This window comes from Actibacterium sp. 188UL27-1, from assembly GCF_016901225.1.
In the GTDB taxonomy this organism is placed as follows: Bacteria; Pseudomonadota; Alphaproteobacteria; order Rhodobacterales; family Rhodobacteraceae; genus 188UL27-1.
This window is the reverse complement of the sequence record NZ_JAFEUL010000022.1, coordinates 1-54,663: the sequence shown is the minus strand read 5'-3', so window position 1 is coordinate 54,663 and position 54,663 is coordinate 1. Positions and strand designations below refer to the sequence as shown.

Here is a 54,663-nt window from a genome sequence, read left to right as displayed (position 1 = left end):
ATAGCGTGACAGCCGGGATCGTCTCTGCCAGATCCGCTGCCTGACCCTTGCGGGATCATCTGAAGATCCGTGGATTGCCGCTTAGGCTTGCGGGAATCATGACATTCGCGCTTCTGCCATTGGGCACCATCGCCCTTTGGCAGACCCGAGAGGTTGTTGATAACGCATCTGAACTGGTTCAATCGGCTGTCCTGGCCGAAACGGAGCGGGCAGCCGCTGCCGAGCGTCGCCTGCTTGAACGCGCGCTGGGTGCCTCGGAGGGGCTCAGCGCGAGTATTGTGGAATTGGTCGACGACCCTGACGCATGTTCGGCTGCCATGCGCCGGTTTCTGGACATGCAAGAGCGTCTGGTCTTTGCCGGGTTCGTCAATGCCGATGGCATGATGAACTGTGCATCCAATGGAAAGATCATCGATTTTTCCGCCGCACCCTCCTTCAAACGGGCCATGGAACGACAGGAACAGTCGTTTGAGGTCAACCCATCTGGTGCCGCATCCGGCCAGTCGGTCATCATTGTCAGCAACCCTGTTTTTGATAACGGAACATTGCTGGGATTTGCTTCACTCTCTGTGCCCCACAGCCTGACAGAGACCCTGATTGATGAACGCTGGTCCCAGAGGGGTGCCGAATACCTAACAATCAACCGGGACGGCGATATCTTGTCTTCCACCCGCGGGCTCCAAAATGCCGAAGACCTTTTGCCTGAGGATCTTGCCGTGCCAGATCTGACCGCGCGGGTGGGGGCAACCTTTATGGCCACCAGACGGGATGGAAAACGGCGCCTTTTTGCGATCAGCAGCATGATCGGAAATGAAGTGGTGGTTGTCGGGTCCTGGCCCGCCACCCGCAACCAGCAGATCACCGGGCCGACGGGCGTGCTGGTGGCGTTGGCCTTTCCGGTGTTGATGTGGTTTGCCGGGATCACGGTCGCGTTTCTTGGATTGAACCGGCTTGTCGTGCGCCATGTTGACAGGTTGCGCCACGCCATGCGCCGCTTTGCCATGGGCGAGCGGGACGAGATCAAGGTCAAACTGGATACGCCGCCCGCGGAGTTCGAGATATTGGGAAATGCCTTCAATAACATGGCGACTATCCTCGCCAAGGCCGAGGCTCAGCGAGAAGAAGATCTACACGAAAAAACCGTGCTGTTGCGCGAAGTTCATCATAGGGTGAAGAACAACCTGCAACTCATCGCCTCGATCATGAACATGCACCGTCGGACTGCCCGAACACCTGAAACGCGCAGGCTCTTGTCGCAATTGCAGCGCCGGGTTCGTGGGCTGGCGACAGTGCATCATACGCTCAACACGACCACACAAATGACGTCGGTAGATAGCAAATCGCTGATGGATCGGCTTGTGAACGAGTTGGCACCCACGACGGAGGTGGGCGGTCAAAGCGTCGTTGTTACATCCGATATCGAGTCAATCTCGCTTGGTCAGGATCAGGCTGTGACCCTATCGATGCTTGCGGCGGAGGCTCTGACAAATGCCGTGAAATATGTCGGGGTCCCCCAGAATGGCCCACCTAAGATCCACGTAAGCTTTCGCTTGGTCGATGACAGCACTGTCCGCCTTTCGATCACAAATACCAAAGGCGAGATGACCATCGACCCGGATGAGGAATTTGTGGGCAGCGGCATTGGCCACAAGCTGATGTATGCGTTCGTTTCGCAATTGGAGGGACATGCGCAGCAACAGGAAACGCCCGAGGGCTACATTTATGACGTGACCTTCCCTGTTATCCTGTTCGATCCCGGCCCGCCGCCGGATCTCGCGACCGCAGATGATGTCCACGCCGTCGTCTGATCCCTCCACAAAGGCAGATCGGTTTGAGGTTTTGATCACCGCTGATCAAGCCTGGCCAGAGTTCGAACGCGCCATACTGGAGGCGCGGACCGAAATCTCTGCAGCCTTTCGCCTGTTCGATTTCACCACCCGATTGCGCAGCCCCGAAGCCCGCGAAGTCGGAGAGACATGGTTTGATCTGGTGGCCCATGTGGTGCGCCGAGGCGTTCGATTTCGACTGGTTGTCAGCGATTTTGACCCGGTGATGGCGACCGAACTGCATGAATTGTGCTGGCGCTGCAAACGCCAGGCCGCAGCGCTGGCAGAAATGGTGGGACAAGAACATGCGGACCAGATCGAAGTGATCGCCTCGCTGCATCCCGCGCGCGCGGGTCTGTTACCGCGTCTGGCCCTAATGCCCTTCGTGCTGAAAAAATTGAGAGATCGCCTGCGCTCTCTCAACACAGTTCGCCAGACACGGCAGGCGATCGGTCTAAGGTCAGACGAGATGCCCGAACTGCGCACGGTCTCCCACCATCAGAAAGTGGCTGTGATTGATCGTACGACCCTATATATCGGCGGGTTGGACCTGAATGAGCGGCGCTATGACACGACCGATCACGATCAACCAGCGCATGCCACATGGTCGGATGTGCAAGTGCTGACAACGGGACCCGAAGCCCAGGAAGCCGCCATACATCTGGACGGTTTCCTTGACCAGATCGCGCGGCAGACGGTGCCGCGAAAGGGCACGCACCTTAGGCGCACATTGTCGGCGCCGCGGCGATTTGGACTTTGGGCGCTATCGCCTGACACCCTGCTGAATGAAATCGAGGCAGAGCATATCGCCGCCTTCCGCAGCGCGAAAAATCTGATCCATATCGAGACGCAATTCCTGCGCTCCACCAAACTGGCAAAGGCTTTGGCCCAGGCCGCGCAGGACATGCCAGACATATCCCTCATCCTCATTCTGCCGGCCTTGCCAGAAGATGTCGCGTTCGAAGGCAATCGTGGCCTTGATGCCCGCTACGGGATGGCATTGCAGGCCAAATGCTTGGATATGGTACAGACCGCGTTTGGGGATCGCGCCTGCATCGCCTCCCCCGTCCAGCCCAGATTGGCCGCGCGCGAAGGTCCTGGGGTTCTCGCCGGGTCACCGGTCATCCATGTCCACAACAAAGTCCTGATGGTCGATGACAGCATGGCGCTGGTGGGCTCCGCAAATATGAACGGGCGGTCGATGATGTGGGACACGGAAGTGGCGCTCCACATCACCGATCCGCATCGGTTGGCCACACTTCGGCGCGCCCTTGTCGGCCACTGGTGGCATGGCGACGTGCTGGATGAAGCGCTGGAAATCAGAACGGCGGCCGCGTGGTGGCGCCGAGAGGTTGCGCGAAACGGGGTCAAACGCCCAGAAGCACGCCACGGTTTTCTGGTGCCCCACGATCCCGACAAGCTGAAAGATTATCGCCAGCCGCTGCCCGGCGTGACCGAAGATATCGTATGACCCGGATCAGCCTTCGGCTGCGATGGCTCTGGTCCGATAGCGTGCGTTGCCAAAGGGCCCACGCCGCGGGCGCAGAGACGCGAAAAACAGCGCGATGAGGCCGGCGGTTGAACAGATATTCCGGATGCCATGGCACGCCCAGCGCAAACGGATCTTCAACCCGTTCAATCGCCTGAACCATATCGGAAGTATCGCTTGCACAGACCCGCAAATCGACCCTTGTGAGTGGTTACACGCCTTTGCGGATCTGTGCGCAACGCATCCAGAATGTCCGGGCGCGTTGCAATAGCTTCGAGCTGCCACCACCGCTTCCATTATGGGCTTGCCTAACGCATTATCGCTCGGGAAAGGGCTAAATCAGCGGACGTGGGGCCGCCGTATCGTCACCGATACCCGATAGCTTTTGTAGTTCAGCCAGATTGTGCACCTCCAATTCGCCATTAGTCCAAACCACGATGCCATCCCGTTTTAGTTTGGCCAACGTCTTGTTGGTGTGCACCAACGACAATCCCAGCGCATCTGCCAGATCTTGTTGGCGAAACGGCAGCGGACATTTGTTTTTTGTGACAAGATCCAGCGACGCCGCACGCGCGTAAAATCGCGCGAGACTCCATGCGATTTTCTCCGACGCGCTGCGTTGCCCGACAGTCGCCAAGGCGTCGCCCAGAAAGTGCTCCTCGACCGCGGCCAGATAAGTCAGCGCATAGGCGCGCTCTGGCTGACTCTGGTACAATTCGTAAACGCGCGACCGGTTGAATACACATAACCGCATGGGCGTTGATGCCTCCACGGAATGGCACATTTCACCCATAATACCAGCTTGAAGGCCCACAAAATCACCGGGCATGACGAAGCCGATCACCTGTCGCCGTCCGTTTTCAAGTGTCTTGTAACGAATGCCCATGCCGGACAGCACCGTATAAAGCTGTGCCGCCTTCGCCCCTTCCATCAGCAGTTGGGTGCCTGGATCGACAATCATTTCCCCTGTTTTGAAACGCTGCATAAAATCCAACTCTTCAGACCGGAACGGTATGAACGCGTCTTTCCGCCGAAGCGGGCATTTGGCGCAATTAACGGCCTGAATACTCGTTTGGTATGTCACAGTTTATTGCCCTTCGTTTCGTCGCGATGTCAGGTGAGGCATTCGGATCAAGGATCAGCCCAAATGGACGACCAGCGGCATAATGCGATTTTGCAGTGCCTTATAATTGTCGACAGTTTTGTCGAAGCCGCCGATATCAGAGATGCATTGAACACGATGGGGACCACTGACGTCGTGCATGCCCGCACAACGGATGACGCCTTGCGCCTTTTTGAAAATCCTGATTTTTGTCCAACCATCGGTTTCGTTTCCGTGCGACAAGCCCAGGATACGCTTGAGAAATGTCTTTCGTTTCTCCAAAGTTGCAATACCCGCACCGTATTGATTGATGGCACAAGCGATCTGGCAAACCGATTCGGAGCGGACTGCCTGCCCCGGCCGTTTACAGATACCGACCTGGTAGCCTTTGTGGGCCGTGTCTTTTCCTGATCTGCCGCACGTACTGTCAATTCGCATTTCGATTTTTTTCACCCGCGCAACCTTCAGGAGTTAACGCACATCTTGCGTCTTTTGTTCCATGACATGCCGACCATTCAGGTTGATGTTGATCAGCTGGAATGGATCCAATTGCCAAATCGGTAAGATGCCCTGTGGTGTTGCCTCTAACCAGCGGTGGGTCATGATTAAGCTGGTTGACGACATTTAAAGAAAGAGATCGTGCAATTTGGCCCGCGGTCAGCAGGCGGGCCAACCCTGTGCGCCAGACGATAAAGCCCCCGATGACATACAATGCATGTGCCATCGGGAGCGATGTGGAAAACTGAAGACCACGTCCTGTCCCAGCGACGCCGGGCTGGGTACAGGAATAGCGGCACCGGGTAATCGCATGTCAGACACTCCGCGGCGATCCGCGCGGGCCCGCAAGCAACCAGACGATAAAGCCGATGATCGGCAACACCAGAACAAACAAAACCCACAACACTTTGGCCCCCGTCGATACGCCTGAGCTTACAATCGAAACGATGGCCCAAATTGAGAGCGCCAAGGCGATAAGACCGCCCAATCCATATACTTCTACCATAGTTAAACTCCTTTATACTTTGCTGATTTCACTGTCGGATTTGAGGACGTTATCATCGTCCTCCTGTTCGATCAGATAGGCCGGGCTGTCCGCACTTGCGTTGCGGGTAACTTCTGTGCCCTTCAGGGTCTTGGTCACGGTGTCGGTATATCGTTCAACGATCTTGCCCGTACCTGTGCCAGTCCCCCACTCCCATTTGACCGTATCTCCTATGCTGTAAGTCATGATCGCCCCCTAGCCACGTAACGCCTTGATCAGAGTGGGTTTGGTCATGTCCCAGCGCCCAGTAATGTCCAACTCACCGGCGCGCTCGATAAGCTCATCTTTGGTCCACTGCTCATAGCGCGGTGCCTTGCCGCCTTTTTCTGACGAGTTCATATCTCCATTGGCTTGCGCATCGGCGATTGCCGCCGCCTTAGATTTGGATTGGCCGTTGTCGCGCAGGGCTTCGTAGACATCGTTATTTTTGATTGATGATCCGTGGTCGGCTGGCATGTCGATCTCCATTAACTGATAGATCAACATCCAGCGGCAGAATTAGTTCCCTGACCAAGTCGCGCGGCACCCAGAACCGCTCACAATCATCTAAAGTTCTACAGACATAAGAGGATTCCGGCAGGAACCACGCACCTTGCCTTGGGTTGGGTCTGTAACGAGCAGACAATTGGAAAGAGACATGACCAACATCGAAAATGATCCGACCGACGACAGGCCGAACCAAGGGCACATCCTGATACCGTTACTTCTGTCGCTCCTTGCCACGGTCCTGATCATGGCCGTGACATTGGCTCTGTTTGAACCAGACGACGGACGCGCACCGGCATCGGCCCATGAACCGATCCAACAACAGCGCGACTGACCGTTGGGAACAAATCAGCCAACCCCGCGTATGTCGCACGACACTTCTGGGGATGGCCTATGACCAATATCGACGACCACACCGACAGCGCATTGATTGAAGAAGAACGGGAACTCGAAGCGGTCGAAGAGGCAACCGGCCTGTCTCCGCGCCTGATTTTTGAGACAATCCGCCGCCACGGCGAGGAAGAATTGCGCCGTCCCATCCGCACATTGTTCTGGTCGGGCATCGCGGCCGGTATTCTCATCAGCTTTTCCGTCCTGGGGGAGGCATTTCTGCGCGCGCATCTCCCCGATGCCGATTGGCGGTACGTGGTTGAAAATCTGGGCTACTCACTCGGATTTCTTTTGGTCATCCTGGGTCGAATGCAGCTTTTCACCGAAAATACGATCACAACGGTCGTGCCGGTGATCCTGGACCCATGCAGGTCAACCTGGGCACAGATGGGCACACTTTGGGCCGTCGTGCTGGCGGCTAATATCATCGGTGCTTTCCTGATGGCCACATTCCTCATCTACACACCGGTTTTGACGCCTGACCTGAAAAATGTCGTGGGTGAACTCAGCCGCCATGCAACGGGTATGCCACCGCTGGACGGTTTCGTGCGCGGCATACCGGCGGGCATCCTGATTGCAGCCATTGTATGGATGCTGCCAACCGCTCAGAACAACGAGGTCTGGGTGATCGTCTTGTTCACCTGGCTGATCGCCTTGGGCGATTTTACCCATATCATTGCCGGCTCGGTCGAGATGGCGATCCTGATGGTACAGGGACAGCTCCCGCTGGGCGACGCGGTGTTTCGGTTCTTTCTGCCGGTCCTGGCCGGAAATGTCGTGGGCGGCACTGCGGTTTTCACCATGATGACCTATGCCCAGATCCGACCGGAGATCGAGGATGACTAGGATCACGCCAAACCCGGTGCACCGAAGATCGTCGTCAAAGCTGCCGTCACGAACAGGATGGCAGCAACAGTAATCCATTCCAGCGTGATCGCATGCGCCAGGGGCTGACCGGTTGTGACACCCGACCTGAGATGAGGCACAAGGCGCAGCTTGTTCATGGCGGCAACCGTCAACAGCAGCCCGACCAAGGCGATCTTCAGCAGCAGGGCCTGTCCATATCCCGTTGCGATCAGGGCGGAGAGGTCACCAACCAACTGCCATGCCAGCATCACGCCCGCCAGCATCAGCCCGGGCACAACTGCCATGGCGACAGATCCAAAACTGTGGCCCAACTGCGCGGCCTCGGCCCGCATGTCTGGATCGATGGCGAGCGCCCTCAACGGGATAAGAACACCCAGCCAGAACGCAGCACCGCCCAGATGTGCGAACAGCAAAAGCCTCAGCCACCAAAATGCAGCATCCGATGCATGTCCGATGGTGGAGAATGACCAAAGTGTCATCGCAACTCCGACTGCGGACAGACCCGGACTTAACCACTGCCCGACCGCTAACAGGATCAACCCGACGATCTGCAGGATCAACGCCGTTCCGACAGAGCTTTGCCACAGCACCGTCAACAGCACTGGGTCGATCATGCCGTAGGCGCTGCCGCTCAACATCGCGCCACGCAGCACAAAACCAAAGGCTGCTGCAAACACCGCCAGCACCGCGAACACGACCACCGACACGTGCATCCGGTCAGCAACCCCAACCATCAGTCGCGCAAAGACCACCTGGCACATCACCAGGCCGCAGCCAACCAGAGCTGAAATGTACAACACGAACTTCAGCAAAATGGCGAATTGCACCCAGATATCGGGCACAGCGTTATTTCACATCAAAGCTGAACGTACCCTGCATCGCATGCCCATCTACCGCCAAGCCGCGCCATTCGATCCGGTAAGCACCTGCCCCCATATCGTTGAATGGCAACGCATATTCGGTCGAAAAACCGTCAATAGCACTCAGATCCAACGCAATGGTTTGATCGCCGCGCTCCACCCGTACCGAAGTCAGGCGGATCTCGTCATCAAAGCGCAGTGCAATCTCAGCCGGAACCACAGCCACCACGGCCCCGTCAGCGGGTGTTGAGGTTTCGATACTTGAATGGGCAAAAGCCCAACCCGCCACTGCAATCAGACCGGCCACCGCAAATATCCGACCGCGCATCCTGCCCTCCAAAACGGAATGGTGCTGCTGGAGAGAATTGAACTCTCGACCTCTCCCTTACCAAGGGAGTGCTCTACCTCTGAGCTACAGCAGCCAAGTGCAGTGCGTTCTACCGATAGACGACGCAAGTGCAAGAGGTTTCTGGCACCGACGTCGCCGTGCTCTGGCGCTCGCTTAACTGCGCAAATCTGACACGACCGGGCGGCGCAAGGTCAAGGCAGCAGGCAACAAAGCCAGGATCACCGTGACGCTGACAAACCCCGCGACCAGGTGAAATTCGGGCCAGCCCAAACCCGCCTGAACCAGAATGTCTGTCCGGGCGGAGATCACGGCAGAAATCACGCGGCTCGTCAACAATCCCAGGATCAACCCCACGGCGGCGCCCGCCACGATCAGCAGCGATGCATAGCTCCAGGTCAGGGCAAAGATGAACCGCCGCGGCGCTCCGATCGCTCGCAATACCGCAAAGCGGCGGGATAAAAGCCGCGTCAGCAACGTCAGCGCCGCCAGGCTAGACGCGGCGACCAATACCTGTGTCAGGATCGCCAGGCCCGACATCACCTCCCGTACATCTCCCATCAATCCATGGAGCCGCGCCAGAACCGCGCCTGGGAAAAATGCCATGGTCCGCTCAGTCGAGAACTCGGAGCGGAGCGCATAATTGGCCCACAACGCCTCCGCCCGGACGAGGATCGCTGGCGTTCCCGGAAAGAAAGCCGGGTCAAAAGGCGGGCCCAACGTGCCGTCCCAATCCGCAGTGTGACCATTGGCCAGGCCGTGGATCTCCCACACGCTTTCGACCGGCACCAATAGCGCTTTGTCCCACGGGCTGCCATTGGCGGGCAGTTTGCCGACAACGGTATAGGCGAAATCACCGTGCGCACCCTCCTCTGCGGCCTCGCCAATGTTATGGGCCGGGGAGAAGTCATCCCCAACCTGCAGCGGGACATCTGCACCAATCACAGCCTCCTCAGGCGTGGCAAACATGCGACCGGCGGCAAGATCCGCTGCCAGATGGGTCACGAATTGCGGTGTCGTCCCAACGACCGGAGCGCCCTTATAGCTGTCGCCAAACGCAATGGGTGCGGCCAATGTCACCCGCGGATGATCGGCAATCGCCTGATAGGTCGGGCCATCCAGCAATGGCATATCAGTGGGCTGCAGATAGACCGCAGCGAACATCACCGTAATCTCGTTGCCAGGGGCCGAGACGATCAGATCAAAAGGTTCCGCAGCCTTGGCGGAACCCTCGCGCAAGCCCCGCTCCTGCGCCGTCAACCCGGTGCCAATCGCGACCGACACCGCAATCAGCATCGCAAAAACCAAACTGACCCACCGGTGGGCCCAGATCAGCGCCCACAAAAGCCGCCCCGCCGCATAGCCCCGCAGCACGATCGCCCCGGTGACCAAGCCGGGCAGCAGCAAAAGGACCAACAGAACGATGTTCTGCGCGGTGGCCGACACCATATCCCACACGCTCAACATCAGGCGGCCAGGGTCCCGTCCAACACCTGGACCTTTCGCCCGATGCGCGCTTGCAGTACGGGATCGTGACTGACAATCAACAAAGAGCGGCCCCTGGCAGACAGGGCCAGCAAATCGTCGGTCAGACGATCAGCCGTTGCGCGATCCAGGCTGGCTGTGGGTTCATCCGCCAGAATGATACCGGGATCACTGGCAAGGGCGCGTGCCACGGCAATACGCTGACGTTCTCCACCGGAATAGCTGTGGGTGCCGCGCCCCTCCCTCTTTAAACCAAGGTGGTCCAGCATCTGACCGGCACCGGCGCGCAAAGCCGCGCGGTCACGCCGTGGCGCATAGGCCGCGGCAAGAGCCGAATTGTCCAGCGCCGAAAGCTCTTCAAACAGCATATGGTCCTGAAAAACGAACCCCAAATTATCGCGGCGAAAGGCCGTCCGCCCAGCATCACCCAGGGCCGACAGTTCCGTCTCCCCCCACCGCACGGTGCCCTCCGCAACCGTCACCAAGCCCGCAATGGCATAAAGCAGTGTGGATTTGCCCGCGCCCGATGGCCCGGTGATCACCGCCGCCTCGCCAGCGGCCAGATCGAACCGGGGAACGGCCAGAATGGGTCGGCCCCGGTCACTGGTCACAACCATATCGCGTACTTCAAGCGGATGTGTCATCTAGCCATAACGGGCATCCATCACCCTAATACAACTGGAAAGACCTGTATCGAGATCCTTATGCCGACCCAAATCCAACAGCCGCACGACATTCATAGGCACTTTCCCAACATCACCTGTAGTTGCGGCAGCATGTGGCCCTCGACACCGATCTGATCGGTCAGATCAGACAAGCTGTGATCGTTGTCATAAGGATCGCGTATCTTAAGCGCACCAGCCTCGGCGCGCGCTTTCAAAGGCACGGCAGCAGCAAGGGACAAAAAGTGGTGGCGGCCCATCACACGCTCTCCATACGCTGATTGACGGTGACGTCAGGGAATAACGACTAGAGCCGGGCAATCAAGACCAGACCGGCCCAAACCGCTCGCATGCCCGTCAATGGGGCAACCCTGGGGTCAGGACGGCCTCATTTCACCTATAGCGTCTGACGAATACCTGAAACATCACGCATCACGGTGAAATCTTTGATTTCGGGCAGCACTAAAAGACCCGGGTTTTTCGCATGGCGCATTAAGACCACCGAATGACCCAGCTGTGAAAGCGTGCTGCATCACGTCAAACAGCGGAGTGTCTGCCCGCAGCGGCACGGCTTGGTGACCGTCCGTACAAGCGGCGCGGCCGCAACCAGGACACTGAAAACAAACAACAAATTACAACAGGATGTCGAATGAAAAAAGGCGGGCGCCTCAAAATGAAAGCGCCCGCCTCGTTTAAGCGCGTTAGCCGATCAGCGCATTATCGTCCCGTTTCACGGCAACAATACTTGATCGCGGCAAGCTGTCGGGGCCATCCGGGAACGGCGCGCCGGGATGCTGGATCCCGACAAACATGGTGCGCCGGTCCGTCGACCAGGTCAGGCCGGTCACTTCGCTACCATTGGGTCCAGTCAAAAACCGCCGGATCTCTCCGGTTGCCGGATCGCCCGCCAGCATCTGGTTGTTACCCATGCCCGCAAACTCACCCTCGTTGCTGTCATCGCCATCCGTCTGGATCCAGATCAAACCGGTCGTGTCGATTTGCATACCATCGGGCGAGTTAAACAGGTTTCCAGCATTGATGTTGGAGGTCCCGGCATACATCCCATCCTTGTGGACCTCCGGATTTCCGGCCATCACGTACAGGTCCCAGTCGAACGTGTCCGCCGCATGGTCGTCCCCGTGGGGACGCCACCGCACAATCTGCCCGTATTCATTGGTCTCCCGCGGGTTGACGGCATTCACATCCATGACGTCGCCGCCGGCATTGGTCTTGATCGACCCGTCCTCCTCCTTGGCACCCCGACGGCTGTTATTGGTCAGGCAGCAATAGGCCTCAACCGCCGTGGGATTGACGGCAATCCATTCAGGCCGGTCCATCGTGGTGGCACCAACCGCCGATCCCGCCATCCGCGTGAAGATCGAGATCATGGCCGCATCCATACCCGTCGTCTCGGGCGTCAAGGCCAACCACTCCCCCGTCATGTCGTCGTTGAATTTAGCCACATATAGCAGCCCTTCAGACATCAAGGTCGAAGTGTCGCCACCTGGCGTATACACATCGCGCGACAACCATTTATACATGAATTCGCCGCGCTCATCGTCGCCCATGTAAATGGCAACGCGGCCGTCGGGCGCCAGGGCATAGGCCGCATTTTCATGCTTGAACCGGCCCAATGCCGTGTGCTTGACCGGGGTCTTTTCTGGGTCAGCCGGATCAATTTCGACGATGTAACCAGCGCAGTGGGGCTCGTTCGGGTTCTGGGTCACATCGAACCGCGCATCGAACAGGTGATAGTTGTAGCGATCATTGTCCCCCTTGATGCCATAGCGCGCGTAACCTGCCGCCGTGGCCTCCTGGGTCGGCATCTCGCCGGTCGCGCCGAAATAACCGTTAAAGTTCTCTTCGCAGGTCAGATAGGTGCCCCACGGGGTCCGGCCTGACCCGCAATTGTTGAACGTCCCCATGGAGGTCATGCCGGTCGCATCGCCTGCCGTCTTCAGCAGATCATGACCAGCAGCAGGGCCATCAATCTGCATCGGCGTGTTATGGGTGATCCGGCGGTTCAAGGGGCTGTCCACAACAACGGCCCAGCCCTCGGCACCCTCCTCCAACTCCATGACAGACACGCCCTGGAAATTTTGCAGGATTGCAACGTCATCCGCGCTTTGCGGGCTGCCATCTTCGGTATGTGGCAAGTTCGTTTTGGTATTGGCATATTCGCTGTTCACCACAAGGATCTCCTTGCCGCCGACATTGAACAATTCCATCCCGTCCGTATTCTCGCCAAAGACACGGTCCGACCCGGCAACCGGGATCCCGGCCTTGGCGTCAAAGGCCGGTGCATCCGAAAACAGCGGATCCCCCCAACGCACCAATGTGTTCCAGCTATAGCCCTGCGGGACATGAACCGTGCCATCGGTCTGCGGCGCAAGTTGCTCAAACGCAAAACGATTGGATTGCTCGGCCATGGCCGTGCTGCCTTTCAGCAGCGCCGTTCCCATGACGGCAGCGCCCGATCCAAAGGCCAGCGCCCCACCCAGAAAACCGCGGCGCGAAATCGCACGTTCTACAACGGCGTCAAAACCCTGAACCTTGGGTCTGGGAAAATTCAACTCGTCCCAGTCGTCAGCAGACAGATCTCTCGGATCGATATCCTTCATCATTCGCTCCCTTTCAGTGGCTGATGGCGGTCATATCCCGCTCAGAGTTGATTTAATAACGGAACGTCTCAGTGATGTGACGATGCACGCGGTGCTGCCTCGGACGATGTCATAAATTGTCGCAGCCCAGCGGCGTCAGTGACCGTCTGACTGCGTTCAAAACGCGTCAAACACCGGATCACCAAGGCGCCACACCAAGGGACGGTGGGCGGGGCGATGTGCGCAGCACGAGCGTCGTCCCCGTCACCCGCCCATATCCCGTATGCATATCATATGTATGGGATATGCATGCTTTGTGTATCGCGATTTTGGGCAATCGGGCCGCTTAGGGAATGAAGATCAGCCAGACCCAGATCGTCAAAAGCGACGCCGCCGTTCCCAACAACACGGTCGAGGCGGCAACCCGCTTCGCCACTCCATACATATTGGCGAAAACATAAACATTGATGCCCGGTGCCATGGCGGCATTCAGCACCGCGGACCGGAATTCGGCCTGATCCAATCCCGCGATCGATCCAAAAATCCAGACCAAAGCCGGACGGATGATCAAGGATACGCCGATGACAAATCCAATGGTCAGCAAATCCCCCTCGGGGCGGTACTGGTACAGCACACCGCCCAACCCGAACAGTGCCGCAGGCAACGCCGCACGCACCATCAGGTCCAGCGCATCGGTCACGACACCCGGCATCGGAAGGCCCGACAGGTTGACCGCAAATCCCAAACCTATGCCCAGGATCAACGCGTTGCGGAACATCGCCTTGAACACCGATCGGGCCAGCGCCACCGGCGAGCGCGTCTCGGCTCGCACGATCTCCATCAGCGTGATGCCCAGCCCATAGCAAAACGGCGAATGGATCGCGATGATCGCATAATTCGCCTCCAAAGCATTCGCGCCATAGGCCCGTTCGGTGATCGGTAGGCCCAGCAGCAGCGAATTGGCAAACAAACAAACAAAGCCGATGGCAATGCTGTCAGTCCAAGGCCGGTTGAACAGCAATCGCGCGCCAAAGATCCCGATGACAAAGGCACAAGTCGCGGCGGCGTAATAAGCCAGTAGCAGATCCAGTTCAAAATTCTGGCCCAGATCAAGGGTGGAGATTGCGCGAAACAAGAGGCAAGGAATGGCAAAATGCTGTGTGAAAGACATCAGCGCATCCGCACCGCTTTCCGGGAAAAGTTTTTTCCAAACAGCAACATAGCCAAAGCCGATCACCAGAAAAACCGGCAGGATCACATCCAACAGCGCCGCCACGGCGCCGCTAGACCTGATAGGTGATGGTCAGACCATCATGGGCAGGTATAATATGGTCCGGTGTCTCGTTCCGCACTGTCTCATAATCCAGATCGACATGCATGTTTGTCAGGATCGCGCGCGTCGGCGCGGCCCGCGCGATCCATTCCAGCGTCCGCTCAAGATGGGCGTGGGACGGATGCGGTGTGCGGCGCAAGGCATCGACAATCCAGCAATCCAGCCCCTGCAGCAACGTCCAGGCAGGGTCGTAAATCTCTGCAACATCAGGCAGATAAGCCAGATCACCAATCCGAAAACCCAAACTGTCGATGGACCCATGGCCCACGGTGAACGGGGTCAGCGTCACCGCCCCCCCTGCCCCGTCGATCACGACATCGCCTTTGATCGTATGCAGATCCAGGATCGGCGGATAAGGCGACCCCGATGGCTGGACAAACGCGTATCCGAACCGATTGAGCAGGCTATCCTGGGTGTCGCCATCGGCCCAGACCGGCAGCTTGTCCCGCCGGTTAAAGACGATCATCCGTAAATCGTCCAACCCATGCACGTGGTCGGCATGGGCATGGGTGAACACCACCGCATCCAAAAGCCCAATCCCGGCATCCAGCAATTGCTGGCGCAGATCGGGCGAGGCATCGATGAGCACGCGGGTCACCCCGGCACCGGCTTCGCGTTCGATCAAAAGCGAACATCGTTTGCGTTCGTTTTTGGGGTTGGTCGGATCGCAATCCCCCCATAGCCCCCCAAGGCGCGGCACACCGCCGGACGAGCCGCACCCCAGAATGCGAAACCGCAATTCGGCCATCAGGCGGCCTGAGCCCAGGCCGCGGCCTTTGAAAACAGCCGGTCGAAATTTGCGGTGGTTTGCGCGGCAAAGGTCGGAAAATCCATGCCGAACACCTCTGCCCCCCTGGCAGCCGTGTGAGCGGTGTAGCCCGGCTCGTTGCGTTTGCCGCGATGGGGCGGCGGTGCCAGGTAGGGCGCATCGGTTTCCACCAGAATGCGATCAACCGGTGTCGCCGCAAAGATATCGCGCAATTCCTGGCTTTTGGGGAAGGCTGCAATACCCGACATCGACAGGTAAAACCCCAAATCCACAGCCGCCCGCGCCAGATCCGCCCCGCTGGAAAAGCAATGCATCACACAAGTGTAAGCACCAGCACGATGCTCCTCGCCCAGGATCCGGGCCATATCTTCGTCCGCGGCGCGGGCATGGATGATCAGGGGCAACCCGGTGCGGCGCGCGGCCTCGATATGAATGCGCAGGCTTTCGATCTGCACATCACGACTGTCGGCGGTATAGTGGTAATCCAGCCCGGTTTCACCGATGCCCACGAATTTCGGATGCGCCGCCAAAGCGACCAGTTGATCCACCGTCACCAGCGGCTCCTCTGCCGCGCTCATCGGATGGGTGCCCGCAGCGAAAAAAACGGAGTCGTGTGCGTCAGCGATGGCGCGAACGGCGGGTTCAGCCCGCAATTTGGTGCAGATCGTGACCATCCGCGTCACTCCGACCCCCTGTGCTCGCGCGATGATATCGGGCAATTCCCCATTGAAATCAGGGAAATCCAGGTGGCAATGGCTATCAACCAGTTGCGGCGGAAGGGTCATTGGGAAACATGCCTCTCGCGGGAGGCCAAGTCGGTGGCGGTCCCATTGATCTTGAGGATCATATCAAGGATCAGCGCAGAAGGGTCAAGGTTGACTGCCCGACCATGGCGCGCCTCTGCCCCAAGCACCTGGTGCAGCTCCGCCCAAGCCCGTGCGGCGCCTGCAGCCGGGCAGAGGCGTGCGAACAACGCCGCCTCGCCCTCTGCCGCCTCAATGGCGGGGGGGCCGACAACGCCACTTCGGGCGAGCCGGGCCAGAAACAGATGGATCAAATTAAGGGTCATGTCCAACCGCCCCTCGGCCCCGCGGGCCGCGGCCCAGTCAGCCAGGGCAATGCTGTCTGGCCGGTTCAGTTTGGGCACGGTCTGGATCAACGTGACCAGCCGCCGATAAAGGTCAACGCCGTCTTGCATCACCAAAGACACTGCCGCGCCCACAGATCCACCCGCCAAGGCCGCCACCGCAGCAGAAGGGCTGTCAGCCTCCGGATCCTGGGCGGCGAGGGCAAAGGCCAGATCATCCGAACCCAAGGGCACGCAATGTAAGGTCCGGCATCGGCTGCGGATCGTGGGCAGCAACGCGGAAGGTTGATCACTGATCAACAAAAGCGTGGTGTTTTCCGGGGGTTCTTCCAGCAATTTCAATACGGCATTGGCGGCAGCAATGTTCATCTGGTTGGCCGTGTCAATGATCACGACGCGGCGCCCACCTTCGGCGGCAGAAAGCGCGAAAAAGCCCTTCAGCTTGCGGGCCTCATCGACGGTGATGTCTTGCTTCAGTCGCTTGGCCTTGTCATCCCAAGGGCGGCGCAGCAGAAACAGGCGCGGCTCGCTCAGGGCAATGACCCGGCGCGCCACGGGATGCTCGGCGGGGATGTCCAGCGTGGCGATCGGCTTCGGGTCACCCAACAGGCCGTCCGCCTGCGCAACTGGTGTGGCCAGCAGGAACCGCGCGATCCGCCATGACAGCGTCGCCTTGCCCACGCCCGCTGGGCCCGAGATCAACCAGGCGTGGTGAACCCGACCCGCATTAAACGCCTGCAAAAAAGTTTCTTCCGCGGCGGACTGCCCCAACAGGGCGGGCGTGTGACGGGGATGGAGCGCGCCGTTCAGTCGGTCGGCTTCGGGTATTTCTGGATCAGACATGGGCGCGGGCCCGGTCGACGCATACCAAAACCTCTTGGGCCACGGCATCGACGGATCGGTTCCCATCAATCACGCGGCACCGGTCCGGTGCCGATTTGGCCAAGGCCAAAAAACCTTCCCGCAAGGTGTGCTGGAAGGAGGCACCGAACTCTTCAAACCGGTCCTCCCCGCTTTTACGCGCCAGCCCGCGCGATAGGGCAGCATCGGGATCCATATCGATGATGAGCGTCAGATCCGGCTCCACACCGATCATCTGCGCATGCAAGTCATCGACCAACGCCCGCAAATCCCCACGGGTCGCCCCCTGATACACCCGGGTGCTGTCGGCAAAACGGTCCGACACCACGATCTGCCCTTTGGCCAGCGCAGGCTTGATCAAGCGTTCCAGATGGTCCCGGCGCGCGGCGGTGAAAAGCAGGATCTCAGTCTCTGCCGACCAACGCCCGGGATCTCCTTCGACCAGCAGGCGGCGGATGTCTTCGGCGCCGGGAGAGCCACCCGGTTCGCGGGTCAGATGCGCAATGGCGCCAGTGGCCCGCAAATGTTCGACCAGCCGCCGCGCCTGGGTCGATTTACCGGACCCGTCAATACCTTCAAACGTGATGAACATGGGGGCGGTTTAGAGGCCCCCGAACTCTCCCGCAACCTTGCCGATCAGAACACCGGCCGCGGTGCGCAGTCGGGGCACGAAACCACCACGCGCAATCTCTCGCTCGGCCACCAAGGGCACCTCAACGGGCTGCATGTCCTGCGGTGAGATCGTGAGAGTGCCGACAACCTGGCCTTCCTGGATAGGCGCGCGCAACGGCGTGTCATAGCTCAACTCGGCATTCAGTTTGTCCTGGTTCAGCGCCGGCAGCAGCAGTTCCAGATCATCGGGAATGATGATCCCCACCCGCTCCTCCGTCCCCATCCAGACAGGAACATCGGCCAGGCGTGTGCCCTTGTCGGCGACGGTTTTCTGAACAAACTGGCGGAAGGCCCAATTGACGATCCGCTCCGATTCTTCGCGCCGGCTCTGCTCACTCTCAAGACCCGTCACGACAAAAATGATCCGGCGGTTGCCTTGAACCGCAGACCCGACAAGGCCATAGCCCGCTTCCTGCGTGTGGCCCGTTTTCAATCCATCCGCACCGATGCCCAAGGACAATAGCGGGTTGCGATTGCGATGATTGGTCGGCACGCGCCCGTCATAGGGAAATTCGGACAGCCCGAAATATCCGTAATATTCTGGAAATTCTTCGACCAGCCGCCGCGCCAGATCCCCCAGATCCCGCATCGACATGCGTTGGTTCGGGTTGGGCCAGCCGGTCGAATTGGCAAAGGTCGATTGCGACAAGCCCAGATCGCGGGCGCGCTCGTTGGTCAACCGGGCAAAGGCATCTTCGGTGCCCGCCAGCCCTTCGGCCACCACCACACAGGCATCATTTCCGGACTGTACGACGATTCCCTTGATCAGATCCTCAACACTAGGGCGATCATTCTCTGTCAGAAACATCGATGAGCCGCCCATCGCGCGCGCGCGCGACGAGACGTTGAACTGTGTTTCAAGGGTCACACGGCCATCGCGCAACGCCTCGAACAGCATGTTCAGCGTCATCAGCTTGGACATGGAGGCTGGGGGAAGCGGTGTATCGGCATTTTTGGCCAGCAAAACCGTGCCCGTGGTCTGGTCGAGCACATAAGCAGCAGTGGCGCGTGTCTCAAACGCGGCATGTGCAGGCAGCACAGCCACAAAGAAAATAGCGATGGTGGCGACGAGTCGGTTCAGCATGGGCACCCTTCCGGTTATCGGAAGTTAGTCTGCCACAAACCGCGCGCGCTTATAACCAAGATTGCGTAATTTGCGGCGGAGGCTTGCCCGTTCAGCACGGTTCTCAGCGGGCCCAACAAGAACACGCCATGTCGTTTTGCCGTCCTCGCCCTTGAGGGCCAGAATGGGGACAAGGCCTTGCTTGCGTAATTCGCTTGCAGCTTTGGTTGCCTCTTCCTCGACCTCGAAGATACCGATCTGAAGATAGGGCTTGCTCAATTGTGATACGGGTTTGGATGCAGATGCCAGTTCTGGCTGCACATCTTCCAGCGGCTGGATCTCTGTCGAGGCGGCCCCCGCAGCCGCCGTCGTGGCCGGAGTGATCACCGCGTCGCCAGCTTCCTTAGCCTTGTTCTCCGCCTTCTCGATCCCGGCAGCGGCGGCCGCGAGCGGTTCCAAAGGTTTGGAATCTATGGCTGCAGGCTCGGCAATGGCCCGTGCATCGGGAGCAATTGTCGCCTCGGCGTCGGCTTTCGCCTCGGGTTCGGGCTGCACTTCTTCGCGCCGCAGAGCTGTAACCGTCAGCTTGGTGGGTGAGCCAGCAAGAATAGTCAGCGCATTGGCGGCTTCCGCTGAAACCTGAAAGCGGGGCCCAGGATTTTGCCGTTCACGCTTGAAAAGTGAACCGACAACGGTTTGGCCATTGTCCTCGTTGCGGATCAGCACGCGTTCCGGCGCGGTGACGTCGGGATGGGCCACCCAAACACCGCCAAAGGTGGGCGTACCGGCCCATAACCCGTCTTCGCTTTGCTGAAAAACCTCGGGGGCCTCGGTTTCCTGCCCTGAAATGCTGGTTGCGCTTGGTCGATCTGCTGCCGCGGTCGCCTGGCCATCCGCCGGTTTCTTGTCACCCAGCGCGAACTTGCCATCTTCACACCCGATGACGCCCAACAAAATAGTCGTCATACCAACTGCACGGAGAATGGAAGCCTTGCCCATCATACGCCCCTTTTTATCCGACCACGGTTTGCCGTGGTTTCCAGCCATTTCCGACTGCTTTGCTCGATCGGTTCGAAGGTCGATTAGCCTCCGTTGAGGTAGGTATACGACGAGATGATGCATCTGGAAAGCCCAGAGATACAAAATAGCAACGATTCTACTGGATATGGGGTTGTGCAAGACCGCACTTTAAGAATCGATGCGCTCGGTCTAGATACCGGCGTCACCGGAGGAGTGGCAGAGTGGTCGAATGCACCGGTCTTGAAAACCGGCGTGCGTGAAAGCGTACCGTGGGTTCGAATCCCACCTCCTCCGCCATCTTACATTTCTGCGTTCGAATATCCCTAACATATTGAATGGTAACGTGGTTTTGGGTGTTCGAGGTCCTGTTTTGCGGTGGTATGCAATTTGATCCGCAAAGGCCAGTCTAAGCACTGCACAGCGCAAGGCCGGATTGCCATTAGAGAACAATTGGTTGCGCTGGCGCGAGCTGGTCGCAGTGTTGAGAGTCTGGCGCGGGAATATGAGCGCTGTGCTGCGACGATCCATGATTGGGTCAAACAGGCCGGTGTCGATGATGATGAACGTGATGACCGCCTGACCAGTGCGGACATGGAAGAACTGCGTCAGCTTCGCAAAGACGTCAGGTAGCTTCGCCAGGAGTGGGACATCTTATCAAAGGCCGCGGCCTGGTTTGCACAAAACGACGTGACATCGCGGAGGTCTTCGAGTTCATAACCGCGAACCAGGCCGAGTATTCTGTCCAGATGATGTCGCATACCTTGGGTGTGTCCCGCAGCGGTTTCCATGCCTATCTCAACCGCCCGCCCAGTGATCGCCAGGTTGCAGATGACGCGCTGACCGACCAGATCGCCGCGATACATGAGGGATCAAAGCAAACCTATGGCGCGCCGCGCATTCACGCTGAACTGGCTGATGAAGGCGTCCATGTTGGTCGCAAGCGTATTGAGCGATTGATGAAAGCAAACGGCTTGAGGGGCGTGAGCCGTCGCAAGTTTGTAGTTACGACAGAACGCGACCCGCGTGCCCGGCCCGCAAGTGATCTGGTCGACCACAACTTCTACGCTGATGCGCCGAACGTCTTGTGGGTCTCTGACATCACTTATGCGCCAACCTGGGCAGGCTTTCTGTATTTGACTGTCGTCCTGGATGCCTTCAGTCGCCGCATCATTGGCTGGGCCATCGAAAACGATCGGAAGGCACAGCTTGTCATCGAAACGCTTTTTGGCACATTGGGTGAGGCCCGCAAGACACTTGAAGAATGGCAGGAGGATTACAACTGGCGCAGACCACATTCAGCATTGGGCAACCTCACCCCGATGGAATTTTTGCAGAGAAGGGCGATGGACAAAATGGCCGCCTAAGGTCACAGATTTGACCCCAAGGACTCCGTGCAAAACTGAAGGGAACTTGGGGCGCAGGTAAAACTCCAACTCCACATCCTCGACCGTATCCAAGACTACAAAATCAGCAGGCTCGATGAATTGCTGCCGTGGAATTGGACGCCGCAGAAGACAGACGCAGATCAAGCTACTGTCTGAAAACGCAAGGCGGTCTCAATCAGGCGCTTTCCGTTGAACTTTAATTTCTTCATCAGAATCTCGTCTGTCATATTCGAGAAAATTCTACTTCCGCACACACCTAATTTTCCGGGGGATTACTCCATCACTGAGGGTGGGCCAACTCTCGGTGAAAACACCGGGTCAATTCTCAGTCACAATCAACAGACGACCTTCTCTGCGGAGTTCAGGGTTGAGTTGAACTGGAATTGGCGGCGCGGATCGCGATCACTTCGTCCGGTGCCACCAAAACGCCGCCGTGGAGCACCAGCCTTTCGTCTCCGGTCGTTAGCCGGGCTTCGGTGATGCGCGCGTAATGGGCAACCGGCGCAGTGGTGGTTGCATCACCGCTTGTCACCGCTTCGACAGTAAATGTGTATGGGCCATTCGGGAACGTTTCTCCGTTTTCATCCTCACCGGTCCACAATACCTCCCTTGCATCAAGGGTAATGGCGCGTCGATCGACCTCACGTCCGGTGCTGTCTTTCACTACCAGTTCGGCTTTGGTCGCGGCTTCGGGGATGTCGGGATAAAGCGTCAGTGGGCTACCGCTGAAGGTTGCATCAGCGGTGACCCGCGCCTCGCGTCCCACCCAATTGGCAAGTTGCGAGGTTCCGCTGGCAGTGAAACGATTTGTCAATTCGGTCAGAAGATCATTCGTTTTTGTTTGCTGTTCGACACTGGAGAACGTGGCTAATTGAACCGCGAAATCCTGTGAATCAAGCGGGTTCAACGGATCCTGATTGGTGAGTTGTGCCGTCAGCATCTTAAGGAATGTATCAAAATCCGAGTTGATGCTGGTTGTGCTAGATTGCGCTTGCAGTGTGGTCTGTGCATTGCCTTGGACTGTCGGGGTCGCGGTAACATCCATATTTCAAATCCTTAAATCCAGACCACCATACGGGGGGCCAGTCAGGTTGGTGGGTCGGGGCTGTGCCAAGGTATCGTCCAATGAAACAGCGGACATCGCGCGGTCACAAGGGGCGTGATTATCGTTGTTTTGGTCATTGTCCTGATGCTTCTGTCCGAAATCGATCGAAACCTGTTCGTAGCCTAGCTCTTGCATCTGTCGCTCCAACTGGCTGGCATGGCGCCGCAACAGATCCAGCGTCTCGCCACGCTCAGCTGCTACCGAGATCACGACAACTCCGTCCGACATGGCAAGTCCCAAGCGGACCCGGCCCAACTCTTCCGGGCTGAGGGTCAATTCAACGGTTGATGACGTGTTTGTCCGCAATGTCTCCTGGATCTGGATCACCGCATTGCGGGCTGTATCGGGGGAGGTGAGTGATACAGCGGATCCGCCCGTTTGCGCGATGGTTGATGGCCCGCGCTCTCTTCCGTCTGCTCGGAACAGAACGTCAAGCTCTGTTGAATGTCCGTCTCCTCTGTGCGTGTTCATCAACGGTTCTTGTGGCGTAGTTACGGCCGGCATAGCGACAAAGGCAGGATAGGGACGCGCAACATCCCCAGTTGCGGTAGCGACCTGTTGTATGGTCGTTACTTTAATATCGGCCGATTTCGTCAACTCTGGCTCAACCAAGGATGCGCGTGTCTTTGGGGGGATCGGGTCGACCGATATTATTGGCTCATTCATCGGCAGTGCTGCGAGAACAGTCTGGCGGGGAACCGTTTGGTGAGGTTGCGCTTGCTTTTCAGGCTCATTCCCGCTTTTGGGATGCTCAAGCGCAGCTTCACCGGCTCTCAATATTGGATGCTGCGCGACCACACCACCGGCGCCTTTGTTTTGCGTCATCGGAGGGCGAGGATTTTCCGGTTTATCATCGGGTTTCGGCGTGGCTTGTGCCGGTATCGGTTGGTCGTTTGGGGCACTAGACGGTTCGGTTGGTGGCAGCATCACATCGCGTTCCGACGGCACTGCCAGCTGTCGAGCGCCATCGGGTGGTGTGGATGTATCGACGACGTTGCCTGCGACACCACCAACCTCAAATATGGAAAACTCTTGTGGCTCAGACTGGTCCCTCGCTACGGTGTTTGCGCGTTCACCACCGATAGAATCATCTAGGACTGTTAAAACACTTTCCTCGGGATCGGCGACAACGACATCGCCCGGATCCGGTTGCGGCTCTTCGCCATCAACAAGCACGTCTTGAATATCCTGTTCATCCTGAACAGTTGGGTGCTGTTGCTCGCTCTCCGGGTCTTTGGTCGAGCGGTCGCGCATATTTTCAAGCAGCAACGCAAATTTGGCATCCCCGTCAACCGGGTCTGAACTGACTGGAATGGTTGAGCCAGCCGGGGACACGAAAAACGGAGCAATGGGAAGCGGTTGCATCATGAAGACTTTCTGCCTTTGTTCTCCGTCAACTTGCCTTCAATTCATTACCGATCCTTTACCCATTCCGCTCCATATCTGGAAAAGTTTTCTGATTCTCGAACGGAGCCAACATGGATCTTCCACCGATATCGTCCACAACGATGCCTTCCTCAAAAATGCATAAACTTCAAGAGCTTGCCGTTGATATGGAGGCTGTTTTCCTCACTGAGATGCTGAAACATACAGGCCTTGGAACGGCGCGCGACGGCTTTGGCGGCGGCATCGGCGAAGAGCAATTTTCCGGATTTCTTTTGCAAGAGCAGGCCCGCGCCTTGGCGGAAAGGGGCGGTCTGGGTCTGGCTGAAAGCATATTCGATGCAATCAAAGCATATGAAGGGGAGTAAGATGAACAGCCTGGCAATCGAAACACTGTTGGATCAAGAAGAAGATGCCCTGCGGCATTCCGATTTCTCCCGGCTTGAGCAGGTCTTGCATGCGAAGGAAACGCTGCTGGATGCGCTGCAAGATGATTCCGAAAGCCTGTCGCGCGAAGATGCGCAGCGCTTGAAGGACGCCGCAGAGCGGAACAATCGCCTCCATCAGGCGACCATCCGTGGCCTACGCTCGGTCATTGATCGGCTTGCCGCCACCCGCCGGGCGACCAGCCACCTTGATACTTACACCGCGCAAGGGCAGCGGCGCGACTTGGCCACGCCCCGCGGTCGGCTTGAGAAGAAGGCCTGACTTGAACCGATTTTGTTTAAAATCCAACGGGTTAGATGCGGGGTGCTTAGGCTAATCTTAGGACCTTGGCGGGCATCTAGGCGTCGCACCTCAGATGAGGGTGGCATGGGAAAGGACATCTTGGCCCATACAGGCAAAACGCCTTGTCTGTCGCGAAAGCGGCTCTGGAAACCCGGCGTAAAGCGCCAAAGCTAAGGGACCTAATATACATGTCCAGCATTCTTACGAATACCAGCTCGATGGTTGCACTGCAGACTTTGCGGAGCATCAACGGCAATTTGGAAGACGTCCAAAGCCAGATTTCCACCGGTAAGTCGGTTGGCTCTGCCAAAGACAACGCCGCGATCTGGTCCATCTCCAAGGTCATGGAATCCGACGTCAAAGGGTTCAAGGCGATCTCCGAAAGCCTGTCCTTGGGTCAGTCCACCGTGGCCGTTGCCCGTGACGCATCCGAGACCGTGACTGATCTGCTGACTGAAATGAAAGGCCGGATCGTCGCCGCTCAGGAAGAAAACGTCGATCGCGACGCTATTCAGGCCGACATTGATGCGCTCGAAGCTCAGATCAACTCTGTGGTTGGTGCTGCTCAATTCAATGGTCTCAATTTGATCGATGGTTCGTCGACAGATGCCATGAACGTTTTGTCGTCTCTTGATCGGGACTCCAACGGCAACGTGACCAGCCGTCAGATCGAAGTCGATCGTCAGAATCTGTCGGTCACAACACCGGTTTCGGCGCAAACCTTTGGTGGTACGGACCTCGCGAATGCCGCAGCGGCCAGCGCATTGATCCAGGGTACCGCGGCTAACACTGTAGCTGATGACACCCCATTTGATCCTAGTGCGCCAACTGAGTCTATTGCCAACAATGCGAACATGACCGTCACCATCGGTGAGGTTGCAGCTGGCAATAGCTATGAAATCATTTTGGATGATGTGACTGTCAACGTGGCCGGCGGCGGTTCTACCGAGGGCCAGAGGACATTCCAGTATGTGGCGTCTGCCACAGATGGTACCGAGGATGTCGCTCGCAATCTGACAAATCAGATCAACGCATTCTTTGGCGCCGCGACGGACTCGGGCAGCGGTTACACTGTCGAACAGGGTACGGGAGCAAACACTAATCAGTTCACGATCACCAATGGTACGGCGACGTCAACCAACACCACTATCAACGTTGGTATTCGTGCTCAAACAGGCGGTACAGCTGGGAGCAGCAGTGCATCAGGCGGACTTGGTGCTGTTCAGACCATTGACGTCACCACTGATGCTGGCGCCACTGGTGCATTGGCAGCGATTGACGGTTTGATTAACCAGGCCATCGATGCATCGGCTGCTTTTGGTTCAGTTCAAGGTCGGGTCGAGACCCAGTCCGATTTCATCAGCAAACTGACCGATAGCTTGAAGTCTGGCATCGGATCCCTGGTTGATGCGGACATGGAAGAAACCTCGGCTAAGCTGCAGGCCCTGCAGGTACAGCAGCAGCTGGGCATCCAGGCGCTGTCCATCGCGAACCAGGCACCGCAGTCGGTTCTGTCACTGTTCCGGTAAGATATTGAGTGAAGCGCGCCACTCATTGGCGCGCTTCACTTCTCTAGTATTGTACTGTTTGACTCCAGGAAGGATGTCTTGTGAACGCTCTTCTCAAAGCTAAAAAGGCCTATGGTGAAAGCGCGACACCGCTTCGTACAGATCGCGGAACCGAATATGCGGCATTTTCACGTGTTACCCATCGTCTCAAATCTGCGATGGGCAAGGATGCCAGTTTCCCGTCATTGGTTGATGCACTGCATGAAAATCGCCGCCTCTGGCTTGTCCTCGCGGCAGATGTTGCAGACCCGGCCAATGGTTTGCCGGGCGACCTAAGGGCCCGCCTGTTTTATCTTGCCGAATTCACCACGCAACATACCGCTGTTGTCTTGCGTCGCGAGGCCAGTGCCGAAATCCTTGTGGACATCAACATGACGGTTATGCGCGGCCTCAGCCTTGAAAGACCTTCGCCATGAGTGGCCTTGTTTTGAAATTGAGCCCCAAGGAACGCGTTCTGATCAATGGGGCTGTCATCGAGAATGGGGATCGCCGTAGTCGGATCAGCATTGTCACACCCAATGCCCATATCCTTCGTTTGCGTGACGCGATCCATCCCGAGGGGGCCAACACACCGGTAAGGCGGGTTTGCTACATTGCTCAGCTTGTCTTGTCGGGTGACAGCGACCCGGATGAGGCGCATCATCAATTGCTTCGCGGCATCGAACAACTCAGCCAAATCCTGGTTGATGACGACAGTCGCACGCATCTGACCAAAGCGACCGAAGCTGTGCTGAACCGCCAACACTATCTGGCACTCAAAAGCCTTCGGAGCCTTTTACCGCGGGAGGAGCGCCTTCTGGCGAGCCGTCCGGTATGACCTTTCAACCCATCGTCCCGTTCGGCGGTTTCAATGGTTGGCAGTTCCTGAACCGCACGCTGGATGCCCAGAAAACAGCCTTCAATGCGTCGCCACAGATCAATCGCGAAGTTGCATATTTCAAGGAGAATATCGGCGAGATTTCGACAGCAGAAGAGCTGGTGGCCGACCGGACGTTGCTGTCGGTTGCGCTGGGTGCATTTGGGCTGGATGAAGACCTGGATAACCGCTTCTTCATACGGAAAATCCTGGAAGACGGGACGTCCGATCCCGAGGCCCTCGGTAACAAGCTGGCTGACCGGCGCTACCGGGAATTTGCGGGAGCCTTCGGTTTCGGTGATGGCGGCGTTCCGGCGACTTTGACACCGGGCTTTGCGGATCAAACGACACAGGACTATCTCGCGCGACAGTTCGAGATCGCTGTGGGGGCTCAAGATGACGACTTGCGCCTTGCCTTCGCAGTGGATCGAGATCTGGCGGATCTGGCGCAGGAAGCAACGTCCGACAACGCAAAGTGGTTCTCGATCATGGGCAACCCCCCGTTGCGCAGTGCGTTCGAGACGGCCCTTGGGCTGCCTTCCAGCTTCGTGACATTGGATTTGGATGCACAGCTCAAAGAGTTCCGCCAACGTCTGGATCGGGCCACCGGAGATGGCGAAATCAGCCAATTTTCCGACCCCGAAAAGCTGGACGACTTCGTTCGCTTGTTCCTGTTGCGTGCTGACCTTGCCTCAGGCCCGTCTGCCAGCACACCCGGCGCGTCGGCGCTCACCCTTCTGACCCCTCAAGGTTCTGCGGCAAATATCCTTCAGATCGTTGCATCGCGTTGAGCGATCCGCCTCTGAGCAAGCCTAATGCCATTCGGCCACCGGAATTTTGGCCAATCTAAGTATCTAAAGGCCAATCCCCTCCGCCCGTTTGTTGCGCGCACCGGTAGTGTTTGCTGCGCTATCACCCACCACATAACGACCCTTCAACAAATCTCAGTACCTGGATCGCTCGTCGACCGGGAACCGAGCGGGTGGTTTTGCACAAGAGGTCAGAACCGGGATCAGCGGGGTATCAAGATCCATCCAGGACAATCGGATCTCCAGGGCGCGCCATACGACACAGATCGCAGATACGGACCGCCTCCGTGATGCCAATCTCGGCCAATTCCCGAAATGTGGGCAAGGTGTAGGGATCTGCCGCATCCAGATCGACATCATATCCCATGTCAGCGAATGCCGCGACAGACATCCGGCTGATCGGGCGCTCGCTGCCCGAGATGAACCCGGTTAGCAGCTCATCGCCAAAAACCAGTTCCCGCCAATGCCCCTCGCGCGTTCCAGCCCCACCCGTATTGGCGACAGGAACACCGCCGGAGCGCGACGACTGACTGAGTGCTGCATATTCCTGACGCGCCGCGTCGCCAACAAAAATCGGATTGTTGGTCCCGCTATTGTTAACCAGACCTTGGCGTTGCCACAGCGTGCCGAACCCCAGGACATGGGCCATTTCATGCAGGACCACATCCTCGAACGAGCCCGTCTGTTCAAGGCGTTCCACATCGGCCACGTCGAATTGCATCACACCTTGAGCAGGCAGAACACCACCTGGCCGCAGGATCGTCGGCCCCGCTTGACCCAGCACACCTGTCGCACCGTCGATCGGTACAATGGAGGCCTCGATCAGAATGCCGTCCAGAACCTCTCCGTTCACGGTCAAAGCCGGATAAGACGTGTCGATCAGACGATCCCACCGCCCCGCCGCACTGTCGAAAACCCTTTGGCGACCTTCGGATATTTGGGATATGTAACGGACGGTGATCATCGCGGCCCTTTCAAAACGTGAATGCAGGATAGCGTCGCTTGTGTGGTATCACACGGCCTGGCACCTGAGGCGGCCCCGGTGAAAAAGACCCTGATGCCAAGCGACAATCAGCAGACCACGGCGATAAACGTCGCAAGATCAAGCCGTTTCCCGATCAACTCGGTTGTGTCTGCTGCATGCTGTCACGCTGGGCAAAGGTTTGCTCCCATGCCGCAAGCGCACGGTGATGCTGGCGCCAGTCCCGGTCCGCATGGCGAAAATCAAGATAGGAGAGCGCACATCCCATGGCAATGTGACCGATATCAAGCGGCCCGGCCAAATGGCTCATCCACCGCGCATTCACGGCATCAAGGGCGCGCGCAACCTTATCCCACTGCGCATCGACCCAGGGGGCAAATTGCATATCGTCGGGCCGACACCGCGTCTCATAAACCATCAACACGGCGGCATCCATGATCCCGTCCGCTGTGGCTTCCAGGGTCATGGCCTCCCATTTGCGCGCGGCGGGATAAAGCTGCGCTCCGGCTCGGTCACTCAAGAATTCACAAATCACCCGACTGTCATAGAGCGCGGGGCCATCGGGGCGCTGCAAGGCCGGTATCTTGCCCAGCGGGTTATGCGCCAGGGGCATATCAGACGAGGCCATCGGATGACCAATGGCCGGCACGATCTCCACATCCTGTAGCTGTGCCGTTTCATGCAAGACAACCATCACCTTGCGCACAAAAGGGGAGGCCGCAGCGTGGAAAAGTTGCATATGATATCTCCAAAAGGGTAGTGGCTGCACCATGGCTGTCTCGCCCCAGCGTGGCAAGCAGGCTGTTACTCCGCCTCTCCCGCGCCGCGCATCAAGGTGGAAAGCAAGGCAATCTCCGACCCGATCCCATAGGTTTCCAGATGGTCTGCCGCCGCCAGCCGAACCGCCGCAGGCTTGTTTTGGTTGAGCTTCCAGGTCCCGTTGATCTTTTGCACGTCGAAACGGAACGGCAAGATTGCCCGCATCATCCGGTCCATCACGCCGTCCGACATCTTGTCAGACGTCCAGGGGGTTTTCGGGAACAGCCTGTTCTCAAAATACGCGGAGAGACGATCCAACAAGCCATTCAAGTGGTCCGCCGGAAGAGGATGCAGCACGCCGCACAGGTGGACCGCGACGTAGTTCCAGGTCGGCACCTGGTCCTCCGCGCCGTACCAGTCGGGTGAGACATAGCTGTCCGGGCCGGTGACGCTGATAACACCCGTCACTGGTTGGCGTGCAAGCTGCGTGATCGGGTTGGACCGGACAAGGTGAAGCTCCGCCGCCGTACCTGCTTCATTCAAGAGAAATGGAATATGGGACAGCAGGGGGCCATCCGCACCGCTTATGGTCAACGTCCCGAAACCCCGCTCGCGGGTGAAATCAATATTCAGGTCATCACTGACATGTCGAAAGGCACGATTGGGGTGCATGATTACCCCAGTAAAACCTGATCTGTCGCACCGATGATCGGCGCTTCGATGATCTGACCAGTGGGTTGATCGGTGTCAAACCGAACTTCTGTGAATTGCTCGGTGCGACCCATCCGAGGGTTCTCCAGCAGGATCCGATGAGGCTTACCGATCTGGGCTGCCAGATGATGGTGAACCGCCTGTGCCGCGGCTTGCCGCAACCGTTCGGCCCGCGCGCGGATGACCGCACCGTTCACCTGCGGCATCCGCGCTGCGGGCGTTCCAGGCCGCGGCGAATAAGGGAACACATGCAGCCAGGTCAGATCGCAGGCCTCGATCAGCTTTAGAGAGTTTTCAAACATCGCCTCGGTCTCGGTCGGGAAACCGGCAATGATATCCGCGCCAAATGTCAGGTCCGGCCGCAAGGCGCGTGCCTGCTGGCAAAATGCAATGGCATCCTTGCTCAGGTGGCGCCGCTTCATCCGCTTCAGGATCATGTCATCACCAGCCTGCAAAGACAGGTGTAAATGAGGCATCAGCCGCGGTTCAGTGGCGATGCAATCCATCAATACGGGATCCACCTCAATCGAGTCGATCGAACTGATCCGCAAGCGCGGCAGATCAGGCACCAAGCGCAGAATACGTTGCACGAGGTTGCCCAGGGGGGGCGCGCCAGGCAAATCAGCCCCCCAGCTTGTCAAATCGACACCGGTCAGAACCACCTCGTTATAGCCGCGCCCGACCAGATTGCGGATTTGATCAACGACTGTCCCCGCGGGGACAGATCGCGAATTTCCGCGACCATAGGGGATAATACAGAACGTACAGCGATGGTCGCAGCCGTTTTGCACCTGAACATAAGCGCGCGAGCGGGTCGCAAAGCCGTCGATCATGTGGCCCGCGGTTTCCTTGACCGACATTATGTCGTTCACCTGTACCTGTTCGGTCTCACCAATCAGATCCGGGGTGAGCCGGGTCCAGGTATCCGGCGCCATCTTCTCGGAATTGCCGATGACGTGGCTCACCTCCGGCATCGCGGCAAAACTGTCAGGGTCGGTCTGGGCCGCGCAGCCCGTGACAATCAGGGCCGCGTCAGGATGGGCACGTCGTAATTTGCGAATGTCCTGACGTGCTTTGCGCACGGCTTCCGACGTCACGGCGCAGGTATTGATGACAATCGCATTCTCCACACCCGCTGCCGTTGACATTGCCTGCATCGCCTCCGTTTCATAGGCGTTCAGGCGGCATCCAAACGTGCGAAAAATGGGAGCTTTAGGGTTCATCCGAAACGCTCGCCAAAAAATTAGGCGTCAGAACACCGGTATAGACATGACTGGTTGGCCCGGTCATCCAGACCCCGTCATCCCCCCAGTGCACGTCAAGCTGCCCACCATCCAGATGAACCCGAACCTTGCGACCGGTCAAACCCCGTCTGGCGGCCGCAACCGCCGTTGCGCAAGAGGATGAACCAGAAGCCAGGGTGATCCCCGCACCTCGTTCCCATACACGCATCCGCAATTGATCCGGTGCCACAAGCTGTGCGATCTGCACATTCGCACGCTCGGGAAACAGCGGATTGTGCTCCAACTCGGGACCAAAGACCGCCAAATCCACCGCATCCACATCATCCACAAAAAAGGTACAATGCGGGTTGCCCATCCCGGTCGCGACGGGTGCACCCTCCAGCGGCAAAGCCAGCGTATCCATCGCCTGCGCGAGCGGAATATCCTGCCAATCTGTCAGCGGGTGGCCCATATTCACCCGGGTTTGCCCATTTTCCGCGCGTTCACAGGCCAGAGCGCCCCGCTCGGTCCGAAGTGTCAGCTCAGCCAAGTTCCGGTCGCGCATCAAGTGATCCGCGATACAACGCGTGGCATTCCCACAGGCGCCCGAACGGGATCCGTCTGCATTGTAGAACGTCAAATCGGCGGCAACGATCTGATCATCGGAGGGTTGGATGACGGCCAACTGGTCAAACCCGACCCCGCGGTGGCGATCCGCAATGGCCGCAACCAATGACGGCCTCAACGCTGCATCACCGGAACGCAGGTCGATAACCACAAAATCATTGCCCAGCCCATGCATTTTCAGGAAGGGCAAGCCGGAGGAGGAGGCCATGTCTCGCATTTTTTGCATATACGGCGCAAATCTCACCTTTGCCAGACCGAATGCCGCTGTCCCCGCGGGGACACAGCGTCGAACCGGTAAACCACGCTCCCAGGTGATGACATAAAGCCCGCGTTTTTGACTTGACCACCCAAAGACGTTTGCCTACATGACCGGTCTGTCGGCTGGATAGGTTCACGATCACAGGTTGCTCGACCTAGTCTGCTCGACGTGAAGAAGAGCGCGGAGTTTGATATCTCCGCAAAAATGTGGGCCGTTAGCTCAGTTGGTAGAGCAACTGACTTTTAATCAGTGGGTCGCAGGTTCGAACCCTGCACGGCTCACCACTGTTCATAATGTGATGTCATTAGACCATAAGAGTGCAGATTTGAAGCATAAGCTTGCAGATCTGCCCTAAAGGTCAGCTTCCGACGTCTTCTTGAGACTGACATTGAACTATCCCTTTGCTTTGGAGTAGTCGGGACAATCCCGGCGAATTCTTAGGTTGATATGCGCTGACGTGAGACACTCGGAGGTGTCAGATTGGTCAAAATAGGTCAGATACTGGATCGCTGCTATCGACGTCAGGATTGCCTGCCTCCAGACGGGTTTCCCATAGGAAAGTGACACAGTAAGACCGCGTAGCCAAACGACGGGTAATGAGCTAAAAGTGAATGATCGACCGTTGGGCCGAAATGCCTAAAGTTCAATGCATCAGGAAGATCAGCAGAATGATTGAGGAGGTAGTTTGATGAGTGACTATTTTACAGAGCCCGGCGGATCACACGGTAGTGCAGACGCAATGTTTCGACAGGTAATGAGGGATATACTAGTTAGCCCAGAATCAGGAAGCGTTTCCACAGGTGCCGCAAAGGTCCAAAATAAGACAACTGAGAGCTTAGGCTACTCAATTGAGCTTACCGATCCACTGGATCGCATCGTTTTCAATGAAAAGATGAAACTCGATCTACCAGTTGCTGTTGCTCGGTTTGTGTGGATGATTTCCGGCAATAACAGGTTAGCTGACATCAAGTTTTATCAAGAGAAAGTGGCCGATTTCTCAGATGACGGAATTATCGTTCCTGGCTCATCATATGGTGCACGGATCAGGTACGCGTTTCCGGGAATTGACCAACTGCAAGGCGTGATTGATAGACTAAAGAAAGATCCGAACTCTCGGCGCGCGGCGATTTCCATTTATCAACCAACTGACACAACAAGGGACTCAAAAGACGTTCCGTGTGCTTTCGGGATGTTTTTTCATATCCGCAACGATCAACTTCACACCCAGATTGTGATGAGATCCAACAACGCTACAATACTTTTACCTTTCAATATTTTTGAATTCTCTTTGTTGGCCGAAGTTATCACTTCGGAATGCGGTGTCACGATGGGGCCGTTAAAACACTATGCGGCGTCAATGCATATCTACGACAACATGAAGCCGCTTTCAGTAGCCATCGCTAATGACGGCGGAACCAAGCATTCGACGCCGATGGACAAGATGCCGGTCAACCCAAAGCCACTAGAGGAGGTTAAAAGACTTGTCGAATTTGAAGCTGATCTACGCCACAAATCGGAAGCGATCTCGGATCACGCAGTTGCTGACTGGATAGACAGAATTAAAGATGATTTTTCTGTCTATTGGCGACAGTTTGCGTTCTCATTGTTGGTGACGGTTGCGCGCCGCAAATGTTCGGAGACCGGTTTGGATGAGTTGAAATCGGCGATGAACCCAGAGTTGGCTCATCTCGTCGCTTGGGAGGTTAAACCTGAGAAAACACTGGATGAAGCCGCTTTCAGCGCTACCGCCACACTTTTAGGATCAGACAATATTGTCCTCTTTCACGACACTAAGACAAGCAAGTCTCTCCAAAAAAATATCCTGGATCATGAAGGTGAAAGCGGCAAAAAAGTACCCACCGCAACAATCTTCAAATTGCAAGAAAGATACACGTCAAAGCTAGCCGCGAGAAGCGACGACGTTGAGATTTCAAGAGATGAATTCAGAAGCGCTTTGAAGGACATCGGTGATGGTGACGAATGACATTCAACTCCTCTAGCGAAGCTAGCCCTCAGTTGATCATTAAGGCCATTGATCAGGCGTTGAACGCAAAAACTGGCGGGGAAAATTCAAAAAGCTCGATGAGGCGGCTCTGCACGTCACTTTTGAAAGAATCCGGACAGACGAAGCCACCTTACAGAGTTAAGCCTCTGCTCGATATGTTGGATGTCGAGTTTGCGTATGAAAGCTTGCCCGTCGGCAAAGAAGAGGCTGCCATCCAGCTGAAAGGTGGGAAGGTCCAGCTTGCAATTCCAAAGGCTCGTTTTAAGGGGGAAAGCGGAAGGTCGAGGCGCTGGAGGTTCTCCATTGCACACGAGTTTGCACATATTATTTTAATCAGAGCGGTTGGCGCACGCGTGGTTGATCTAGCGAATAGCAGTTCAGAGGCTTACGATTTCGTTGAAGATCTGTGTGACTTCGGAGCATCTCAGCTTCTCATTCCAAGGAGTGAGTTAACCAAAGCAATCAGAAATCGACCCTTCTCCCAAAAAACGGTTAGAGAGCTTACCGATCTATTTGACGTATCGATGAGCTCGATGTTTTGGAGCATTGCTGACCTAGTTCCTGAGGGCGGCTTGATCCTGCTGAAGAAGTATAAGCGCAATGCTCGCGATAGTAATGAACTCCGTGTCTCATCGGTATTTTCAAGATACACTGGTGGACTTAATGACACCTGGCTCCCGGTCGGATGCACAATGAAACACATTCGAGTTGGAAATCGCCCGCTGGGCTTTGAACACATCGAAGAAGACGGAATCCTGCCCATAGAGCTGATCCTTGGTAAACGAGTTAGGCGCATGGACTCTAAGGTGGTAGAATGGTCGCACGGTACAAAACGCCCTTCATTTCTTAACGATTCTAGGGCATTTGGTGACTCGCAGGACGGCAGAGGCCTGTTAATCGCCTGCGCGCCGCCTGGCAAATTTGATGATCGTCTTTTTGGAGCAAATTCATGAAGTTCTATATCTCAGGGGCTCTGCAAGGGTCTGCGGACCTCAGTATTGCTCGAATCGTTTATGAAAACGCTGCTCTTTCAGTCTCTAAGTCTGGAGGCACGCCTTACGTGCCCCACACCAAGACAGACCCTGAACAAAATAGCGACATAAACAGTGGATCTGTCTTCAAGAGCGACCTCGATGAGATAAAGAAATCAGAAGCATTGGTAGTGTTCTTAAACGAGCCTTCATTGGGGGTCGGCGCGGAGATCGCGATTGCCATGAGCATGGGTAAAAAAATCCTACCACTTGTGATCGAGGGCAAGGCTTATTCTCGGTTCATCGAAGGTCTATTGGATACCAGCGGTCTGAAGGTTCAAACTTACTCCGATGAAGAGGAAATGGACTTTATCATCCAACAGTTTGTAGATGACTGCTTATGTTCCGATCAGTCCAACTACTTGGTCAGTTCTCTCTGAAACACTCCCAGTAACCGATGAAGGCTTGACGCCAAAGCCTAAGTATAATTCATCAATCTTCTCGTCGACGCTCCTTTGAAATGCTAAATCAGCTTCTCTTGTTCCGTCGTCTTCCACCGTAAACTCAATTGGAACTTTCACGACTTGGTCGTACGTTTGTAACCAAACGCCCACGGCTCTTGAGACTACTTTGTACTCTGTTGTTTCTTTGAATTCTGGAAATAGCACTTCGGTGTATGCTAGATGATCAACCATTGTCCGATCAGAAATCACAACTTCTGCTGAACTCTCAACCATATGGTCTTCAATAACTTGGTACAGAAAGATTGTGCACTGTCGAAGCAAGGTATTATGCCCTCTGCGAAAGAACTCGCGATCATCAGCAATGTCCCCGATAACACGGGGCACTTCCCTGCAGGTTTCGATCTTGTGGGTCGCGGCGAGAGTTTTTTTAACACTCTCAACCAGCGTCGTCTTGCCCGTTCCATGTGCACCTGACAAAGCTAATTTCATGGATGTCTCCAGACAAAAAGGTAAACCCAAAACTATAGACACCTATGACAAGACTTTTGTAAAGAAAAACAACGCCGTCTGGGGGCTTTCTTACACTTCTTCTGTCTACCAATATCCCTATATTCTACCACGGAAACTGTATGGATAATTTGGGAGAACCTCCTATTTACGGATTTTGCGCTGACATTCAGCTCGAATAAAAAGTTTTTCTATATCCCTTCTGAAATCGGGAGCGCCACCGTTTGCAGGATGTCGGATATGTGTAGCGTCAACGTTCAAATGGTTCAGATGATCCCTTGCGACGTTGCCAATCGCGACTACCCGACAGTTTGCGCGGAATAGACCTCTCAGATCCGCCAAAATACCCGCATGGTAATTTATTTCTTCCAAAGTAGGCTTCCGGTTGGTTAAGGGATAGTCTCCCCGATAAGGATGAAATGGGAACGTGTTCCAAAGCACAACTTCATCGGCTCGATGTCCCTCCATTATTGCACGCCAAACAATGCTAGCTGTAGGCTCCGTAAATCCGAGCTGCCTTTCTGCCTGATTTCGGCATGCGTTTGCATGGCTTGTGCGCGAAAATAGCCCTTCTTGGCCAAGAATATCTCGTTCAGTAACAAAACCTTGCGCATTAGATAAGAGGCGTTCACTCGTCATAGCAACTCCCGTAAACCTTGCGCCTTGAAACCCTGGTGCCTCGGCAATTAGAATAAACCGCGCTGACTCCAGGCGATGTTTCAGATATGCGGAGAGTTGTAGATTTCGTTGACAGCATGCCTCAGCTGTCTGATCAATGTTTTCGACAAAGCAATTGTAAGGATTAGCGATATTGCAGTTCACGCCGGTTTCCCGCAGGCGGGCAATAAATTGATCAACACTCATGGAAAAGTTCCTGACACGACTATCCCAATCGTGCCCCTGATCAGCCCTTCGATGCGCATCCGAAGCACATCCAGACGTCGCGCAAAGGCGATCGCCCGGATGTCCAAGGGATCAAGATAAAGCTCTTTGAGGACTTCACCGGGGTGCATTGGTTCTACTACCAAGTTCATTATCGTGCCCATTCAATGGTGATTGACGATCTCGACATCGGTGGTGCCGTTCGGTGTCCAGACCTAACCAGACAAGTCATTGCACATCTGTCTGCACGGAATGCTGTCTACCCTAAGCGCTTCGCAACATGTCTCGCACTATATTCCTCTCGATCAGACGTGAGAACTTTTTGTAGTCCCCATTCTCTTTCTGCCAACGACCGGCCACGATAGATACATGAACGCCAGCCTGCTCACTTACGCTTTCAATCTCTTCGGTCCGCGCAAATTTCTTTCGGCAGACACTTGCAAACTTAGTAGGGATCAAGCTCCTCTTCGCTAGAGAATCTGCTTCGGCCTCGATCTCATCGTCTGTTTCAACGTCGAGCTCGTCAAAAAAGACATGATCCGAAGTAGACAGTATTTGGAAGTGTTTTGCCAAATGAGACAGCTCATGGAGTAGAGTGAACCAGAAATTATCAATCCTGTCGTGACGCAAAGTAAGCCCAATCACCGGCGTCTTGCCCTTGAGCAACATCACAGCGCCATCAAGGAACGTGCCTGGTAACAAGGGAAAGATAACCACGATAATGCCCTGCTTGGAAAGTTCGTTGATTGCTCTTAGCGGGCCTTGGGGGTGCGTGCTTAGTTTCGCGATAGATCGCAAGAAATTCTTATCAATGAGCTCTTTAGAGAAATTACCAATGGGCGGATTCTGATCAGCTTTTGTCAACACAGCCGCTTGCCAGACCAACAGAGCATTCAGATCGGTCTTTCCACTTGCACGTTGTGTCCTGGTCCTTCTGTTCAGCGCTGGAACAAAATTTGGCCCAAAAGCGGAACGTAGAAAGCCTCCAATATCCTTCATATTCAGATCAAAGCCGAGCTCTTTTAGTTTAGTCAGAACCGGTTGGCTTACTTCTACCGCCATAGTCGATCCGATCTCTTCCTTCTTCATCAAAGACTCGTACGGAATCGCCAATCCAGCGTGCAGTGCGCGCACCATATCCATAGAGAGTTTGCGCTTGCCCGAAAGAACCTCGGACACACGGGCGCGAGAACCAATGTAAGGCTCCAGATCGCGCGCTGTCAGATTTCTCTGTTCCATCCGAAGTTTTATTGCTGCCAGCGCTGAAGGTGCCTCTGTCATGATGTGGTTACGCTCGTACTTTTCTATGACAGCAGCGAGCACTTCGATTTCGTCCGATACGTCCTTGTCGTCTGACAACAAGATAAGCTCTTCCATACGTTCCTTTGCTGTTTGATGGTCTAGTTTGTTCTTTATAGGTTTAATCATCACGCGGCCTCCCATTCCGTATGATCTCCAGAATCAGGGCGTCGATCGCGGTGTTCGATACACTTTTTCAGCAGCAGAACGCCACTTTCGAAATGTATCATACCTTCAACTAGGACTGTGTTGTTGGCCAATCGAAACCTCGCTTTCGGCAATTCACATAATTCTGCTTGTGGGTAGTCTTTCATAAGTGCTTCTGCGTCCGGCCAGGTGCGATGTTTGAGCTCAAACACCAAGGCTTTCAGCGCTTCGCGGGTGTGCGGATCGCTGCAGCCCGCAAGAAAACACTCGATTTCATCCAGTCCTAAAACCTGCATTTGAGCCCCTCCAGGACCAGAAATCAAAAAAGCTCCCAAAATGGGAACATTCGTTCTTGACTCTGAGGCTCCGCCGAGTCAGTTATGAATGTGTACCCAATATGGGAACAAATACGCAAAGTCAATGAATACAACCCATTCGGGCACGATTCGGCGACATGAATGAGCCAGATAAACCCGAAGGGAAAATAGGCATGGCCAGCAACAACGCAGCTTACAAAGTCGATGGTAGCGCCTTCGAATCTATCGACGTGGTCCTCTCCGGCCGCCAAATCCGTCAATCAGCAGGGCTTGCACCCGCAAGCAATTATGTCTTGATCAAAATCGGGCAGGGTACCAGCCAGTCAATCGGGTTGGACGAGGCGGTTGATCTCAACCAGGATGAACCACCATGTTTCCTTTCATTTGAGTCTGACCGGGTATTCTCGCTCACTATCAACGAACGTGGGTTCGAATGGGGTGCCAGCGAAATCTCGGCTTCTGATATCCGTGCGTATGGCGGCATCCCCGACGATCATCAGCTGATTTTGGACAGCGAAGGTGATCGCCCAATCGAGGATGACGATGTCGTGCGTCTCAAAGCAAAAGGCGCTGAGCGGATCATCTCCAAACCGATGGAAAAAATCTGCATCGTCACCAACACAGTGGAAGAGTACGTCGAGCCTGGGCGGTTTTCGTTCGAGGAACTCGCCAAACTGGCATTCCCGAATACTGAAGTGACGCCAAACACAGAATACACCGTCAGCTATCGCAAGGGTCCAGGCAACAAGCCCGAAGGCTCTCTGATTGCAGGTGAATCCGTCAAACTCAAAAAGGGGATGATTTTCGATGTATCAGAAACCGACAAATCTTAGGGCCGATGTCGCCCGTCTGATCGATGATGGCTACGAGGTCAGCATTGAGCATAACCATTTGATCATGTGTAACGTGCCATATGTTACGAGTGCGCGAGAAATCAAACGCGGTACACTTATCTCGCCTCTCACAGGTTCATTCAGTGAGGTGGCGCGCCCCTCCGATCATGTGATCATGTTTTCTGGAGACTACCCTTGCGACGCGCACGGTAAGCAGCTTGAGAGTATTCGAAACGCCACCCGCAATGAGAATGTGGCTGGGCAGTGGGCAATCAATCATCGGTTTTCGAGCAAACCGAAGCGCGGATATTATCTCGACTACTACGAAAAGATGCATACTTACGCTTCCATCTTGGCAAACCAAGCTGCGGCGCTTGATCCTGAGTGCACGGCACGCACTTTTCGTGTCATAGGCAGCACAGATGACTCACCGTTTCAGTACTTTGACAATGCTTCGGGACGAGTGGGCATTAGCGAAGTAACTCAGAAGCTCACCAAGCGTTCGATTGCCATCGTCGGACTGGGCGGCACCGGATCATACGTCCTAGATTATGCTGCAAAGACTCCCGTCGACGAGATCCACCTTTTTGACGGGGATATTTTTGAGCAACACACTGCCTTCCGCTGTCCAGGTGCTGCAACTATCGAAGAGATTATGGGGAGACCGCCGAAGGTAGGTTTTCTGGCTGATAAATATGGCAAGATGCACCGGGGAATTGTTCCTCACGATGAGTACATCACGGAGGAAAACGTCGCACAGCTGGAAGGCTTCGACATGGTGTTTTTGTGCATTGACGCTAATGAGGCGAAAGTGCCAATCGTTCAGGCTCTTGAAAGCTTCGACTCCAAATTCATTGATGTTGGCATTGGGGTCAATCTCGTGAGAAACGGACTAACGGCCACTTTGAGAACGACGACCAGCACGCCGGAGAACCGCCAACACGTTCACGATCGTAAGCGTATTCCAATGAAGGCTGCGCCTGGCAATAACGAATATGCGCGAAATATTCAGATCGCCGAACTGAATGCCATTAATGCCGGTTTCGCGATTGTTCAATGGAAGCAGGAGTGTGGCTTTTACAGGGATACTGAACACGAACTTTTCAGCTTGTTCCGTGTCGCCGATAATCACATCCTGAATGAGGATGCAGCATGAACGCTGTTTCCCATTTAGAACCTCAGTTTGTCACGAACGCGCCAAGGGAACTGGATTCGGGTGTCCTCTATGTATCCATAGAGTATTGCACCATGCTTCATCTGTGCGCATGTGGCTGCGGGCGCAAAGTTGTGACACCACTTTCCCCAAATGACTGGAATCTGACTTACAATGGAAAATCCATAACCGTGAGGCCGTCGATTGGAAGTTGGTCCCTGCCTTGCCAGTCGCACTACGTTATCAAGAACAACAAAATCGTTTGGGCAGGTCAATGGAGTGATGAACAAATCAAAAAGGGCCGTCAGCGGGACTTAGTACGTAAGAGAGGCCGCACGATCAAAGCCGTCGATAGCTTTCCAGATCAGCCAGACAAACTTGAGCGTAACCCAGTCCAACCCAACTGGTTAGGACAGTCATTGCGTTGGATTAGAGGCAGATTCAGATAAGCTCGGACGTTCTATCGCGGCGTTGCACTAACAGCTGCTACGCAAGGTAGCTAGGCGCCTGATATGTGCACCAGCCCAATTGCCTAATTTTGATGCTAGTGCCTTGCCGTTGCAGAAATCATAAATTTCGCAACAATCACTGAAGCAGCCATTCGTTCCCCACGCGGCTTACGACCGCTCTGAGCTTACACCGACTACACTTAGGCGACGCATCGAATGTCGGCTCTGGTGATGTGGCTACGCATTAAGTTGATCGCGCTGCGATAACTGACCAAGCGTCGTCTCCGGCCCGACAGCCACCACCCGGCTCGGATTGATCCAATCGTGGCTTGTATAATAGTGCGGGATGATGTGATCGAGCCGCACTGTTTGGGCAATACCAGGCATCTGGTACAATTCACGCAGCCAACCCGTCAGGTTGGGATAGTCGATCACCCTGCGGCGATTGCATTTGAAATGCCCGTGATAGACGTGATCGAAGCGCACCAGCGATGTGAACAAACGCCAATCCGCCTCGGTCAGGGCATCACCGATCAGGTATCGTCGGCGTGCAAGCAATTCTTCTAATTCGTCCAGCAAGTCGAAAACCCCTGCAACGGCCTCGTTGTAGGCGGATTGGGCCGTTGCAAATCCAGCGGCATAGACTCCGTTGTTGATCGCACTGAAGACCCGATCATTCATCGCGTCAATCTGATCGCGCAAGCCATTGGGGTAATAATCAGTCTTGTTTCCAGTAATCCCATCGAATGCGCTGTTGAACATGCGGATAATCTCGGCACTTTCATTGGAAACGATTTTGCCGGTCTGCTTGTCCCAAAGGACAGGAACCGTCACACGTCCGGACACCTTCGGCTCCGACGCAATGTAGATGTCGCGCAGGTACTTGTGGCCCATCAGCCTGTTGCCGGTAGTATCATCTGCGTCTTGTTCAAACGTCCAGCTTTCATCGCCCAGAAACGGGGAGACAACGGAGACATCAATGTGCTCTTCCAAGCCTTTCAGGGTGCGGAAAATCAGTGTGCGGTGCGCCCAAGGACAGGCGTAGGAGACGTATAAGTGGTAGCGTCCACTCTCGGCCTCGAACCCGCCCTCTCCTGTCGAACCTGCCAGGCCATCCGCCGTAATCCAGTTGCGGAATTTCGATATGGTCCGCTGAAACGCGCCATCAACCACTTCTGTATCGTACCCCTCAGGATACCACTTGCCTTCAATGAGAACGCCCATGGGTGTCTCCTTAATCTGTCTGGTAGGATGCCGGGCGAAACCCCGCATCGGTGTTGAGATGGGTGTCCGCGCCATCCACGCGGTCAGTATTCTGGCAGCTCACGATGCGGAAACCGCCCTCGGCCTGACGGTGCGCGACGATTGTAATGACGGCGATGCGCTGACCTGCCGTGACGCCGTGTTCATCGTTCTGCCCGTCAAGGGTCGAGACGGTGTGAATGACCTCCACATCCTTGCCCAAGGGCCGCGACTTCAGGGCGATGATCTCAACGCGCGCGTCCCGGAAAATTTTGCGAAACCCGTAGTCGTGCGCCTTGCGGATTTGACGGCGCGTGGTCCACCAAAAGCCGACAACATTCACAAAATCGGCATCCTCCACGAATAAATCGGCGAGCCAATCGAGGTCCTGCGCGTTCCACGCGTCGAAAAAGGCGCGGGTCACCTCATCGCCTGTCTCGTAGGTGCGGTTCATCCTGCAATCTCCTTTACCGCCATGAAGGCAACCTCTTCGGGGGTGCTGTCGCGGCCCAGAATTGCGTTCCGGTGCGGAAACCGCCCGAACCGCGCGACGATGTCGAGGTGATGCCGCGCGTGTGCTACGCCATGATCTGGGCCATGCATCTGATACAGCTCAAGGCAGCGGCGTTGATCTTCGAGGTTTTCGCTGTGCATGAAGGGCAGATATAGAAACGTCCGCCAGTCGTCCGGGCGATAGGTCTTCAGCCATAGGTCATCCCCCATGCGCAGGGCGTGTTTTGCCAAGGCAAGACCAGCGGGATCATTGTCATAGGTTGCCGCTTCGCCGCGATGGATGTTGCGGCTGAACTGGTCGAGGACAATCACGAGGGCTAACCGGCCATCCACCGTCTCCCTCCAGTCGTCCAGTTGGCCTACGGCCGCTGCTTCGAGTGTCGCACCGAACCGCTCTTTCACTGCGGCATCAAACGCATCACCACCACCAAACCAGTTGCGGGCCATGCCTTTGGCGAACCAGAATTGCAGCACATCTTGAGCGGTCGCGGTCATTTTGAAAATCCTAGTGACACAGGGCGGACGGCCCTAGAGCCGCCGCGCCCGTCAATGATTTTAGTCTTGGCCCCACCCTGCATTGCGCAGATAGGTTTCAAAGTCAGTAACCTCACCAAGCCATCGCCGCAGGTTATAAGGGCTGCCGTCCATGCCGATGTCATCAAAGGATTTGAACATAAGCATCAGCTCCTCGCCCATCGCCTTCTCGGCTTCGTCGTAACTGACCTGGTTGTAGGCCACGTCGCGCCCCATCACCTGTCCAAGCGTCGCGGCAACCTCTTTCATGGTGGAAATGTCACCCGTAATCGGAGACGCCTTGTTCGCCCACATGCCGGGCTGTTCGAACGCCAGCGTCACCATGCGGCCGATATCATCGCATGCGATCTGGGCGTAGGGCATGTCGGGCCGCATCGGATAGTGGATCGCACCACTCTCGGCGATGCTTTCGCGCTCCCATTCCCAGTTATCCATGAAGGCGGCCGGACGGAATACGGTCCAGGGCTTGCCAGAATTGCGGATCGCCATTTCGACATTCCACTTGCTATCGAGATGCGGCACGCCGGTGTTCCGGTCCATCGTAGACGCGCCTGTGTAGACGATGTGCTCGATGTCGGAAGCGGCAGCGGCTTCCGTCAGTGTTTTGCCCTGACGTTCCTCGGCTTCGACGCCCGCTTCCAGAAAATCCTGAACGGAGTAAAGGCCCGCTGCACCTTTGAGGGCCGCATCAAGCGAAGTTCGGTCTTCGAGGTCGGCTTTCACGACCTCGGCACCTGCCTCTGCCAGCGCCTGCGCGGCAGGCTTGTCCGGGCTGCGGGTCAGCGCGCGGACCGGGTGACCATGCGCCAGCAGATGCTTGGCAACGGCACCTCCCTGTTTGCCTGTCGCACCGGAGACAACGATAGGACGGTCATAGATTTTGGGGGACTCTGACATGGAATACTCCTCAGTTTGATTGCGTTGACCGAGAAGTGGGGTGTTGCGCTTATGCGGAACAGATCACCAAATGCGCAGCTGATGCGCATTTAAGTGACATAGGTTTCAGGTTTTTTGTCGGATGCCACTCAAGAGAGCCTGCACTTTGGAGCTGCGGTGAAGGTCCACATGAGTGACGGCCCAGACATCCTCATGCCAGTCCGATACCGGGTCGCAGATTACTTGGCAGCCCGTTGCCTTTGCCACATGTTTAGGCAGGAAACCGATGCCTAGACCTGCCTTCACAGCCTCGAATGAACTCGCGACGTTGTTGCTTCGGAAGGTCATCGCGTCGAGCGGCAAAGCTTCCTTTAACCATTCGAAGTACGGTGTACGGGGCGTCTCATCGTCAGGGCCGACAAAACGATGCGCGGCGTAGTCGTCGGCGGATTCAGGGAGACCGAAGACCTCAGCATAAGCCGGGGCGGCGTAGAGGCCGATTTCAATTGTTCCTGCCTTGATCACCACATTATCGGGATGGTCTGGTTTACGGCCAATCCGAAATGCCAAGGCGGCCTCGCCATATTCCAGTTTCAACACGCGGTCGCTGCTCACCAGGTCAACAGTCAAGGCTGGATGCTCCGCCTGGACCCGCGCAAGCATCGGCAGCACGAAGGGCACCAGCACATCAAGGGACGTTACGGTGACTGTCCCGCTCACATCATCGGCAGTCCCGCGCGCGATCCGGTGCAACTCACCGAACTGGATATCGGTCGCATCGGCAATCCGCAGAAGCTCTTGCCCGAGCTCGGTCGGCGTGAAGCCGCGCGCGTGGCGCTGAAAAAGACGCGCACCCAGCAACGCTTCAAGCGCATCGACGTGCCGCGTCACTGTCGCGCGATGGACCCCAAGAGCGGTTGAGGCCGCGCTGATGGTTCCAAGACGGGCGACATAGGCGGCAGTGCGGATTTCGTTCCAGTTGTCCATTCAGGCATGTCGCATTTGTGCGCATCCCCTGCGCGTTTCGGTATCTATTCAACTTTAGTGCAGCAATAGATCTAGGACCAGAGATTTACAGAATTTTTGGAGTCCGCCATGCACGTCCTCGCTTTTGGTGCCAGCAACAGCACAACTTCGATCAACGCCCGACTGGCCCGCCACGCAGCTCAGGTCTTCACATCCGAAATTTCCAAGGGTTCGCGGGTACGGTTCCTAGACCTCAATCAGTTCGAGATGCCGATCTATTCGCCTGGGCGCGAAGAGCAGATCGGTATTCCAGCCCTGGCTTACGCGTTGAAGCAGGCAATTACCGCTGCCGATGTGCTAATCGTATCATTCGCTGAACACAATGGCAGCTACACGACCGCATTCAAGAATATCCTCGATTGGGTTTCTCGGATCGACGTGAATGTCTGGCAGAACAAGCCTGCGCTGTTTATGTCCGCCTCCGGCGGCGAATGGGGAGGTGGTACGGTTTTGGCGACAGCGGTCGAGGCGGCACCATATCTTGGCGGGGACGTCCGCGCGCACTTCGCGGTTGGTCCCTGGCAGGAGAAATTCGATGAGGTGACCGAAAGCCTGTCCGACCCTGAGCTTGCGCGTCGGTTGCGCGAGGGGCTGGCTCTTCTCACCTCTGAAACCATTCCAGCCTAGGACGCGACCATGCCCCTTGCGATCTACATCCTTGCGCTCGCCGCTTTTGTTGTTGGAACTCAAAGCTATGTGTTTTCGGGACTTCTCACAGATCTCGCCGCCGATCTTGGCGTTTCTGTTTCAACGGCAGGGCAGCTTATTGCTGCCTTTGCAATCACCAGTGCCATCGCCTCACCTTTAGTCGTTACCGCCCTGTCACGGTTTGAGCGGAAAAAGGTGCTGATCGCATCGCTCGCCGGGGTCTCGATCATCAACCTCGTCACAGCATTTCTACCCGTCTTCGAAGGCTTCCTAGCCGCACGGGTGGTCGTCGCCATCGTCTCGGCAGGCGTAATGCCCATGGCGGGCGCGATCGGGGCAAGCCTCGTTCCAGCAGAACGCCAGGGGCAAGCGCTTGGCATCATCCTATCCGGTCTTACCATCGCATTTATCATCGGTGTCCCGCTTGGCACTGTCGTCGGCAGCGCGTTTGGGTGGCGTTCAACATTCGTATTCGCGGCCATCGTAGCATTGGCTGTGATACCAGCTATCATGTTTCTCGTACCGATCAGCATGGTCGACGACACGCCTCCAAAATCTGACTGGTCGGTCCTGAAGAAACCGGTCGTCCTGCTCGGGTTGTTCCTAATCGGCACGTCCTTCATCGCAGCCTATCCAATCATCGCCTATCTTGGCCCCATCATTACCGCATCCACCGGCCTAGAAGGTGCGGGTATTGGAGCGATGCAATCTGCCATCGGCTTTGGCTCCATAGGCGGTCTCATTGTCGGCAGTATCCTCGCAGATCGCCGGGCGTTCATTCCCAACATGCGAGTGATGTATCTTCTTTTTGCATTGGTCCTCGGAACCTGGAGCTTTGTTTTCCTCACGGACAATGCAGGCACATGGTTCAACATCGCCATGGTGGCAGTTGTGATCTTCCTGACCTCCGCCACACTGATTGCGCCGTCACCAGCGATTGAGAAGGCGCTTGTGCAGGCTGACCCGAAGCAGAGCGCGCTGACGCTCGCCCTCAACACGTCCGTTATCTATCTCGGACAAGGTATCGGAGCGGGCATTGGTGGTCTTGTGGTCGGTTCAATCGGCTTTGCGGCCCTTGGGTACCTTGGGGCCGGGATTGCATTTGTGGCATTCATTGCAGCGCTGATGGCGAAAGCACGGTAACCGGACCTTGATCTCGGTATTCTTCAGGTCTGCAAAGTCTAAGGTTTGTGGCTGCTGTCAGCGTGAGCTGCAGCGGCGACAAACCTGACAAGGAGGAAAGCGCGGGCGGCTTTCGCATCTATGGAGATTGCGTGTTACCGGCGCGTTGATCGAGGACCGGATCAGCAGCCGTGTCGGTCGTGTCTGGCGCGGACGCGTTGGCTGTTATGGTCCAATGGCGCCGTTTGGGCTCTCTTTCGGCCTTCAAAGGCCCATCTCGCCACCGACATCGTGGGGCCGACCGCATTGATCGGTCCGGCGCCTGGACACTGTGGAGCCGGGTGGGATCGGTGGGTCATGCAGCTTCCTCCCGTGGCGGTGCGCGGGATTTCGGGGTTTGGCCGCGCGTGAAGGTGTCGATGACGATCATTGTGCCGCCGCATTTCGGGCAAGGCTGTAATGTGTTCGGGTCGTCAAAGTCGTCGGTTGCACCCTCATCCGACGTCTGCCCTGGCTCTGGCTCGGCATTGAGCAAGCGCCTGATCGTCTCGATCCTGTCGCGACGGATGCCATTGGCCAGGAACCCCGCGTGGCGGATGCGGTGGAAGCCGGGCGGCAGGACATGGATCAGGAAGCGGCGGATGAACTCATCCGTGGGCAGGCGCATAACCTTCATCCGGTCACCACGCTTGATCCGATAGTCTTTCCAGCGGAAGGCCACGGTGTCGCCATCGGCGCTGACCAGGCGGTGGTTCGAGATGGCGACGCGGTGGGTATAGCGGCTGAGATAGGCCAGCACGGCTTCGGGCCCGCCGAAGGGTGGCTTGGCATAGACGACCCAGTCGGTTTTGCGCAGCGGCGCGAGGTGGGCCGCGAAGTTATCAGGGTCTGCCAGTCCCACCAGATCGCCGAAGAAGCGCAGCTTGCCGACCCGGTGCAACCTCATCAGTCCTTCGAAGAACAGGCGGCGGAACAGTCGAGACAGGACTTTGACTGGCAGAAAGAACCCCGGGCGGCAACGTATCCAGCGGGTGCCATCCGCTGACAGCCCGCCACCCGGCACGACAACGTGCACATGCGGATGGTGTGTCATCGCCGAACCCCAGGTGTGCAACACCGACGTCATGCCGATCCGGGCCCCGAGATGCTTTGGGTCGGCCGCGATGGACAGGAGCGTCTCAGTCGACGCCTTGAACAAGAGGCCGTAGACAGCCGCCTTGTTCTGATAGGCAATGTCGGCAATCTGGGCTGGCAAGGTGAAGACCACATGGAAGTATTCCGCCGGCAACAGGTCCTCCATGCGAGCCTGCATCCAGCCCTTGGCGGTTGACCCCTGGCACTTCGGGCAGTGCCGATTGCGGCACGAGTTATAGGCGATGTGCTCATAACCACACTTGGTGCAGGCTGCCACATGCCCGCCGAGCGCAGCGGTTCGGCAGGTCTTGATCGCGGACATTACCTTCAATTGGGGAAGGTTCAGATGCCCGTCATGTTGCCGTCGATATGCAGCACCATGGGCGCGGAAGATATCCGCGACCTCCAGCTTTGGGCGGGGCATGGGACTGGGATCAGCCGGGTGCCGCCTCTCGTCTCACCAGCAGATCGAGCGGACTGGTCACGTCCCGGATCGTCTTGGTCGCCACCTTGGTGTAAACCGTCGTGGTCTCCAGCTTGGCATGACCCAGCAAGACCTGGATCACCCTTATGTCAGTCCCGCCCTCAAGCAAATGGGTGGCAAAGCTGTGCCGCAGGGTGTGAGGCGACACCTTCTTCTTGATCTCGGCGAAGTCGCAGGCCACCCCAAACGCGCGGTTGAACTGCCGGGTCGAGATCGGGTCGACCCGATTGCGGCCGGGAAAGAGCCAGCCCGCGGGTCGCGCCTCGCGGTAGTAGTCGCGCAGAAGCTCCAGCAGGATCGGCGACAGCATCACATGCCGATCCTTGCGACCCTTACCCTGCTCGACACGGATCAGCATCCGATCGCTGTCGATATCGCCGACCTTGAGATGGGTGACCTCGCTTGCCCTGAGCCCGCCGCCATAGGCAACGCTGAACGCAGCTCGATACCGCAGACCCGGCCCAGGTGCTGCTTCGAGAATGCGCGCGACCTCCTCGGCGCTCAGCACAATAGGTATCTTCTTCGCTGCCCGCTGATAACGCATGTGCCCCTTCATATCCGGGCGCGGGCAACTCGTCGAAAAGAAGAAGCTCAGCACCGTCAGCCGGTTGTTGAAGGTCGGTGCGCCGACGCCCTTCTCCTTCATGTCGAGTTGAAAGGCGCGCAGTTCCTCCGGCGTCGCGGCATCGGGCGAGTGCCCCAGAAACCGCGTGAAGTCGCGCATCGCCCGCAAATACATCGTCTGCGTCTTGGGCTGCAGTCCCTTGATCCGCATGTCTTCTAGGAAACGCTGACGCAGCGCAGGTACATCTTGGTCCGTCATCGGAACCTCCTGTCATCAGATTGAGAAGGTCCCAATCGTCAAACAGGTGCGTCAGTTCGCAAAATCCACGCCGCTTACATCAGCGCACAACATCCGCCGTAAGCGCCAATACCGCGAGAGCGGTTTCGTCCTTGTCCCGCAGAGCGTTAGTTGGCCAGTATCTGCATTGCGTCACCGCAGCGAACGACCGCTAAGTCGACTCAATATCAGTTATAAAATCGCCCATCGAGACATCTAGCTGCTCACAGATAGCCGCCAAAACCGTCAGAGTTGGTTGCCGATTTTTTGTCTCAAGTAGAGAAATATAGCTCGTCGAAAGATCGGTTTTAAACGCGAGTTCCTCTTGCGAAAGCCCCGCAGCTTTGCGGCGGCGGCGCAGCGCTGTGGCAAAAGATGAAATAAGTCGTTCGTTTCTGCGCTCCATCAGCCAGTTTATCGGCGAGCTTGATCAAGCAATCTAATGACTATAGTCATTGTTTTGACTATAGTCATGATTTTTTTAATCTCGGAGGCAGGCAAATGAACAAGCAACAAGTGGACCCGGCCATCTTGGCGGGCGCTCAGCCAATCAGCGCCGTGGTTGACCGTGGTGTGTTCGCGATGGCGCAGCCGTTTGCCGCCTCCGAAGCTGACCCCAACGCCAACAGCATCTGGCTCAGCGAAAGTGACGTCACGCCGGCTCAAGCCTGCCAGCGAATTCAGAGTTTGTCCGACATGCAATTCTATTTCCGTGTTGCACGGATGCAGGTAGAGGCAGGTGGAGAGCGAAACCTCCGCAACGCCGAGCGCATCACGCGTCTTTGCCTAATCCATCCAGAACTCGGTGAGGCTGCGATCAGCGCCTCTACCTCTTCAAAACCGAACCAGATGGAACCAGAGTGATGGACCCGCTAGGTATCAAACATCTCGCCTTGCCTCTGTTGTTCGTTCCGTTTCGGGCAGTTGCAGAAGATGTTCTAGAAACAACGGTTGATCCAAGTGAACGGCCATACCCGTATGCCATCTTCAATGTACAACCCGGCGACTCTCCAGACGACAGCCAAACTATATTTGAAGAGCGCATGGCAATCGAACTTGTGCCTCAAGAAGTCCAAATCCGCGTTCAGTCCCCAAACGGTCAAGACTTTCAAACTACCTTCATCGACCACCTGCTGACCGCCGGTGTCGATACCAACACGCGGCTGAGAGGTGATGCCTATGGCAGCATCTTCCTCCAGCTTGCAACAGAAGCAATGGACAGGCGTATCATCGCCATCACCCGCAGTATACGGACCGAGAGCGATAACCTTCCCGAACCGGCGGCTCTACGCGCTCAAATAGCAGAACAATATGGTCAACCGTCCCGCGTCGAGGTGAACGGACCGACGATGCGGCTGACATATGCTTGGGGAACTGACGGCTTCATCTCCGATTTAGACAACGTAGCGGAACAAACGATCGAGCATGATCCTGGTGACGGCAACATAAAAGCATTTCGTTATCGGCCCTGTGCGACAACAGGCGGTGAAGTTGGATATCGCTTTAACGAACTACGCCGCCAGCCAAAGATGCCGGGCTGCACGGCTTTGTTTATTGTAACATATCAGGGTGGGTCGCCCATGTCGGAGGTGCATTTTGCCCTCTATGATTATGATCTCGACCGGCGGCACACTGCCGCCGTTGACGCCCAGATCAAAGCGGCACTCTCTGACAACGTCGAACCTTCAGATATGGACCTGTGACTCAGAGCCACCTATGAACTGCGTCTGATATTTTGGAGTTCACCATGGCTAACTGGTACACTGCTGACACCCATTTCGGCCATCAAAAGGTTATTTCCCTTTGCGGGCGTCCCTTTCGGGATGTCGGGCATATGGATGCAGTGTTGATCGAGAACCTGTGGTCAAAAGTCCGGCCCGAGGACGACCTATGGATCGTTGGTGATTTTGCATATGGTCCCAAGGCGAAAGAGAGTAGCTATTTGGAAGGCTTGTTTGGACAGTTGCCCGGTGCCCGTAAACACCTGATTGTCGGCAACCACGATGATGAATTGACCCAAGCACTGCCGTGGGACAGCGTTGCGGAGATGGCTCAAGTCAAAGACGGCAAAGATGGATTGATGCATACGCTTTGCCACTATCCCATGATCACTTGGAACGGTGCTCGAAAGGGTGGCCTGCAGATGTTTGGGCATGTCCATGATAGGTGGAAAGGCTCGCGAAACGCGGTCAATGTTGGCGTGGATCAATGGGAGTTCATGCCAATATCTTTTGAACAAATTGCGAGGCAAGCTGCGTTGCTTCCGCAAAACAAGCATTGGCCGGATGTAGAGCGTGGTTCGCTACAATGAAATCTGTGGGTTTTTTGATACAGACAAGATGGCAAAAATCATTTGCTTCCAAGTGGATAGCAGATCGGTTGTGTCACTTTCATTTCAAAAGTGACAAAGACGTATTAATTTCAATATCTTAGGGGATTTTTAAGGGTTGCTCATTTCACCTTATTCTGATTCGATGTTTACAGTTGACCCAATATCTCGCTGGGGGGCGAAGAAATGGATTTCGACATCGAGCGCCACAAAGCAACGAGATTGCGACTGAAAGAAGCAGGTTCGTCTCTAAAGGACGTTGCTGATGAGCTAGGTGGACCGCCGGTTTCGTCACAAAAGTCAGTCAAGGATGGAACGTATCAAAACGTGTCGAGGCAGAGATTGCTCTTCGCCTGAACACCGATCCGTCCAAGATTTGGCCTGCACGGTACAAAACACAGGAGGACGCATGATGTCATAAAACAGCATCTCTGAAAAAGAGAAGGCTCGGTAGCGCCAACTACCAAGCCCTCGAAAAAGCAGACCTAGATCCGCCACCTGTGATCAAGGTCTCCTTTTTCGAACATGAAGTCAAGTAATCGCCTGCGGTCGACGCAGTGGGCGATCAATCAACCATGTTTGAAGGAGCCAGGAAATGGCCGTCAGAGCCCAACGCGTGATATCTACGCGCGCCTTAAACCAAATCAATTGTCGATCCCGCGTGAGGGGTCGACGTTCACGTGTAAGGCTGCGCCGCTATGTTAGTCGGCTCATAGGGATGAGTTGATGTCACAATTGCCCATCACTGTCCCGCTTCGTTCGGGCGAAACCCTGATCTCGTACGTATCTCATCTGGCGGTCGCTAACGGCATCGTTTCTGTTTCCGATTTTTGCAAAGACGTCGGGCTTTCTTGGTGTTCTTTACGTCGAGGCCGAAAGGAACAGCTGCAAAAACTATCCGAGCTATCGGGTGTACGGACTGAGGACCTCACAAACGCGGGGAACATTTTGATCGGCGCGCTTGACTACATGCTTTCAGGCCAGCAGGTAACGAGGAAATTGCTGGTACAATATGAGACAAGAGTTTGTGCTCGTTGTGTAGTGGAGGATGCGGCAAAGGGAGCGCCGATTGGACGAGTTGAATGGCAGGTCAAAACCTACCGAACTTGCCACAAACACGGGGTCCACATCTACACATTGCCCGCGACAGATGATCGGCGTTCCTGTTTCGACTTTCAGAAACGAGTAACGGATCATTGGTCAGCAATTGCTGCGCGAGCAACCATGGTTCGCAACGGCAAAGCAAACTACGCGTTTGAGAAGTATCTTTCAGAACGTTTTAACGCAAGGTCTAGCAGTCTATGGGTCGACGGCTTGGCCGTGAGCACCATTGTTGAAGTTTCGGAAAGGCTAGGAATCGTAATGGTTTTTGGTCAATACGCTTTCTCAACAAAGATGTCTGACGCTGATAGACTACAGGCTTTCCGTGCGGGTTTTGCGGCCGTTTATGATGGGCCTGCTAGGATTTTAGCGGCGTTCGACGAAATTCATCGTACGTCATCTAGCCGGCTACCAGGCTTCCATTCAGACTTTGGCGCTTTCTCTCGTTGGTTCGCTTTGGTTGACTGGACCAAGGAACGATACCAACCCATAGTCGAGCTTCTGTGTAAATTTGCTTTCGAAAACTATCCTTTCGAAGTTGGTGAACAGTTCCTCGGCCGCGCCTGTGAAGAACAGAAATTCATGAGGGCTGCATCGGCAGCAAAAAAGTACAAGATTGATCATTTGCGCACTAGATTATTGGCTCGTGACCTCGGGTTTGGCACCGACACTGCTTATGCGCAGATACTCATAGATGTGAAGAAATACGGCAAGAAGTTCGAAGAGTTCTCTCAGTGCATAAACCAAAAAACGATGGCAGACGAACTGGGCATAAACGAGACCTACATCAACAAATTCTTGGCTGGAGGGTTCATTCGGCCACGCTTCGCAATCGAAGGTTTAGCGCCGATATTTCACCCTGACGATATCGGTTCTTTTCTTTCCAAAATCCGCAAACAAGCCGCCTATGTCACAAGGCCACCAAAGGGGTCTTTGGCGCTATCCGAGGTGAGCATTCGTGTAAAACAAAATTTGGTTGATATCTTGGAGCTGTGTCTGGCTGGCAAAGCCAAGTCGCTTTGCTTTGCCAACAGAACGCCCTCTCTCTCAGACTTTTTCGTCAATCGTGATGAAATTCTCGATCTGCTGCAATCAGAACCGCCAAACGGGATCTATAAGCATAAAGTTCGACCGTTTCTGCGTATCAACACGAGCACCCTCAAGTTTGTCGTAGATGAAGGCCTTTTAAATTCGGAACGCGTTAAGCATCACCGGTCCCGCAAGCCGACCGCACTCATTCGCTTCGAAGATGTCAGTGATTTTTTGGCGCAGTACACGACTCTAGGAATGATGTCTTTTCAAGCTGGGTGACCTGCTCCCCTTAGAGTCCGCTAATTTAGGTTAGCTCTGTTCAGGTTTTGGTCTTCCTTTGACCGGTTAGCATATTCGGCTGGCGTCATACCAGCGAGGCTTGTGTGCGGACGGTGGTT

63 protein-coding genes and 3 tRNA genes (1 of these 66 only partly in view) are annotated in these 54,663 nt (G+C 55.9%); 27 read left to right on the top strand and 39 right to left on the bottom strand.

Going from position 1 to position 54,663, the window contains the following annotated elements:
- The 3 genes in view from IU397_RS20345 to IU397_RS20335 are tightly spaced (at most 54 nt apart) and all read left to right on the top strand, a layout consistent with a single transcriptional unit that may run on beyond the window.
- Positions 1–44 carry the final stretch of an RNA polymerase sigma factor gene (locus IU397_RS20345; protein ID WP_239479952.1) on the top strand. Its footprint begins 460 nt before the window's first position, so only the last 44 of its 504 coding nucleotides appear in the window; its start codon lies off the left edge, out of view; its stop codon occupies positions 42–44.
- Between the two features lie 54 nt (positions 45–98).
- Complete coding sequence (locus IU397_RS20340; RefSeq protein WP_204417231.1) at positions 99–1,808, top strand: sensor histidine kinase; 1,710 nt, start codon at positions 99–101, stop codon at positions 1,806–1,808.
- The gene (locus tag IU397_RS20335) at positions 1,786–3,297 is read left to right on the top strand and encodes a phospholipase D family protein (RefSeq protein WP_204417230.1); all 1,512 of its coding nucleotides are present in this window, start codon (positions 1,786–1,788) and stop codon (positions 3,295–3,297) included. Before IU397_RS20340 ends, IU397_RS20335 begins: the two co-directional genes overlap by 23 nt.
- Here IU397_RS20335 and IU397_RS24030 read toward each other — a convergent pair.
- The 6 genes from IU397_RS24030 to IU397_RS20305 all read right to left on the bottom strand — a co-directional run bounded on the left by IU397_RS24030 (position 3,194) and on the right by IU397_RS20305 (position 5,915).
- The gene (locus IU397_RS24030) at positions 3,194–3,508 is read right to left on the bottom strand and encodes a hypothetical protein (RefSeq protein WP_370541744.1); all 315 of its coding nucleotides are present in this window, start codon (positions 3,506–3,508) and stop codon (positions 3,194–3,196) included. The two genes, IU397_RS20335 and IU397_RS24030, sit on opposite strands and share 104 nt — an antisense overlap.
- Positions 3,509–3,649: 141 nt before the next feature.
- A complete protein-coding gene (locus tag IU397_RS20325) occupies positions 3,650–4,300 on the bottom strand; it encodes a Crp/Fnr family transcriptional regulator (protein WP_204417228.1) in 651 nt (216 codons plus the stop codon).
- Between the two features lie 153 nt (positions 4,301–4,453).
- Complete coding sequence (locus IU397_RS20320) at positions 4,454–4,870, bottom strand: hypothetical protein (RefSeq protein ID WP_204417227.1); 417 nt, start codon at positions 4,868–4,870, stop codon at positions 4,454–4,456.
- Between the two features lie 358 nt (positions 4,871–5,228).
- Complete coding sequence (locus IU397_RS20315; protein ID WP_204417226.1) at positions 5,229–5,420, bottom strand: PLDc N-terminal domain-containing protein; 192 nt, start codon at positions 5,418–5,420, stop codon at positions 5,229–5,231.
- 12 nt (positions 5,421–5,432) lie between these two features.
- Positions 5,433–5,645, bottom strand: a complete 213-nt coding sequence (locus IU397_RS20310) for a DUF2945 domain-containing protein (RefSeq protein ID WP_204417225.1) — start codon at positions 5,643–5,645, stop codon at positions 5,433–5,435.
- A 9-nt stretch (positions 5,646–5,654) separates the two neighbouring features.
- A complete protein-coding gene (locus tag IU397_RS20305) occupies positions 5,655–5,915 on the bottom strand; it encodes a Rho termination factor (protein WP_204417224.1) in 261 nt (86 codons plus the stop codon).
- 181 nt (positions 5,916–6,096) lie between these two features.
- Between IU397_RS20305 and IU397_RS20300 the strand changes: the two genes are divergently transcribed.
- Together IU397_RS20300 and IU397_RS20295 are read left to right on the top strand one after the other, a co-directional pair.
- Positions 6,097–6,279 carry a hypothetical protein gene (locus tag IU397_RS20300; protein WP_204417222.1) on the top strand — a complete coding sequence of 61 codons (183 nt, stop codon included), beginning with the start codon at positions 6,097–6,099 and terminating at the stop codon, positions 6,277–6,279.
- 59 nt (positions 6,280–6,338) lie between these two features.
- Positions 6,339–7,181 carry a formate/nitrite transporter family protein gene (locus IU397_RS20295; protein ID WP_204417220.1) on the top strand — a complete coding sequence of 281 codons (843 nt, stop codon included), beginning with the start codon at positions 6,339–6,341 and terminating at the stop codon, positions 7,179–7,181.
- A gap of 2 nt (positions 7,182–7,183) precedes the next feature.
- On the opposite strand, the gene IU397_RS24025 is transcribed toward IU397_RS20295, so the two are convergent.
- The 14 genes from IU397_RS24025 to IU397_RS20225 all read right to left on the bottom strand — a co-directional run bounded on the left by IU397_RS24025 (position 7,184) and on the right by IU397_RS20225 (position 20,119).
- Positions 7,184–8,044: a CopD family protein gene (locus IU397_RS24025; RefSeq protein ID WP_204417218.1), complete on the bottom strand. Its 861-nt coding sequence runs from the start codon at positions 8,042–8,044 to the stop codon at positions 7,184–7,186.
- A gap of 4 nt (positions 8,045–8,048) precedes the next feature.
- Positions 8,049–8,390: a copper resistance CopC family protein gene (locus IU397_RS20285; RefSeq protein WP_204417216.1), complete on the bottom strand. Its 342-nt coding sequence runs from the start codon at positions 8,388–8,390 to the stop codon at positions 8,049–8,051.
- A 19-nt stretch (positions 8,391–8,409) separates the two neighbouring features.
- Positions 8,410–8,484, bottom strand: a tRNA-Thr gene (locus IU397_RS20280).
- Between the two features lie 80 nt (positions 8,485–8,564).
- Positions 8,565–9,875, bottom strand: a complete 1,311-nt coding sequence (locus IU397_RS20275; RefSeq protein ID WP_204417214.1) for an FtsX-like permease family protein — start codon at positions 9,873–9,875, stop codon at positions 8,565–8,567.
- Complete coding sequence (locus IU397_RS20270) at positions 9,875–10,537, bottom strand: ABC transporter ATP-binding protein (protein WP_204417212.1); 663 nt, start codon at positions 10,535–10,537, stop codon at positions 9,875–9,877. Before IU397_RS20270 ends, IU397_RS20275 begins: the two co-directional genes overlap by 1 nt.
- A 92-nt stretch (positions 10,538–10,629) precedes the next feature.
- Positions 10,630–10,815 carry a hypothetical protein gene (locus IU397_RS20265; protein WP_204417210.1) on the bottom strand — a complete coding sequence of 62 codons (186 nt, stop codon included), beginning with the start codon at positions 10,813–10,815 and terminating at the stop codon, positions 10,630–10,632.
- Between the two features lie 441 nt (positions 10,816–11,256).
- Positions 11,257–13,176, bottom strand: coding sequence for a PhoX family phosphatase (locus tag IU397_RS20260; RefSeq protein WP_204417208.1), 1,920 nt, complete (start codon positions 13,174–13,176; stop codon positions 11,257–11,259).
- Positions 13,177–13,501: 325 nt separating this feature from the next.
- On the bottom strand, positions 13,502–14,431 hold the full coding sequence (locus tag IU397_RS20255; RefSeq protein ID WP_204417206.1) for an AEC family transporter: 930 nt from the start codon (positions 14,429–14,431) through the stop codon (positions 13,502–13,504).
- Between the two features lie 7 nt (positions 14,432–14,438).
- A complete protein-coding gene (locus IU397_RS20250) occupies positions 14,439–15,236 on the bottom strand; it encodes an MBL fold metallo-hydrolase (RefSeq protein ID WP_204417204.1) in 798 nt (265 codons plus the stop codon).
- Positions 15,236–16,042 carry a TatD family hydrolase gene (locus IU397_RS20245; RefSeq protein WP_204417202.1) on the bottom strand — a complete coding sequence of 269 codons (807 nt, stop codon included), beginning with the start codon at positions 16,040–16,042 and terminating at the stop codon, positions 15,236–15,238. Before IU397_RS20245 ends, IU397_RS20250 begins: the two co-directional genes overlap by 1 nt.
- Positions 16,039–17,187, bottom strand: coding sequence for a DNA polymerase III subunit delta' (locus IU397_RS20240; RefSeq protein WP_204417200.1), 1,149 nt, complete (start codon positions 17,185–17,187; stop codon positions 16,039–16,041). The genes IU397_RS20245 and IU397_RS20240 overlap by 4 nt, the downstream gene beginning before the upstream one ends.
- Entirely contained in the window at positions 17,180–17,797 is a 618-nt protein-coding gene (tmk, locus tag IU397_RS20235; RefSeq protein WP_204417198.1) for a dTMP kinase, read from the bottom strand. Before tmk ends, IU397_RS20240 begins: the two co-directional genes overlap by 8 nt.
- Positions 17,798–17,806: 9 nt before the next feature.
- Positions 17,807–18,961, bottom strand: a complete 1,155-nt coding sequence (locus tag IU397_RS20230; protein ID WP_204417196.1) for a D-alanyl-D-alanine carboxypeptidase family protein — start codon at positions 18,959–18,961, stop codon at positions 17,807–17,809.
- A gap of 24 nt (positions 18,962–18,985) precedes the next feature.
- The gene (locus IU397_RS20225; protein ID WP_239479946.1) at positions 18,986–20,119 is read right to left on the bottom strand and encodes an SPOR domain-containing protein; all 1,134 of its coding nucleotides are present in this window, start codon (positions 20,117–20,119) and stop codon (positions 18,986–18,988) included.
- 48 nt (positions 20,120–20,167) lie between these two features.
- Between IU397_RS20225 and IU397_RS20220 the strand changes: the two genes are divergently transcribed.
- The 3 genes from IU397_RS20220 to IU397_RS20210 all read left to right on the top strand — a co-directional run bounded on the left by IU397_RS20220 (position 20,168) and on the right by IU397_RS20210 (position 21,324).
- A tRNA-Ser gene (locus IU397_RS20220) sits at positions 20,168–20,257 on the top strand.
- A gap of 90 nt (positions 20,258–20,347) precedes the next feature.
- Positions 20,348–20,590, top strand: coding sequence for a transposase (locus IU397_RS20215; protein WP_204417194.1), 243 nt, complete (start codon positions 20,348–20,350; stop codon positions 20,588–20,590).
- 11 nt (positions 20,591–20,601) lie between these two features.
- Complete coding sequence (locus IU397_RS20210; RefSeq protein WP_204417192.1) at positions 20,602–21,324, top strand: IS3 family transposase; 723 nt, start codon at positions 20,602–20,604, stop codon at positions 21,322–21,324.
- Between the two features lie 382 nt (positions 21,325–21,706).
- Here IU397_RS20210 and IU397_RS20205 read toward each other — a convergent pair whose 3' ends face one another.
- A complete protein-coding gene (locus IU397_RS20205) occupies positions 21,707–22,390 on the bottom strand; it encodes a flagellar hook capping FlgD N-terminal domain-containing protein (RefSeq protein ID WP_204417190.1) in 684 nt (227 codons plus the stop codon).
- A gap of 3 nt (positions 22,391–22,393) precedes the next feature.
- Positions 22,394–23,818: a flagellar hook-length control protein FliK gene (locus IU397_RS20200; protein WP_204417188.1), complete on the bottom strand. Its 1,425-nt coding sequence runs from the start codon at positions 23,816–23,818 to the stop codon at positions 22,394–22,396.
- 155 nt (positions 23,819–23,973) lie between these two features.
- On the opposite strand from IU397_RS20200, the gene IU397_RS20195 reads away from it, so the two are divergent.
- The 6 genes from IU397_RS20195 (at position 23,974) to IU397_RS20170 (ending at position 27,777) form a co-directional block, all read left to right on the top strand.
- Positions 23,974–24,201, top strand: a complete 228-nt coding sequence (locus IU397_RS20195) for a rod-binding protein (RefSeq protein WP_370541743.1) — start codon at positions 23,974–23,976, stop codon at positions 24,199–24,201.
- A gap of 1 nt (position 24,202) precedes the next feature.
- Entirely contained in the window at positions 24,203–24,541 is a 339-nt protein-coding gene (locus IU397_RS20190; protein ID WP_204417184.1) for a hypothetical protein, read from the top strand.
- Positions 24,542–24,750: 209 nt separating this feature from the next.
- Positions 24,751–26,091 (top strand): flagellin, encoded by a 1,341-nt coding sequence (locus IU397_RS23745; protein WP_204417182.1) that lies wholly within the window; start codon positions 24,751–24,753, stop codon positions 26,089–26,091.
- Between the two features lie 80 nt (positions 26,092–26,171).
- Complete coding sequence (gene flaF / locus IU397_RS20180; RefSeq protein ID WP_204417180.1) at positions 26,172–26,546, top strand: flagellar biosynthesis regulator FlaF; 375 nt, start codon at positions 26,172–26,174, stop codon at positions 26,544–26,546.
- On the top strand, positions 26,543–26,947 hold the full coding sequence (gene flbT / locus IU397_RS20175; RefSeq protein ID WP_204417178.1) for a flagellar biosynthesis repressor FlbT: 405 nt from the start codon (positions 26,543–26,545) through the stop codon (positions 26,945–26,947). The genes flaF and flbT overlap by 4 nt, the downstream gene beginning before the upstream one ends.
- Positions 26,944–27,777: a DUF1217 domain-containing protein gene (locus tag IU397_RS20170; protein WP_204417176.1), complete on the top strand. Its 834-nt coding sequence runs from the start codon at positions 26,944–26,946 to the stop codon at positions 27,775–27,777. Before flbT ends, IU397_RS20170 begins: the two co-directional genes overlap by 4 nt.
- A 232-nt stretch (positions 27,778–28,009) precedes the next feature.
- On the opposite strand, the gene IU397_RS20165 is transcribed toward IU397_RS20170, so the two are convergent.
- The 5 genes from IU397_RS20165 to dapF all read right to left on the bottom strand — a co-directional run bounded on the left by IU397_RS20165 (position 28,010) and on the right by dapF (position 32,323).
- On the bottom strand, positions 28,010–28,759 hold the full coding sequence (locus tag IU397_RS20165) for a leishmanolysin-related zinc metalloendopeptidase (RefSeq protein WP_204417174.1): 750 nt from the start codon (positions 28,757–28,759) through the stop codon (positions 28,010–28,012).
- Between the two features lie 154 nt (positions 28,760–28,913).
- The gene (locus IU397_RS20160) at positions 28,914–29,516 is read right to left on the bottom strand and encodes a glutathione S-transferase (protein WP_204417172.1); all 603 of its coding nucleotides are present in this window, start codon (positions 29,514–29,516) and stop codon (positions 28,914–28,916) included.
- Positions 29,517–29,581: 65 nt separating this feature from the next.
- A complete protein-coding gene (locus IU397_RS20155) occupies positions 29,582–30,208 on the bottom strand; it encodes an FMN-binding negative transcriptional regulator (protein ID WP_204417170.1) in 627 nt (208 codons plus the stop codon).
- Between the two features lie 2 nt (positions 30,209–30,210).
- The gene (gene mtaB / locus IU397_RS20150) at positions 30,211–31,470 is read right to left on the bottom strand and encodes a tRNA (N(6)-L-threonylcarbamoyladenosine(37)-C(2))-methylthiotransferase MtaB (RefSeq protein ID WP_204417168.1); all 1,260 of its coding nucleotides are present in this window, start codon (positions 31,468–31,470) and stop codon (positions 30,211–30,213) included.
- Positions 31,460–32,323 carry a diaminopimelate epimerase gene (gene dapF / locus IU397_RS20145; RefSeq protein ID WP_370541742.1) on the bottom strand — a complete coding sequence of 288 codons (864 nt, stop codon included), beginning with the start codon at positions 32,321–32,323 and terminating at the stop codon, positions 31,460–31,462. The genes mtaB and dapF overlap by 11 nt, the downstream gene beginning before the upstream one ends.
- Before the next feature lie 241 nt (positions 32,324–32,564).
- On the opposite strand from dapF, the gene IU397_RS20140 reads away from it, so the two are divergent.
- The 4 genes from IU397_RS20140 to IU397_RS20125 all read left to right on the top strand — a co-directional run bounded on the left by IU397_RS20140 (position 32,565) and on the right by IU397_RS20125 (position 35,772).
- Positions 32,565–32,640, top strand: a tRNA-Lys gene (locus IU397_RS20140).
- A 404-nt stretch (positions 32,641–33,044) separates the two neighbouring features.
- Positions 33,045–34,340 (top strand): thymidylate synthase, encoded by a 1,296-nt coding sequence (locus IU397_RS20135; RefSeq protein WP_204417166.1) that lies wholly within the window; start codon positions 33,045–33,047, stop codon positions 34,338–34,340.
- Positions 34,337–35,314, top strand: a complete 978-nt coding sequence (locus tag IU397_RS20130) for an ImmA/IrrE family metallo-endopeptidase (protein WP_204417164.1) — start codon at positions 34,337–34,339, stop codon at positions 35,312–35,314. The genes IU397_RS20135 and IU397_RS20130 overlap by 4 nt, the downstream gene beginning before the upstream one ends.
- Positions 35,311–35,772, top strand: a complete 462-nt coding sequence (locus IU397_RS20125) for a hypothetical protein (RefSeq protein WP_204417162.1) — start codon at positions 35,311–35,313, stop codon at positions 35,770–35,772. Before IU397_RS20130 ends, IU397_RS20125 begins: the two co-directional genes overlap by 4 nt.
- On the opposite strand, the gene IU397_RS20120 is transcribed toward IU397_RS20125, so the two are convergent.
- The 4 genes from IU397_RS20120 to IU397_RS20105 form a co-directional block, all read right to left on the bottom strand.
- The gene (locus IU397_RS20120) at positions 35,731–36,285 is read right to left on the bottom strand and encodes an ATP-binding protein (protein WP_204417160.1); all 555 of its coding nucleotides are present in this window, start codon (positions 36,283–36,285) and stop codon (positions 35,731–35,733) included. The two genes, IU397_RS20125 and IU397_RS20120, sit on opposite strands and share 42 nt — an antisense overlap.
- A 162-nt stretch (positions 36,286–36,447) precedes the next feature.
- Complete coding sequence (locus tag IU397_RS20115; protein ID WP_204417158.1) at positions 36,448–37,167, bottom strand: uracil-DNA glycosylase; 720 nt, start codon at positions 37,165–37,167, stop codon at positions 36,448–36,450.
- A 282-nt stretch (positions 37,168–37,449) separates the two neighbouring features.
- Positions 37,450–38,613 (bottom strand): ImmA/IrrE family metallo-endopeptidase, encoded by a 1,164-nt coding sequence (locus IU397_RS20110; protein WP_204417156.1) that lies wholly within the window; start codon positions 38,611–38,613, stop codon positions 37,450–37,452.
- Positions 38,613–38,927 carry a hypothetical protein gene (locus IU397_RS20105; protein WP_204417154.1) on the bottom strand — a complete coding sequence of 105 codons (315 nt, stop codon included), beginning with the start codon at positions 38,925–38,927 and terminating at the stop codon, positions 38,613–38,615. Before IU397_RS20105 ends, IU397_RS20110 begins: the two co-directional genes overlap by 1 nt.
- A gap of 194 nt (positions 38,928–39,121) precedes the next feature.
- On the opposite strand from IU397_RS20105, the gene IU397_RS20100 reads away from it, so the two are divergent.
- The 3 genes from IU397_RS20100 to IU397_RS24020 are packed head-to-tail and all read left to right on the top strand — an operon-like array spanning position 39,122 to position 41,383.
- Complete coding sequence (locus IU397_RS20100) at positions 39,122–39,781, top strand: multiubiquitin domain-containing protein (RefSeq protein WP_204417153.1); 660 nt, start codon at positions 39,122–39,124, stop codon at positions 39,779–39,781.
- A complete protein-coding gene (locus IU397_RS20095) occupies positions 39,756–40,937 on the top strand; it encodes a ThiF family adenylyltransferase (RefSeq protein WP_204417151.1) in 1,182 nt (393 codons plus the stop codon). The genes IU397_RS20100 and IU397_RS20095 overlap by 26 nt, the downstream gene beginning before the upstream one ends.
- Complete coding sequence (locus IU397_RS24020) at positions 40,934–41,383, top strand: DUF6527 family protein (protein WP_370541740.1); 450 nt, start codon at positions 40,934–40,936, stop codon at positions 41,381–41,383. The genes IU397_RS20095 and IU397_RS24020 overlap by 4 nt, the downstream gene beginning before the upstream one ends.
- Positions 41,384–41,620: 237 nt before the next feature.
- On the opposite strand, the gene IU397_RS20090 is transcribed toward IU397_RS24020, so the two are convergent.
- The 5 genes from IU397_RS20090 to IU397_RS20070 all read right to left on the bottom strand — a co-directional run bounded on the left by IU397_RS20090 (position 41,621) and on the right by IU397_RS20070 (position 45,535).
- On the bottom strand, positions 41,621–42,607 hold the full coding sequence (locus IU397_RS20090; protein WP_204417149.1) for a glutathione S-transferase family protein: 987 nt from the start codon (positions 42,605–42,607) through the stop codon (positions 41,621–41,623).
- Between the two features lie 10 nt (positions 42,608–42,617).
- Positions 42,618–43,079: an SgcJ/EcaC family oxidoreductase gene (locus IU397_RS20085; protein WP_204417147.1), complete on the bottom strand. Its 462-nt coding sequence runs from the start codon at positions 43,077–43,079 to the stop codon at positions 42,618–42,620.
- Positions 43,076–43,633 carry a DUF924 family protein gene (locus tag IU397_RS20080; protein WP_204417145.1) on the bottom strand — a complete coding sequence of 186 codons (558 nt, stop codon included), beginning with the start codon at positions 43,631–43,633 and terminating at the stop codon, positions 43,076–43,078. Before IU397_RS20080 ends, IU397_RS20085 begins: the two co-directional genes overlap by 4 nt.
- Positions 43,634–43,693: 60 nt before the next feature.
- Entirely contained in the window at positions 43,694–44,569 is an 876-nt protein-coding gene (locus tag IU397_RS20075) for an NmrA/HSCARG family protein (RefSeq protein WP_204417143.1), read from the bottom strand.
- 105 nt (positions 44,570–44,674) lie between these two features.
- Positions 44,675–45,535, bottom strand: a complete 861-nt coding sequence (locus tag IU397_RS20070) for a LysR family transcriptional regulator (RefSeq protein ID WP_204417142.1) — start codon at positions 45,533–45,535, stop codon at positions 44,675–44,677.
- A gap of 108 nt (positions 45,536–45,643) precedes the next feature.
- Between IU397_RS20070 and IU397_RS20065 the strand changes: the two genes are divergently transcribed.
- A complete protein-coding gene (locus tag IU397_RS20065; RefSeq protein WP_204417141.1) occupies positions 45,644–46,201 on the top strand; it encodes an NADPH-dependent FMN reductase in 558 nt (185 codons plus the stop codon).
- A gap of 9 nt (positions 46,202–46,210) precedes the next feature.
- Positions 46,211–47,365: an MFS transporter gene (locus tag IU397_RS20060; RefSeq protein WP_204417140.1), complete on the top strand. Its 1,155-nt coding sequence runs from the start codon at positions 46,211–46,213 to the stop codon at positions 47,363–47,365.
- A gap of 334 nt (positions 47,366–47,699) precedes the next feature.
- Here IU397_RS20060 and IU397_RS20055 read toward each other — a convergent pair whose 3' ends face one another.
- From IU397_RS20055 to IU397_RS20045, 3 genes are all read right to left on the bottom strand, one after another.
- Positions 47,700–48,902 carry an IS91 family transposase gene (locus IU397_RS20055; protein ID WP_204417139.1) on the bottom strand — a complete coding sequence of 401 codons (1,203 nt, stop codon included), beginning with the start codon at positions 48,900–48,902 and terminating at the stop codon, positions 47,700–47,702.
- A 10-nt stretch (positions 48,903–48,912) separates the two neighbouring features.
- Positions 48,913–49,785: a site-specific integrase gene (locus IU397_RS20050; RefSeq protein ID WP_204417138.1), complete on the bottom strand. Its 873-nt coding sequence runs from the start codon at positions 49,783–49,785 to the stop codon at positions 48,913–48,915.
- A gap of 190 nt (positions 49,786–49,975) precedes the next feature.
- Complete coding sequence (locus IU397_RS20045) at positions 49,976–50,209, bottom strand: helix-turn-helix domain-containing protein (protein WP_204417137.1); 234 nt, start codon at positions 50,207–50,209, stop codon at positions 49,976–49,978.
- A 95-nt stretch (positions 50,210–50,304) separates the two neighbouring features.
- Here IU397_RS20045 and IU397_RS20040 point away from each other — a divergent pair, with 95 nt between their 5' ends.
- The 4 genes from IU397_RS20040 to IU397_RS20025 all read left to right on the top strand — a co-directional run bounded on the left by IU397_RS20040 (position 50,305) and on the right by IU397_RS20025 (position 54,544).
- Positions 50,305–50,667 (top strand): hypothetical protein, encoded by a 363-nt coding sequence (locus IU397_RS20040; protein WP_204417136.1) that lies wholly within the window; start codon positions 50,305–50,307, stop codon positions 50,665–50,667.
- Positions 50,667–51,506, top strand: a complete 840-nt coding sequence (locus tag IU397_RS20035; protein WP_204417134.1) for a hypothetical protein — start codon at positions 50,667–50,669, stop codon at positions 51,504–51,506. Before IU397_RS20040 ends, IU397_RS20035 begins: the two co-directional genes overlap by 1 nt.
- Before the next feature lie 44 nt (positions 51,507–51,550).
- Positions 51,551–52,114: a metallophosphoesterase gene (locus IU397_RS20030; RefSeq protein ID WP_204417132.1), complete on the top strand. Its 564-nt coding sequence runs from the start codon at positions 51,551–51,553 to the stop codon at positions 52,112–52,114.
- 744 nt (positions 52,115–52,858) lie between these two features.
- A complete protein-coding gene (locus IU397_RS20025; protein WP_204417130.1) occupies positions 52,859–54,544 on the top strand; it encodes a TniQ family protein in 1,686 nt (561 codons plus the stop codon).
- Positions 54,545–54,663 lie beyond the last annotated feature (119 nt).

Excerpts from the sequence above, each read along its gene's own strand:
- IU397_RS20125 (WP_204417162.1), top strand. The coding sequence starts at position 35,311 with ATGAAGTTCTATATCTCAGGGGCTCTGCAAGGGTCTGCGGACCTCAGT.
- IU397_RS20245 (WP_204417202.1), bottom strand. The coding sequence starts at position 16,042 with ATGACCCTTCCGCCGCAACTGGTTGATAGCCATTGCCACCTGGATTTC.
- IU397_RS20155 (WP_204417170.1), bottom strand. The coding sequence starts at position 30,208 with ATGCACCCCAATCGTGCCTTTCGACATGTCAGTGATGACCTGAATATT.
- IU397_RS20205 (WP_204417190.1), bottom strand. The coding sequence starts at position 22,390 with ATGGATGTTACCGCGACCCCGACAGTCCAAGGCAATGCACAGACCACA.
- IU397_RS20030 (WP_204417132.1), top strand. The coding sequence starts at position 51,551 with ATGGCTAACTGGTACACTGCTGACACCCATTTCGGCCATCAAAAGGTT.
- flbT (WP_204417178.1), top strand. The coding sequence starts at position 26,543 with ATGAGTGGCCTTGTTTTGAAATTGAGCCCCAAGGAACGCGTTCTGATC.
- IU397_RS20080 (WP_204417145.1), bottom strand. The coding sequence starts at position 43,633 with ATGACCGCGACCGCTCAAGATGTGCTGCAATTCTGGTTCGCCAAAGGC.
- IU397_RS20340 (WP_204417231.1), top strand. The coding sequence starts at position 99 with ATGACATTCGCGCTTCTGCCATTGGGCACCATCGCCCTTTGGCAGACC.
- IU397_RS20085 (WP_204417147.1), bottom strand. The coding sequence starts at position 43,079 with ATGAACCGCACCTACGAGACAGGCGATGAGGTGACCCGCGCCTTTTTC.
- IU397_RS20170 (WP_204417176.1), top strand. The coding sequence starts at position 26,944 with ATGACCTTTCAACCCATCGTCCCGTTCGGCGGTTTCAATGGTTGGCAG.
- IU397_RS20240 (WP_204417200.1), bottom strand. The coding sequence starts at position 17,187 with ATGTCTGATCCAGAAATACCCGAAGCCGACCGACTGAACGGCGCGCTC.
- IU397_RS20105 (WP_204417154.1), bottom strand. The coding sequence starts at position 38,927 with ATGCAGGTTTTAGGACTGGATGAAATCGAGTGTTTTCTTGCGGGCTGC.
- IU397_RS20335 (WP_204417230.1), top strand. The coding sequence starts at position 1,786 with ATGATGTCCACGCCGTCGTCTGATCCCTCCACAAAGGCAGATCGGTTT.
- IU397_RS20100 (WP_204417153.1), top strand. The coding sequence starts at position 39,122 with ATGGCCAGCAACAACGCAGCTTACAAAGTCGATGGTAGCGCCTTCGAA.
- IU397_RS20110 (WP_204417156.1), bottom strand. The coding sequence starts at position 38,613 with ATGATTAAACCTATAAAGAACAAACTAGACCATCAAACAGCAAAGGAA.
- IU397_RS20050 (WP_204417138.1), bottom strand. The coding sequence starts at position 49,785 with ATGACGGACCAAGATGTACCTGCGCTGCGTCAGCGTTTCCTAGAAGAC.
- IU397_RS20230 (WP_204417196.1), bottom strand. The coding sequence starts at position 18,961 with ATGCTGAACCGACTCGTCGCCACCATCGCTATTTTCTTTGTGGCTGTG.
- IU397_RS20275 (WP_204417214.1), bottom strand. The coding sequence starts at position 9,875 with ATGTTGAGCGTGTGGGATATGGTGTCGGCCACCGCGCAGAACATCGTT.
- IU397_RS20035 (WP_204417134.1), top strand. The coding sequence starts at position 50,667 with ATGGACCCGCTAGGTATCAAACATCTCGCCTTGCCTCTGTTGTTCGTT.
- IU397_RS20200 (WP_204417188.1), bottom strand. The coding sequence starts at position 23,818 with ATGATGCAACCGCTTCCCATTGCTCCGTTTTTCGTGTCCCCGGCTGGC.
- IU397_RS20090 (WP_204417149.1), bottom strand. The coding sequence starts at position 42,607 with ATGGGCGTTCTCATTGAAGGCAAGTGGTATCCTGAGGGGTACGATACA.
- IU397_RS20190 (WP_204417184.1), top strand. The coding sequence starts at position 24,203 with ATGAACAGCCTGGCAATCGAAACACTGTTGGATCAAGAAGAAGATGCC.
- IU397_RS24020 (WP_370541740.1), top strand. The coding sequence starts at position 40,934 with ATGAACGCTGTTTCCCATTTAGAACCTCAGTTTGTCACGAACGCGCCA.
- IU397_RS20055 (WP_204417139.1), bottom strand. The coding sequence starts at position 48,902 with ATGCCCCGCCCAAAGCTGGAGGTCGCGGATATCTTCCGCGCCCATGGT.
- IU397_RS20060 (WP_204417140.1), top strand. The coding sequence starts at position 46,211 with ATGCCCCTTGCGATCTACATCCTTGCGCTCGCCGCTTTTGTTGTTGGA.
- IU397_RS20025 (WP_204417130.1), top strand. The coding sequence starts at position 52,859 with ATGTCACAATTGCCCATCACTGTCCCGCTTCGTTCGGGCGAAACCCTG.
- IU397_RS20285 (WP_204417216.1), bottom strand. The coding sequence starts at position 8,390 with ATGCGCGGTCGGATATTTGCGGTGGCCGGTCTGATTGCAGTGGCGGGT.
- IU397_RS20065 (WP_204417141.1), top strand. The coding sequence starts at position 45,644 with ATGCACGTCCTCGCTTTTGGTGCCAGCAACAGCACAACTTCGATCAAC.
- IU397_RS20300 (WP_204417222.1), top strand. The coding sequence starts at position 6,097 with ATGACCAACATCGAAAATGATCCGACCGACGACAGGCCGAACCAAGGG.
- IU397_RS20160 (WP_204417172.1), bottom strand. The coding sequence starts at position 29,516 with ATGCAACTTTTCCACGCTGCGGCCTCCCCTTTTGTGCGCAAGGTGATG.
- IU397_RS20070 (WP_204417142.1), bottom strand. The coding sequence starts at position 45,535 with ATGGACAACTGGAACGAAATCCGCACTGCCGCCTATGTCGCCCGTCTT.
- dapF (WP_370541742.1), bottom strand. The coding sequence starts at position 32,323 with ATGCAAAAAATGCGAGACATGGCCTCCTCCTCCGGCTTGCCCTTCCTG.
- IU397_RS20305 (WP_204417224.1), bottom strand. The coding sequence starts at position 5,915 with ATGCCAGCCGACCACGGATCATCAATCAAAAATAACGATGTCTACGAA.
- IU397_RS20040 (WP_204417136.1), top strand. The coding sequence starts at position 50,305 with ATGAACAAGCAACAAGTGGACCCGGCCATCTTGGCGGGCGCTCAGCCA.
- IU397_RS20120 (WP_204417160.1), bottom strand. The coding sequence starts at position 36,285 with ATGAAATTAGCTTTGTCAGGTGCACATGGAACGGGCAAGACGACGCTG.
- IU397_RS20095 (WP_204417151.1), top strand. The coding sequence starts at position 39,756 with ATGTATCAGAAACCGACAAATCTTAGGGCCGATGTCGCCCGTCTGATC.
- IU397_RS20135 (WP_204417166.1), top strand. The coding sequence starts at position 33,045 with ATGAGTGACTATTTTACAGAGCCCGGCGGATCACACGGTAGTGCAGAC.
- IU397_RS20250 (WP_204417204.1), bottom strand. The coding sequence starts at position 15,236 with ATGGCCGAATTGCGGTTTCGCATTCTGGGGTGCGGCTCGTCCGGCGGT.
- IU397_RS20295 (WP_204417220.1), top strand. The coding sequence starts at position 6,339 with ATGACCAATATCGACGACCACACCGACAGCGCATTGATTGAAGAAGAA.
- IU397_RS20075 (WP_204417143.1), bottom strand. The coding sequence starts at position 44,569 with ATGTCAGAGTCCCCCAAAATCTATGACCGTCCTATCGTTGTCTCCGGT.
- IU397_RS20045 (WP_204417137.1), bottom strand. The coding sequence starts at position 50,209 with ATGGAGCGCAGAAACGAACGACTTATTTCATCTTTTGCCACAGCGCTG.
- IU397_RS20260 (WP_204417208.1), bottom strand. The coding sequence starts at position 13,176 with ATGAAGGATATCGATCCGAGAGATCTGTCTGCTGACGACTGGGACGAG.
- IU397_RS20115 (WP_204417158.1), bottom strand. The coding sequence starts at position 37,167 with ATGAGTGTTGATCAATTTATTGCCCGCCTGCGGGAAACCGGCGTGAAC.
- IU397_RS23745 (WP_204417182.1), top strand. The coding sequence starts at position 24,751 with ATGTCCAGCATTCTTACGAATACCAGCTCGATGGTTGCACTGCAGACT.
- tmk (WP_204417198.1), bottom strand. The coding sequence starts at position 17,797 with ATGTTCATCACGTTTGAAGGTATTGACGGGTCCGGTAAATCGACCCAG.
- IU397_RS20325 (WP_204417228.1), bottom strand. The coding sequence starts at position 4,300 with ATGCAGCGTTTCAAAACAGGGGAAATGATTGTCGATCCAGGCACCCAA.
- IU397_RS20130 (WP_204417164.1), top strand. The coding sequence starts at position 34,337 with ATGACATTCAACTCCTCTAGCGAAGCTAGCCCTCAGTTGATCATTAAG.
- IU397_RS20270 (WP_204417212.1), bottom strand. The coding sequence starts at position 10,537 with ATGACACATCCGCTTGAAGTACGCGATATGGTTGTGACCAGTGACCGG.
- mtaB (WP_204417168.1), bottom strand. The coding sequence starts at position 31,470 with ATGAACCCTAAAGCTCCCATTTTTCGCACGTTTGGATGCCGCCTGAAC.
- IU397_RS20315 (WP_204417226.1), bottom strand. The coding sequence starts at position 5,420 with ATGGTAGAAGTATATGGATTGGGCGGTCTTATCGCCTTGGCGCTCTCA.
- IU397_RS20165 (WP_204417174.1), bottom strand. The coding sequence starts at position 28,759 with ATGATCACCGTCCGTTACATATCCCAAATATCCGAAGGTCGCCAAAGG.
- IU397_RS20265 (WP_204417210.1), bottom strand. The coding sequence starts at position 10,815 with ATGGGCCGCCACCACTTTTTGTCCCTTGCTGCTGCCGTGCCTTTGAAA.
- IU397_RS20310 (WP_204417225.1), bottom strand. The coding sequence starts at position 5,645 with ATGACTTACAGCATAGGAGATACGGTCAAATGGGAGTGGGGGACTGGC.
- IU397_RS20195 (WP_370541743.1), top strand. The coding sequence starts at position 23,974 with ATGCATAAACTTCAAGAGCTTGCCGTTGATATGGAGGCTGTTTTCCTC.